This window comes from Sphingomonas sp. CD22, assembly GCF_034556155.1.
GTDB lineage: Bacteria > Pseudomonadota > Alphaproteobacteria > Sphingomonadales > Sphingomonadaceae > Sphingomonas.
Genome location: NZ_JAYDYX010000007.1, coordinates 113,372 through 167,414 on the forward strand (window position 1 = coordinate 113,372; position 54,043 = coordinate 167,414).

63 protein-coding genes, 1 tRNA gene and 1 riboswitch (2 of these 65 cut by a window edge) are annotated in these 54,043 nt (G+C 67.4%); of the genes, 12 read left to right on the forward strand and 52 right to left on the reverse strand.

The window, feature by feature from the left end:
• Positions 1-219: the 3' portion of a TonB-dependent receptor gene (locus SFC76_RS14475; protein WP_322850140.1), read on the forward strand. Its footprint begins 2,250 nt before the window's first position; only the last 219 of its 2,469 coding nucleotides appear in the window; the start codon falls outside the window, past its left edge; it ends in the stop codon at positions 217-219.
• Positions 220-265: 46 nt separating this feature from the next.
• Here the strand turns inward: SFC76_RS14475 and guaA are convergent, their stop codons facing one another.
• From guaA to SFC76_RS14660, 37 genes are all read right to left on the reverse strand, one after another.
• Complete coding sequence (guaA, locus tag SFC76_RS14480; RefSeq protein ID WP_322850141.1) at positions 266-1,822, reverse strand: glutamine-hydrolyzing GMP synthase; 1,557 nt, start codon at positions 1,820-1,822, stop codon at positions 266-268.
• Between the two features lie 561 nt (positions 1,823-2,383).
• Entirely contained in the window at positions 2,384-2,806 is a 423-nt protein-coding gene (rplQ, locus tag SFC76_RS14485; RefSeq protein WP_322850142.1) for a 50S ribosomal protein L17, read from the reverse strand.
• Positions 2,807-3,048: 242 nt separating this feature from the next.
• Positions 3,049-4,116, reverse strand: a complete 1,068-nt coding sequence (locus SFC76_RS14490; protein ID WP_322850143.1) for a DNA-directed RNA polymerase subunit alpha — start codon at positions 4,114-4,116, stop codon at positions 3,049-3,051.
• Positions 4,117-4,199: 83 nt separating this feature from the next.
• Positions 4,200-4,589, reverse strand: coding sequence for a 30S ribosomal protein S11 (rpsK, locus tag SFC76_RS14495; protein ID WP_037534130.1), 390 nt, complete (start codon positions 4,587-4,589; stop codon positions 4,200-4,202).
• Between the two features lie 87 nt (positions 4,590-4,676).
• Entirely contained in the window at positions 4,677-5,045 is a 369-nt protein-coding gene (gene rpsM, locus SFC76_RS14500; RefSeq protein WP_038663341.1) for a 30S ribosomal protein S13, read from the reverse strand.
• Between the two features lie 451 nt (positions 5,046-5,496).
• Positions 5,497-5,697, reverse strand: a complete 201-nt coding sequence (locus SFC76_RS14505) for a hypothetical protein (RefSeq protein WP_322850144.1) — start codon at positions 5,695-5,697, stop codon at positions 5,497-5,499.
• Positions 5,698-5,926: 229 nt separating this feature from the next.
• The gene (locus SFC76_RS14510; protein WP_322850145.1) at positions 5,927-7,267 is read right to left on the reverse strand and encodes a sensor histidine kinase; all 1,341 of its coding nucleotides are present in this window, start codon (positions 7,265-7,267) and stop codon (positions 5,927-5,929) included.
• A 40-nt stretch (positions 7,268-7,307) separates the two neighbouring features.
• Positions 7,308-8,003 carry a response regulator transcription factor gene (locus tag SFC76_RS14515; RefSeq protein ID WP_322850146.1) on the reverse strand — a complete coding sequence of 232 codons (696 nt, stop codon included), beginning with the start codon at positions 8,001-8,003 and terminating at the stop codon, positions 7,308-7,310.
• Between the two features lie 362 nt (positions 8,004-8,365).
• Positions 8,366-9,010, reverse strand: a complete 645-nt coding sequence (locus SFC76_RS14520; protein ID WP_322850147.1) for an adenylate kinase — start codon at positions 9,008-9,010, stop codon at positions 8,366-8,368.
• A 39-nt stretch (positions 9,011-9,049) separates the two neighbouring features.
• On the reverse strand, positions 9,050-10,414 hold the full coding sequence (secY, locus tag SFC76_RS14525) for a preprotein translocase subunit SecY (RefSeq protein WP_322850148.1): 1,365 nt from the start codon (positions 10,412-10,414) through the stop codon (positions 9,050-9,052).
• A gap of 128 nt (positions 10,415-10,542) precedes the next feature.
• Positions 10,543-11,085, reverse strand: a complete 543-nt coding sequence (rplO, locus tag SFC76_RS14530; RefSeq protein WP_322850149.1) for a 50S ribosomal protein L15 — start codon at positions 11,083-11,085, stop codon at positions 10,543-10,545.
• Between the two features lie 191 nt (positions 11,086-11,276).
• Entirely contained in the window at positions 11,277-11,453 is a 177-nt protein-coding gene (rpmD, locus tag SFC76_RS14535; protein WP_038663366.1) for a 50S ribosomal protein L30, read from the reverse strand.
• A 5-nt stretch (positions 11,454-11,458) separates the two neighbouring features.
• Complete coding sequence (gene rpsE / locus SFC76_RS14540) at positions 11,459-12,238, reverse strand: 30S ribosomal protein S5 (RefSeq protein ID WP_038663369.1); 780 nt, start codon at positions 12,236-12,238, stop codon at positions 11,459-11,461.
• A gap of 1 nt (position 12,239) precedes the next feature.
• The gene (gene rplR / locus SFC76_RS14545; protein WP_038663371.1) at positions 12,240-12,596 is read right to left on the reverse strand and encodes a 50S ribosomal protein L18; all 357 of its coding nucleotides are present in this window, start codon (positions 12,594-12,596) and stop codon (positions 12,240-12,242) included.
• The gene (gene rplF, locus SFC76_RS14550; protein ID WP_038663374.1) at positions 12,596-13,129 is read right to left on the reverse strand and encodes a 50S ribosomal protein L6; all 534 of its coding nucleotides are present in this window, start codon (positions 13,127-13,129) and stop codon (positions 12,596-12,598) included. The genes rplR and rplF overlap by 1 nt, the downstream gene beginning before the upstream one ends.
• The gene (gene rpsH, locus SFC76_RS14555; RefSeq protein WP_037534152.1) at positions 13,129-13,524 is read right to left on the reverse strand and encodes a 30S ribosomal protein S8; all 396 of its coding nucleotides are present in this window, start codon (positions 13,522-13,524) and stop codon (positions 13,129-13,131) included. Before rpsH ends, rplF begins: the two co-directional genes overlap by 1 nt.
• A gap of 9 nt (positions 13,525-13,533) precedes the next feature.
• On the reverse strand, positions 13,534-13,839 hold the full coding sequence (gene rpsN, locus SFC76_RS14560) for a 30S ribosomal protein S14 (protein WP_038663377.1): 306 nt from the start codon (positions 13,837-13,839) through the stop codon (positions 13,534-13,536).
• A 41-nt stretch (positions 13,840-13,880) separates the two neighbouring features.
• Positions 13,881-14,468: a 50S ribosomal protein L5 gene (gene rplE, locus SFC76_RS14565; RefSeq protein ID WP_038663381.1), complete on the reverse strand. Its 588-nt coding sequence runs from the start codon at positions 14,466-14,468 to the stop codon at positions 13,881-13,883.
• Positions 14,461-14,778, reverse strand: coding sequence for a 50S ribosomal protein L24 (gene rplX / locus SFC76_RS14570; protein ID WP_038663384.1), 318 nt, complete (start codon positions 14,776-14,778; stop codon positions 14,461-14,463). Before rplX ends, rplE begins: the two co-directional genes overlap by 8 nt.
• A complete protein-coding gene (gene rplN / locus SFC76_RS14575; RefSeq protein WP_037534160.1) occupies positions 14,778-15,146 on the reverse strand; it encodes a 50S ribosomal protein L14 in 369 nt (122 codons plus the stop codon). The genes rplX and rplN overlap by 1 nt, the downstream gene beginning before the upstream one ends.
• A gap of 164 nt (positions 15,147-15,310) precedes the next feature.
• The gene (rpsQ, locus tag SFC76_RS14580) at positions 15,311-15,583 is read right to left on the reverse strand and encodes a 30S ribosomal protein S17 (protein WP_037534161.1); all 273 of its coding nucleotides are present in this window, start codon (positions 15,581-15,583) and stop codon (positions 15,311-15,313) included.
• A gap of 10 nt (positions 15,584-15,593) precedes the next feature.
• Positions 15,594-15,797 carry a 50S ribosomal protein L29 gene (gene rpmC, locus SFC76_RS14585; RefSeq protein WP_038663387.1) on the reverse strand — a complete coding sequence of 68 codons (204 nt, stop codon included), beginning with the start codon at positions 15,795-15,797 and terminating at the stop codon, positions 15,594-15,596.
• 2 nt (positions 15,798-15,799) lie between these two features.
• Entirely contained in the window at positions 15,800-16,234 is a 435-nt protein-coding gene (rplP, locus tag SFC76_RS14590; protein ID WP_037534163.1) for a 50S ribosomal protein L16, read from the reverse strand.
• A 13-nt stretch (positions 16,235-16,247) separates the two neighbouring features.
• Positions 16,248-16,955 (reverse strand): 30S ribosomal protein S3, encoded by a 708-nt coding sequence (gene rpsC, locus SFC76_RS14595; RefSeq protein ID WP_037534164.1) that lies wholly within the window; start codon positions 16,953-16,955, stop codon positions 16,248-16,250.
• Positions 16,955-17,332: a 50S ribosomal protein L22 gene (gene rplV, locus SFC76_RS14600; protein ID WP_038663392.1), complete on the reverse strand. Its 378-nt coding sequence runs from the start codon at positions 17,330-17,332 to the stop codon at positions 16,955-16,957. Before rplV ends, rpsC begins: the two co-directional genes overlap by 1 nt.
• Positions 17,332-17,607 (reverse strand): 30S ribosomal protein S19, encoded by a 276-nt coding sequence (gene rpsS / locus SFC76_RS14605; protein ID WP_017979490.1) that lies wholly within the window; start codon positions 17,605-17,607, stop codon positions 17,332-17,334. The genes rplV and rpsS overlap by 1 nt, the downstream gene beginning before the upstream one ends.
• 2 nt (positions 17,608-17,609) lie before the next feature.
• Entirely contained in the window at positions 17,610-18,449 is an 840-nt protein-coding gene (gene rplB / locus SFC76_RS14610) for a 50S ribosomal protein L2 (RefSeq protein WP_037534170.1), read from the reverse strand.
• Between the two features lie 5 nt (positions 18,450-18,454).
• The gene (locus SFC76_RS14615) at positions 18,455-18,766 is read right to left on the reverse strand and encodes a 50S ribosomal protein L23 (protein WP_038663397.1); all 312 of its coding nucleotides are present in this window, start codon (positions 18,764-18,766) and stop codon (positions 18,455-18,457) included.
• A complete protein-coding gene (rplD, locus tag SFC76_RS14620) occupies positions 18,759-19,385 on the reverse strand; it encodes a 50S ribosomal protein L4 (protein ID WP_322850150.1) in 627 nt (208 codons plus the stop codon). The genes SFC76_RS14615 and rplD overlap by 8 nt, the downstream gene beginning before the upstream one ends.
• A 2-nt stretch (positions 19,386-19,387) precedes the next feature.
• The gene (gene rplC, locus SFC76_RS14625) at positions 19,388-20,137 is read right to left on the reverse strand and encodes a 50S ribosomal protein L3 (RefSeq protein WP_322850151.1); all 750 of its coding nucleotides are present in this window, start codon (positions 20,135-20,137) and stop codon (positions 19,388-19,390) included.
• A 358-nt stretch (positions 20,138-20,495) separates the two neighbouring features.
• A complete protein-coding gene (rpsJ, locus tag SFC76_RS14630; protein ID WP_007406109.1) occupies positions 20,496-20,804 on the reverse strand; it encodes a 30S ribosomal protein S10 in 309 nt (102 codons plus the stop codon).
• 271 nt (positions 20,805-21,075) lie between these two features.
• Positions 21,076-22,269, reverse strand: coding sequence for an elongation factor Tu (tuf, locus tag SFC76_RS14635; protein ID WP_262828828.1), 1,194 nt, complete (start codon positions 22,267-22,269; stop codon positions 21,076-21,078).
• Positions 22,270-22,448: 179 nt separating this feature from the next.
• Positions 22,449-24,545, reverse strand: coding sequence for an elongation factor G (fusA, locus tag SFC76_RS14640; RefSeq protein WP_322850152.1), 2,097 nt, complete (start codon positions 24,543-24,545; stop codon positions 22,449-22,451).
• 45 nt (positions 24,546-24,590) lie between these two features.
• Entirely contained in the window at positions 24,591-24,848 is a 258-nt protein-coding gene (locus SFC76_RS14645; RefSeq protein ID WP_322850153.1) for a hypothetical protein, read from the reverse strand.
• 30 nt (positions 24,849-24,878) lie between these two features.
• Positions 24,879-25,349, reverse strand: a complete 471-nt coding sequence (rpsG, locus tag SFC76_RS14650) for a 30S ribosomal protein S7 (protein ID WP_322850154.1) — start codon at positions 25,347-25,349, stop codon at positions 24,879-24,881.
• A 60-nt stretch (positions 25,350-25,409) separates the two neighbouring features.
• On the reverse strand, positions 25,410-25,781 hold the full coding sequence (gene rpsL, locus SFC76_RS14655) for a 30S ribosomal protein S12 (RefSeq protein WP_010185487.1): 372 nt from the start codon (positions 25,779-25,781) through the stop codon (positions 25,410-25,412).
• 218 nt (positions 25,782-25,999) lie between these two features.
• The gene (locus tag SFC76_RS14660) at positions 26,000-27,016 is read right to left on the reverse strand and encodes an alpha/beta hydrolase (protein WP_322850155.1); all 1,017 of its coding nucleotides are present in this window, start codon (positions 27,014-27,016) and stop codon (positions 26,000-26,002) included.
• A 129-nt stretch (positions 27,017-27,145) separates the two neighbouring features.
• Between SFC76_RS14660 and SFC76_RS14665 the strand changes: the two genes are divergently transcribed.
• From SFC76_RS14665 to nusG, 4 genes are all read left to right on the forward strand, one after another.
• Positions 27,146-27,221: transfer RNA gene (locus SFC76_RS14665), tRNA-Trp, on the forward strand.
• A 98-nt stretch (positions 27,222-27,319) separates the two neighbouring features.
• A complete protein-coding gene (locus tag SFC76_RS14670) occupies positions 27,320-27,463 on the forward strand; it encodes an LPXTG cell wall anchor domain-containing protein (protein ID WP_322850156.1) in 144 nt (47 codons plus the stop codon).
• Between the two features lie 191 nt (positions 27,464-27,654).
• Positions 27,655-27,852 carry a preprotein translocase subunit SecE gene (gene secE / locus SFC76_RS14675; protein ID WP_322850157.1) on the forward strand — a complete coding sequence of 66 codons (198 nt, stop codon included), beginning with the start codon at positions 27,655-27,657 and terminating at the stop codon, positions 27,850-27,852.
• A gap of 10 nt (positions 27,853-27,862) precedes the next feature.
• Positions 27,863-28,399 (forward strand): transcription termination/antitermination protein NusG, encoded by a 537-nt coding sequence (gene nusG / locus SFC76_RS14680; protein ID WP_322850158.1) that lies wholly within the window; start codon positions 27,863-27,865, stop codon positions 28,397-28,399.
• 64 nt (positions 28,400-28,463) lie between these two features.
• Here the strand turns inward: nusG and SFC76_RS14685 are convergent, their stop codons facing one another.
• Positions 28,464-29,531 (reverse strand): low specificity L-threonine aldolase, encoded by a 1,068-nt coding sequence (locus SFC76_RS14685; RefSeq protein WP_322850159.1) that lies wholly within the window; start codon positions 29,529-29,531, stop codon positions 28,464-28,466.
• Between the two features lie 50 nt (positions 29,532-29,581).
• A riboswitch (SAM-I-IV-variant riboswitch) is annotated at positions 29,582-29,691 on the reverse strand.
• Between the two features lie 139 nt (positions 29,692-29,830).
• On the opposite strand from SFC76_RS14685, the gene SFC76_RS14690 reads away from it, so the two are divergent.
• On the forward strand, positions 29,831-31,795 hold the full coding sequence (locus tag SFC76_RS14690) for a beta-N-acetylhexosaminidase family protein (protein WP_322850160.1): 1,965 nt from the start codon (positions 29,831-29,833) through the stop codon (positions 31,793-31,795).
• Between the two features lie 60 nt (positions 31,796-31,855).
• On the forward strand, positions 31,856-32,173 hold the full coding sequence (locus SFC76_RS14695; RefSeq protein WP_322850161.1) for a hypothetical protein: 318 nt from the start codon (positions 31,856-31,858) through the stop codon (positions 32,171-32,173).
• Here SFC76_RS14695 and SFC76_RS14700 read toward each other — a convergent pair.
• The 10 genes from SFC76_RS14700 to glmU form a co-directional block, all read right to left on the reverse strand.
• Positions 32,170-33,372 carry a histidine-type phosphatase gene (locus SFC76_RS14700; RefSeq protein WP_322850162.1) on the reverse strand — a complete coding sequence of 401 codons (1,203 nt, stop codon included), beginning with the start codon at positions 33,370-33,372 and terminating at the stop codon, positions 32,170-32,172. The genes SFC76_RS14695 and SFC76_RS14700 overlap by 4 nt on opposite strands.
• Before the next feature lie 73 nt (positions 33,373-33,445).
• Positions 33,446-36,061 (reverse strand): TonB-dependent receptor, encoded by a 2,616-nt coding sequence (locus tag SFC76_RS14705; RefSeq protein ID WP_322850163.1) that lies wholly within the window; start codon positions 36,059-36,061, stop codon positions 33,446-33,448.
• A gap of 165 nt (positions 36,062-36,226) precedes the next feature.
• A complete protein-coding gene (locus tag SFC76_RS14710) occupies positions 36,227-38,050 on the reverse strand; it encodes an ATP-binding protein (protein ID WP_322850164.1) in 1,824 nt (607 codons plus the stop codon).
• A 53-nt stretch (positions 38,051-38,103) separates the two neighbouring features.
• Positions 38,104-40,014, reverse strand: a complete 1,911-nt coding sequence (locus SFC76_RS14715) for a putative bifunctional diguanylate cyclase/phosphodiesterase (protein ID WP_322850278.1) — start codon at positions 40,012-40,014, stop codon at positions 38,104-38,106.
• Between the two features lie 48 nt (positions 40,015-40,062).
• A complete protein-coding gene (locus SFC76_RS14720) occupies positions 40,063-40,977 on the reverse strand; it encodes an ROK family protein (protein WP_322850165.1) in 915 nt (304 codons plus the stop codon).
• Positions 40,978-41,021: 44 nt separating this feature from the next.
• Positions 41,022-41,201 carry a hypothetical protein gene (locus SFC76_RS14725; protein ID WP_322850166.1) on the reverse strand — a complete coding sequence of 60 codons (180 nt, stop codon included), beginning with the start codon at positions 41,199-41,201 and terminating at the stop codon, positions 41,022-41,024.
• 65 nt (positions 41,202-41,266) lie between these two features.
• A complete protein-coding gene (gene glmS / locus SFC76_RS14730; protein WP_322850167.1) occupies positions 41,267-43,090 on the reverse strand; it encodes a glutamine--fructose-6-phosphate transaminase (isomerizing) in 1,824 nt (607 codons plus the stop codon).
• 15 nt (positions 43,091-43,105) lie between these two features.
• On the reverse strand, positions 43,106-43,474 hold the full coding sequence (locus SFC76_RS14735; protein WP_322850168.1) for a PIN domain-containing protein: 369 nt from the start codon (positions 43,472-43,474) through the stop codon (positions 43,106-43,108).
• Entirely contained in the window at positions 43,471-43,821 is a 351-nt protein-coding gene (locus SFC76_RS14740) for a ribbon-helix-helix protein, CopG family (RefSeq protein ID WP_322850169.1), read from the reverse strand. Before SFC76_RS14740 ends, SFC76_RS14735 begins: the two co-directional genes overlap by 4 nt.
• Positions 43,822-43,846: 25 nt before the next feature.
• On the reverse strand, positions 43,847-45,199 hold the full coding sequence (gene glmU / locus SFC76_RS14745) for a bifunctional UDP-N-acetylglucosamine diphosphorylase/glucosamine-1-phosphate N-acetyltransferase GlmU (RefSeq protein ID WP_322850170.1): 1,353 nt from the start codon (positions 45,197-45,199) through the stop codon (positions 43,847-43,849).
• 61 nt (positions 45,200-45,260) lie between these two features.
• Here glmU and SFC76_RS14750 point away from each other — a divergent pair, with 61 nt between their 5' ends.
• Positions 45,261-45,974 carry an HAD-IA family hydrolase gene (locus tag SFC76_RS14750; protein WP_322850171.1) on the forward strand — a complete coding sequence of 238 codons (714 nt, stop codon included), beginning with the start codon at positions 45,261-45,263 and terminating at the stop codon, positions 45,972-45,974.
• Here the strand turns inward: SFC76_RS14750 and SFC76_RS14755 are convergent.
• Genes SFC76_RS14755 through SFC76_RS14770 form a run of 4 tightly spaced genes read right to left on the reverse strand, consistent with a single transcriptional unit; the run spans position 45,971 to position 48,504 of the window.
• Positions 45,971-46,960 carry a nucleotidyltransferase family protein gene (locus tag SFC76_RS14755; protein ID WP_322850172.1) on the reverse strand — a complete coding sequence of 330 codons (990 nt, stop codon included), beginning with the start codon at positions 46,958-46,960 and terminating at the stop codon, positions 45,971-45,973. The two genes, SFC76_RS14750 and SFC76_RS14755, sit on opposite strands and share 4 nt — an antisense overlap.
• Entirely contained in the window at positions 46,945-47,799 is an 855-nt protein-coding gene (locus SFC76_RS14760; protein ID WP_322850173.1) for an HprK-related kinase A, read from the reverse strand. Before SFC76_RS14760 ends, SFC76_RS14755 begins: the two co-directional genes overlap by 16 nt.
• Positions 47,796-48,062, reverse strand: coding sequence for an HPr-rel-A system PqqD family peptide chaperone (locus SFC76_RS14765; RefSeq protein ID WP_322850174.1), 267 nt, complete (start codon positions 48,060-48,062; stop codon positions 47,796-47,798). Before SFC76_RS14765 ends, SFC76_RS14760 begins: the two co-directional genes overlap by 4 nt.
• A 4-nt stretch (positions 48,063-48,066) precedes the next feature.
• Positions 48,067-48,504, reverse strand: a complete 438-nt coding sequence (locus tag SFC76_RS14770; RefSeq protein ID WP_322850175.1) for a hypothetical protein — start codon at positions 48,502-48,504, stop codon at positions 48,067-48,069.
• A gap of 352 nt (positions 48,505-48,856) precedes the next feature.
• Here SFC76_RS14770 and SFC76_RS14775 point away from each other — a divergent pair, with 352 nt between their 5' ends.
• The 4 genes from SFC76_RS14775 to pstA form a co-directional block, all read left to right on the forward strand.
• Positions 48,857-50,083, forward strand: coding sequence for a sensor histidine kinase (locus SFC76_RS14775; protein WP_322850176.1), 1,227 nt, complete (start codon positions 48,857-48,859; stop codon positions 50,081-50,083).
• A 54-nt stretch (positions 50,084-50,137) separates the two neighbouring features.
• Positions 50,138-51,205: a substrate-binding domain-containing protein gene (locus SFC76_RS14780; RefSeq protein WP_322850177.1), complete on the forward strand. Its 1,068-nt coding sequence runs from the start codon at positions 50,138-50,140 to the stop codon at positions 51,203-51,205.
• A gap of 229 nt (positions 51,206-51,434) precedes the next feature.
• Complete coding sequence (gene pstC / locus SFC76_RS14785) at positions 51,435-52,811, forward strand: phosphate ABC transporter permease subunit PstC (protein ID WP_322850178.1); 1,377 nt, start codon at positions 51,435-51,437, stop codon at positions 52,809-52,811.
• A protein-coding gene (gene pstA / locus SFC76_RS14790; protein WP_322850179.1) for a phosphate ABC transporter permease PstA crosses the window boundary here: on the forward strand, positions 52,804-54,043 show its 5' portion. 17 nt of this gene lie beyond the right edge of the window; 1,240 of the gene's 1,257 nt are visible here — the first part of the coding sequence; it begins with the start codon at positions 52,804-52,806; its stop codon lies beyond the right edge, outside the window. The genes pstC and pstA overlap by 8 nt, the downstream gene beginning before the upstream one ends.

A 54,043-nucleotide genomic window follows, 5' to 3' on the forward strand; every position in this document is an offset into this window, starting at 1 on the left:
GACGTCGGCGACCTGCGACTGCCCGGCTTCACCCAGGTCAACGGCTTCGCGCAATGGCATTGCACCGACCGGCTGCTGCTCTCGCTGAACGCCAACAATCTGTTCGACGTACGCGGCTTCACCGAGGCCGAAGACGGCACGATCCCCGCCAACGGCATCGTCCGCGCCCGCTCGATCAACGGCCGCACCACCTCGCTGTCGCTGCGCGTCGGCCTCTGAACGCGAACGGCGCGGGCATCGCTGCCCGCGCCGTTTCAGCGCCCGGTCATTCCCACTCGATCGTGCCGGGCGGCTTCGACGTATAGTCGTAGACCACGCGGTTGACGCCCTTGACCTCGTTGACGATCCGGGTGGCGACGCGCGGCAGGAAGTCGCTGGGGAAATCGAACACTTCGGCCGTCATGCCGTCGGTCGAGGTCACCGCACGCAGCGCCAGCACATGGTCATAGGTACGGCCGTCGCCCATCACGCCGACGGTCCGCACCGGCAGCAGCACCGCGAACGCCTGCCAGATCGCATCGTACAGGCCGGCGTTGCGAATCTCCTCGAGATAGACCGCATCCGCCTTGCGCAGGATGTCGCAGCGCTCGCGCGTCACCTCGCCGGGGATGCGGATCGCAAGGCCGGGTCCGGGGAAGGGATGGCGACCGACGAAGACGTCGGGCAGGCCGAGTTCGCGGCCCAAAGCGCGCACCTCGTCCTTGAACAGCTCGCGCAACGGCTCGACCAGCTTCATGTTCATCCGCTCGGGCAGCCCGCCGACATTGTGGTGGCTCTTGATCGTCACCGACGGGCCGCCGGTGAAGCTGACGCTTTCGATCACGTCTGGATAGAGCGTGCCCTGCGCGAGGAACGCCGCCCCGCCGATCTTCTTTGCCTCCGCCTCGAACACGTCGATGAAGGTCTTGCCGATGAACTTGCGCTTCGCCTCGGGGTCGGTGACGCCGGCGAGGCCGTCCATGAACAGATCCTGCGCCTCCACGTGGACGAGCGGGATATTGTAATGGCCGCGGAACAGGCTGACGACCTGTTCGGCTTCCCCTGCCCGCAGGATGCCGCCGTCGACGAAGACGCAGGTGAGCTGGTCGCCGATCGCCTCGTGGATCAGCAAGGCGGCGACCGATGAATCGACGCCGCCCGACAGGCCGCAGATCACCTTGCCGCTGCCCACCTGCGCGCGGATCTCGGCGATCTTCGCCTCGCGGAACTCCGCCATCGTCCAGTCGCCGGCGAGGCCGCAGACGTGGCGGGCGAAATTGGCGATCAGCTTGCCACCATCCGGCGTGTGGACGACCTCGGGGTGGAACTGCACGCCGTAGAAGCGGCGCGCCTCGTCGGCGACGATCGCATAAGGTGCGCCTTCCGACGTCGCGACCGGGGTGAAGCCGGGCGGGATCGCGTCGACCTTGTCGCCGTGGCTCATCCAGACCTGATGGCGCTCGCCCTCGGCCCACAGCCCGTCGAACAACGCGCAAGGGGCCTTCACTTCGACATAGGCCTTGCCGAACTCGCCACCGTCGCCCGAGACGACGACGTTGCCGCCGAGCTGCGCGCTCATCAGCTGCTGGCCGTAGCAGATGCCGAGGATCGGGATGCCCGCCTCGAAGAAGCGCTGCGGCGCCCGGGGGCTGGTGGCGAGCGTCACCGAGGCTGGGCCGCCCGAGAGGATGATGCCGGCGGGCTTGAGCCGGTCGAACGCCGCCTCGGCGGACTGGAAGGGGGCGACCTCGCTATAGACGCCGGCTTCGCGGACGCGGCGGGCGATGAGCTGGGTCACCTGGCTGCCGAAGTCGACGATCAGGATGGTGTCGGTATGCTGCATGGCCGCCCGCATAGCAAAGCCGGCGCGCCATGCCAGTCGATTTCCTTGCGGCCGCCGTGCCGATCAGTGCGCGGGCAGCCTGACCTCGAGCGGGACCGGCGGTGCCGGCCTATATGTCGTTGGCCGGGACATAGGCGCGTTCGGAGTGAGCGAAGCCTCGCTGCCATTGCCGCGATTCACGTCATAATCCCACCGGCGAAGCATGGGTGGGGTCGCATAGGACTGCGGTTTTCGCCGCCGCGCCAATGCCATCATCGCGCCAGACGCGCCGATGAGCGCACTACCGACCGGGCTCACGCTATGCTGTTGGCGCTCGCGTTCGAGCATTTCCGACGATGGCGTCCAGATCGCGGTGTATTGCGAATGCCGTTCTCGCGCGACCGCTGGTGTGGCCACTGCCAGCATGGTTACGATCCAGACGCCACGCATGACCGCCGCCCTTTCGAGTCCGCCCTTCCGACGCCTCGTTATATATATCCGATCCTGATATTTGTGTGAATGGCACGAAAAAGGGGCGCGCCGTCGCCAGCACGCCCCTCGATCCGTTGTCGACGATGCCGATCAGGCGGCTTCGTCGAAATCCTCGTCCGACTGGACCGGACCTGAATCCTGGCCCTTGGCCGAGACGTCGCGGTCGACGAACTCGATGATCGCCATCGGCGAGGCGTCCGAGGCGCGGATGCCGGCCTTGATGATGCGGGTGTAGCCACCGTTGCGGTCGGCGTAGCGCGCGGCGAGGACGTCGAACAGCTTCACGAGCTGCGCATCGTCGAGCAGACGCGCATGGGCGAGGCGACGGTTCGACAGGCCGCCCTTCTTGGCCAGCGTGATCAGCTTTTCGACGTAGGGGCGCAGTTCCTTCGCCTTGGCGACGGTGGTGGTGATCTGCTCATGCTTGATGAGCGCGGCCGACATGTTGCGGAACAGCGCAATACGATGGGCCGAGGTACGTTGCAGCTTACGGCCGCCGACGCGATGACGCATGGTAACTTCCTTCGTTCGTTAAGGGGCCGTTTTACGGAGATCCCCAGACCAGGCGGTGTTGAGAACGGGGCCACCGCCATTTCGGCCCCTTGGTGGAAAGTCGTAGAAAGCTGGCCGGGTGGCGGTGCGGCAAAGCCGCACCGGTCACGTCGAACGGGACGGTATCGCGACTGCGTCGCTTCCCCGCCCGTCGGCCGAGTTGATCGCCGAGGCGCGGATTAGCTTGCGCTAATCCGCTGCGATCAACCCATGATTTCCTGCTCGAGCTTCTTCGCCATCTCTTCGATGTTCTCGGGCGGCCAGCCCGGGATTTCCATGCCGAGACGCAGGCCCATGGACGAGAGGACTTCCTTGATCTCGTTCAACGACTTGCGGCCGAAGTTCGGGGTCCGGAGCATCTCGGCCTCGGTCTTGCCGACGAGATCACCGATATAGATGATGTTGTCGTTCTTGAGGCAATTCGCCGAACGCACCGACAGTTCGAGCTCGTCGACCTTCTTCAGAAGGTAACGATTGATCTGCTGCGTATCGCCGGCCGCATCGCCGCCAGCCGCCGGAGCGGCCGCCTGGCCGATCGGAGCGGACGAACGGGCGATCGCCGAATCGTCGAAGTGGACGAACAGCGCCAGCTGGTCCTGCAGGATACGACCAGCATAGGCCACCGCATCCTCGGGCGTAACGGTGCCGTCGGTCTCGATCGTCAGCGTCAGCTTGTCGTAATCGAGGTCTTGACCGACGCGCGTCGGGTCGACCTTGTACGACACCTGGCGCACCGGCGAGTAGAGCGCGTCGACCGGGATCAAGCCGATCGGCGCATCGGCCGGACGGTTGGCGGTCGCAGGGACGTAGCCCTTCCCGATGTCGGCGGTCAGCTCCATGTTGAGCGTCGCGCCTTCGTCGAGATGGCACAGCACCAGCTCGGGGTTCATCACCTCGATGTCGCCGGACACGGCGATGTCGCCGGCCTTGACTTCGCCGGGGCCCGTCGCCGAGAGCTGGAGGCGCTTCGGCCCCTCGCCCTGCATGCGGATCGCGATCTGCTTGACGTTCAGAACGATGTCGGTGACGTCCTCGCGGACGCCCGCCAGGCTGGAGAATTCGTGCAGCACGTTCTCGATCTTGATCGAGGTCACGGCCGCGCCCTGCAGCGAGGAGAGCAGCACGCGACGCAGCGCGTTGCCGAGCGTCAGGCCGAAGCCACGCTCCAGCGGCTCGGCCACGAAGGTCGCCTTCCGCTTGCCGTCGCCGCCCTTTTTCTCAAGGCCGTTGGGCTTCTTCAGTTCCTGCCAGTTCTTTGCATTGACAGACACAGGTGTCCCCTAATTTGGGCCGGAACGGGGGCAGCTCCAGCCGGGAGAAAAACGCGCCGACTCGTCAGCCGGCGCGTGGAAGATCAGACGCGGCGACGCTTCGACGGACGCACACCGTTGTGCGGGATCGAGGTGACGTCGCGGATCGAAGTGATCTGGAACCCGACCGCCTGCAGCGCGCGAAGCGCCGACTCGCGGCCCGAACCCGGACCCTTGACTTCGACTTCGAGGGTACGGACGCCGTGCTCGGCGGCCTTCTTGCCGGCGTCTTCCGCGGCCACCTGAGCGGCATACGGGGTCGACTTGCGGCTGCCCTTGAAGCCCATCGCACCGGCCGACGACCACGAAATGGCATTGCCTTGCGCGTCGGTGATGGTGATCATGGTGTTGTTGAAGCTGGCGTTCACATGAGCGACGCCGGCGGTGATGTTCTTGCGTTCGCGACGGCGAATACGCTGCGGTTCACGTGCCATTGGTTGAAATCCTGACCCTAATACGGAAATCGCCGGGCAATCGGCCTCGAGCCTGCCTCCGGCGGAGTAATTCGCCCCCCGGACGAATTACTTCTTCTTGCCTGCGATCGGCTTCGCCTTGCCCTTGCGGGTGCGGGCATTGGTGTGCGTGCGCTGGCCGCGGACCGGCAGGCCCTTGCGGTGACGCAGCCCACGATAGCAGGCGAGATCCATCAGGCGCTTGATGTTCATCGCCGTCTCACGACGCAGATCGCCCTCGACCGTATGGTCGGCGTCGATCGTCTCGCGGATTTGCAGCACTTCCTGATCGGTCAGGTCCTGCACGCGACGTTCCGGCGCGATGTTCAACTTGGCGATGATTTCCTTGGACTTGGTCAGGCCAATGCCGTGGATGTAGGTCAGCGCGATCACCACGCGCTTGTTGGTCGGGATATTAACACCCGCGATACGTGCCATGAAATGTTTCTCCTAGCTCCACGGGGAACGGCATGGCCGCACGCCCCCATCTCGTCGCATCCTCCGACCCAACACCGCCTTCCACGACCTTGCATCTACGCAAAGCGCGACGAGCGCAAACGAGCGTCGCCGGAAGCCGGTATTTCGGAGAGGAGTGCAGGTAGGCGGGCGCAAACGCCGTGTCAAGCGACTGGTTCCCGGCGGGTTAGCGGGAGCCGGTTCCGGGTGATGTTCCTACTTCAGGGCAGGACTAGCACATGTGGGCATTCGTGGGAATCGGACGTGTCGCCAAACCCGCTTCGTCACCCCGGCCTTGCGCCGGGGTCCCGCTTCTTCGATCGGCGGGAAGAAGCAGGATGCCGGATCACGTCCGGCACAAGGCGATGGAAGAGCCGTCGCCACGACCCAATCGACCATATCCGATCCCCCTCCCCTTCCAGCAGGAGGCGCGTCACATCAGCGGGAAGGGCGCCCTGGCCGTGACCGCCATGATCAGCAGAAGGATCGACAGGCCGGCGGACAGGCCGCACAGGACGTAGCCGATATATTGCAGCATCGGCGGATTGGGCCGCGCGAGCCGCGCGTTGCGGGTTGCGCCCTGCAGCACGAAGCTCGTGAGCATGCCATACGTGAAGACGATCGACCCCAGCATAATGCTCCTTCTTGCCGTTTCCGGCGCAAAGCCCCCGCGGCGCGACGCCGCCTGTTCGACGCGGCCCCCCGGCCGCTTCTTGCGCCGTCACCCTATCGGCCCGGGGCTGACAAGAGGTTAACCGTCGGCCGGGCGGGAAATGCGACGAGCGTCGGTTGCAGGCGCCAGCACGTCCTGTGCGCGGCGCGTGACGTCGGGCGCTCTTCAGAGGTCCCGCCTCTTTAGGCGGTCAATGTACCGGCAGCACGATGCGCGCGACGAGGCCCGGGACGTTGTCGGCGAGTTCGAACCGGCCATTGTGGAGCCGGGCGACCGCCTCGATCAGCGCCATGCCGAGGCCGGCGCCGGGCGTCGTCCGCGCCGCGTCGAGTCGGCCGAAGCGTTTGAGCGCCTGTGCGCGGTCGGCTTCGGCGATGCCGGTGCCGCGATCCTCGACCTGGATCGCGATCTCCTGCGCGTGGCAGACGAGGCGCAACGTCAGCACGCCCCCGCTGGCGGCATGTTTGAGTGCATTGTCGATCAGGTTGGTGATCGCCTGGCTGAGCAATTCGCGATGAAGCGGCATCGCCGGGGCGGAGGCATCGATCGCGACGGTGAAGTCGAGGCCAGCCTCCTCCGCCACCGGTTCGTAGAGTTCGGCGATCTCCTCGACCAGCTCGGCGGGCTCGACGAGGATGAAACGGTCGCGCGACACCGATTCGGAGCGGCTGATCTCGATCACCATCGTCAGCATGCGCATGACGAGGTCGGTCTCGACCAGCAGGCCGCCGAGCGCCGCCTCGCGCGCGGCGGGGTCGGCGATCAGCACCGCCTGTTCGGTCTTGGTGCGCAACCGGGTGAGCGGCGACCGCAGGTCGTGCGCCATACTGTCGGTGACGACGCGCAATTCGACCATCAGCCGTTCGAGCTTGCCGAGCATCAGGTTGAGCTGATGGCCGAGCCGGTCGAACGCGTCGCGACGCGCGGGGGCGACGGGCACGCGCCGCGACAGGTCGCCCTCCCCCGCCGCCTCGATCACCGCGGCGATGCGGTTGAGGCGCAAGCCGACGTAGCGCGCGAGCACCAGCCCGGCGCCGACGCCGAGGATCAGCGACAGCAGCACCGCGACGGCGAGCGCGCCCTCGATCGCGTTGCGCTCCGCCTCGACCAGATCGAGGCGGCGGCCGGTCAGCAGCCAGTGATCGCCGATCGGGCGCAGCGTATAGCCGATGTCGTTGGTCGCCTCGCTGGTGTCGAAATCGGCGATGCGGAACTGGCTGGAGACGAGCGGGATGCCGACGTGGGCGGGAGCATAACCGGCAATGCGATCGCCCTTGCCGTCGAGCACCGCGAGCAGCAGCGCCGTGTCGCCGGCGACGCGGGCGTGCTCGATCGCCTCGATGACCGCGGCGAGGCCGTCGGCGCGATAGATCGCACGCATCGCGTCGGATTGCTCGATCGTCTCGCGCCGGACGGTGCCGACCACCGCGGCATCGGTCTGTTTCCAGACGAACCCGACGAGCACCAGATTGGAGATCAGCGCGAGCGCGATCGACAACAGGGCGATGCGGGCGGTGACGGACAGACGCATGGCCCGTCCTAGCCGACCAACCACCAAATGCGAATCCGGATCAGACCGGATCGGCGGCAAGCCGATAGCCGGCGCCCCGAACCGTGTGGAGGATCGGCGAGGCGAAGCCGTCTTCGAGCTTGCGACGCAGGCGACCGATATGGACGTCGACGACGTTCGAGCCCGGATCGAAATGGTAGTTCCAGATCTTTTCGAGCATCATCGTCCGCGTCACCACCTGTCCGGCGTGGCGGGCGAGGAATTCGAGCAGGTTGAATTCGCGCGCGCCGAGCGGGATGTTGCGGCCGGCGCGAGTGACGTGGCGGGCAAGCAGGTCGATCTCGAGATCGCCGACCGCGAGCTTGGTCTTGGTCGGTTCGGTCGCGACGCGGTCGCTGCGGCGGACCAAAGCCTCGATCCGCGCGGACAGTTCGGCGAAGGAGAAGGGCTTACAGAGATAATCGTCGGCGCCGGCCTTGAGCCCGTCGACGCGATCGTCGACCGCGGCGAGCGCGGAGAGGACGAGCACCGGCGTCGCGATGCCCGCGGCGCGGATCGCGCTGATCATCGAGAGGCCGTCAAGCCCCGGCAGCATGCGGTCGGCGATGATGAGATCGAAGATGCCCTCGCTGGCGAGGAAGAGGCCGTCGCGGCCGTCGCGTGCCGATTCGACGGAATAGCCGCCCTCGGACAGGCCCTTGGCGAGATAGGCGGCGGTCGAGCTGTCATCCTCGACGATCAGGATCTTGCGGCTCACGGTGTCTTGCTCACGCTTCCTCACTACAGGAAAGGCCGGCGGAAAGCATCCCTTCCGCCGGCCCCTACGGCACCCCCGGGAGTGACGGGTACCGATCTCGACAAACCTGCCGATCGCCGCTGCGACCGTGGATTACGGTGTAGCGGAGCGGTGGTAGCGATGCGGTGACCGTAAGATGACAAAAGCGTCATGCTTGTAACGGGTTATGTCAATGTGCGGCTGCACCACCGTTCGTCATCCCGGCGTAGGCCGGAACCCATGGACACGCGTGGCCGATGACAGCGCGCCACCGCACGCGCATCGCGACCATGGGTCCCGGCCTGCGCCGGGATGACGATGAATGGGTGGGCGCACGCCCCCCCTTACCCGTCGAGGATCGCCGCGATCGCCTGCGAGACGTGGTCGATGTCGGCCATGCCGTTGACGCGCTCGACCAATCCACGCGCCTGATAGATCGGCAGGATCGGGGCGGTCTTGGCGCGATATTCGGCCATGCGCGTCTGCACCGTCTCGGCATTGTCATCGGGGCGGCGCTTGAACGCGGTCGAGCCGCAGACGTCGCAGACGCCCTCGACCTTCGGGCGCTTGAAGCGGTCATGATAGCCCTCGCCGCAATTGGCGCAGGTGTAGCGGCCCTCGACGCGCTCGATCAGCGCGGCCTCGTCGACCTCCAGCTCGATGACATGGTCGAGCGTCAGGCCGCGCGCTTCGAGCAGTTCGTCGAGTGCGGCGGCCTGGGCGGCGGTGCGCGGATAGCCGTCGAAGATCGCGCCGCCCCCGACGCCCTGGTCGAGCCGCTCGCCGATCAAGGCGGAGACGATCGCGTCCGATACGAGCTCGCCCGCCTCCATCACCGCCTTGGCCTGCTGGCCGACCGGCGTCCCCGCCTTGACCGCGGCGCGCAGCATGTCGCCGGTCGACAATTGCTGCATCCCGCGCGCCGCCATCAGCCGCTGCGCCTGGGTGCCCTTGCCCGCCCCTGGCGGTCCGAGAAGGATGATGTTCACGCGAGCTCTCCCTGTTTGGCTCGTGGACCTGGTCCGAAGTTAGCGGAGACGCCCGCCCTTCAGCTTCGCCTTCTTGATGAGATCGCCATATTGATGCGCGAGCAGATGGCTCTGGATCTGCGTCACCGTGTCCATCGTCACGTTGACGACGATCAGCAGGCTGGTGCCGCCGAGATAGAAGGGAATCGACAGCGCCGACACCAGATATTCGGGCAACAGGCAGATGATCGTCAGATAGGCCGCGCCGATCACGGTGATGCGGGTCAGCACATAGTCGAAGTAATTCTCGGTATTCTTGCCCGGGCGGATGCCGGGGATGAACCCGCCATAGCGCTTGAGGTTGTCCGCGGTCTCTTCGGGATTGAAGACGACGGCGGTGTAGAAGAACGAGAAGAAGATGATGCCGGCGGCGTAGAGCGCCATGTACACCGGCTGGCCATGCGCCAGATATTGGTTGAGGGTGATGATGAAGTCACCCCATTTCGACTGGCCGGCAACGCGCTGGCCGGCGAACTGGCTGATGGTCAGCGGCATCAGCAGCAGCGACGAGGCGAAGATCGGCGGGATCACGCCCGCAGTGTTGATCTTGAGTGGCAGATGGCTGCGGTCGGCCTGCATGCCGCGCTGCGTCTGGCGCTTGGGATATTGGATCAGGATGCGGCGCTGCGCGCGCTCCATGAAACAGATGAACAGGATCAGCGCGACGACCGCGATGATGATGCCGATCAGCCGCACCGCGTCGATCGAACCCGACCGGCCGCCTTCGAGCAGGTTGACGAGCGTCGTCGGCAGATGCGCGACGATGCCGGCCATGATGATGAGGCTGACGCCGTTGCCGATGCCGCGGCTGGTGATCTGCTCGCCCAGCCACATCAGGAACATCGTGCCGCCGATCAGCGAGACGACCGCGGCGATGCGGAAGGTCATGCCCGGCTCGATCACCGCGGCGAGGCCGTTGCTGGCGCTGAGCGCTTCCAGCCCGACGGCGATGAAATAGCCCTGGATCGCGGTCAGCGCGACCGTGCCGTAGCGGGTGTATTGGTTGAGCTTCTTGCGGCCCGATTCGCCTTCCTTCTTGATCGCGGCGAGCTGCGGCGACAGCGAGGTCGACAGCTGCACGACGATCGAGGCGGTGATATAGGGCATCACGCCGAGCGCGATCAGCGACATGCGGCTGAGCGAACCGCCCGAGAAGGTGTTGAAGAAGTCGAGCACGCCGCCCGTGGTGCGCTGGCTAAGCAGGCCGAGGGCGGTCGGGTCGATGCCCGGCAGCGGCACGTAGCTCAGCAGCCGGAAGACGATCAGCGCGCCGATCGTGAACCACAAGCGCTTCTTGAGGTCGGTCGCCTGCGCGAATTTCGCGAGGCTGATGCTTTGCGCCATCTGATCGGCTGCGGATGCCATGCGTGTGTCCTGGAAACAAAAACGGCGGGATGCGTTTGAACCGCCCCGCCGCTCATATAGGCGCTAGGCGCGCCTTGTCTAATCGGTCCGGCGCTTTGTACCCCCGCGCGCGGCGGGGGCACCCAAAGTTACGCCTTGAACGACGCCTTCTTCTCCTGGCGCGCCTTGTACTGCACGCCCTTCTTGGCGGCGGCCTTCTCGGCGGCCGGGACGACCGTCGGGATGTCGAGCGAGCCGCCGGTCTTCTCGACCTGCGCGCGCGCACCCGCCGAAGCGCCGGCGACATGGAAGGCGAGCTTGGTGGTCAGTTCACCCTTGGCGAGCAGACGGACGCCGTCCTTGCCGCCACGAACGAGACCGGCCGCCTTCAGCGCCGCCTGGTCGATCGTGCCGTCGGTCGACAGCTTGCCCGCGTCGATCGCCTTCTGAATCGCGCCGGTGTTCACCTCGGCATAATCCTTGGCGAAGATGTTGTTGAAGCCGCGCTTGGGCAGACGCATGTGGAGCGGCATCTGGCCGCCTTCGAAGCCGGCGATGCTGACGCCCTCGCGGCTCTTCTGACCCTTCTGGCCGCGGCCGGCGGTCTTGCCCTTGCCCGAGCCGATGCCGCGTCCGACGCGGATCTTGGACTTGCGGGCACCCTGGTTGTCGCGGAGTTCGTTGAGCTTCATGATATGCACTCGCTTTCGCTTTTGTCGCGCTGATGGAAAAAGGAAGGGGGCCGCTTAGCCCCCTTCCCCGTATTTGTCACTAGGTCGGGATCGCCACCGTTCCGTCACCCCGGCCGAAGAGCCGGGGTCCCGCTTCTTCCAAAACGAAAGGAGCTGGACCCCGGATCAAGTCCGGGGTGACGGACGACGTATCAGCCCTGCACCTCGATCATATGTGCAACCTTGCGGATCATCCCGCGGACCTCGGGGCTGTCTTCCAGCTCCGAGACCTTGTGCATCTTGTTGAGGCCGAGGCCGATCAGCGTCGCGCGCTGATCCTTGGTGCGGCGGATCGGCGAACCGGTCTGCTTGATCTTGATCGTCGCCATGTCAGTTACTCCACGACGGCCGCTGCGTCCGCCTCGGCGGTCTGCGAACCACCGCGGCCGAGCAGGTCGGCGATCTTCTTGCCACGACGCTGCGCGACCGACTTCGGCGAAGTCTGCTCACCCAGTGCCTCGAACGTGGCGCGGATCATGTTGTAGGGATTGGACGTGCCGACCGACTTGGTCACCACGTCGGCAACGCCGAGGCTCTCGAAGATGGCGCGCATCGGGCCACCCGCGATGATGCCGGTGCCCTGCGGCGCCGAACGGAGCGTCACGCGACCGGCACCGAAGTGACCGTTGCCGTCGTGATGCAGCGTACGACCGTCCTTCAGGGGAACGCGAACCATCGCCTTCTTCGCGGCCGCAGTGGCCTTGGAGATGGCTTCCGGCACTTCGCGCGCCTTGCCGTGACCGAAGCCGACGCGGCCCTTGCCGTCGCCGACGACGACGAGTGCTGCGAAGCCGAAGCGCTTGCCGCCCTTCACCGTCTTCGAGACGCGGTTGATGTGAACCAGCTTCTCGATCAGCTCTTCGCCGCCGTCGTCCTGACCGGGACGACCGCCACGGTTGTCGCGACCGCGACCGCCGTCACGACCACCGCGATTGCCACCGGGGCCGCCGGGGCCACGGCCACCGCCGCCGCCACCACGACCGCCGCGCGGCGGGCCGCCGCGACCGCCGCCCGGACCGCCGAAGCCGCCCTGCTGGCCGCCCTGCGGCGCCGAATTGGCCTCCTGGGGAGCGCCTTCAGCCGCTGCGGGCTGCACGTTGTTCTCGTCAGCCATATTAGAACTCCAATCCGGCGGCACGCGCCGCTTCAGCCAGCGCCTTGACGCGGCCGTGGAACAGGAAGCCGCCACGATCGAACACGACCTGCGTCACGCCGGCGGCCTTCGCCGCTTCCGCCACGCGGGTGCCGACTGCGGTCGCCGCCGCGATGTTGGCGCCGGACGTGTCGCGCACGTCCTTTTCCAGCGTCGAAGCCGAAGCGACGGTCTTGCCGGCGACGTCGTCGATCACCTGGGCATACATGTGCTTGCCCGAGCGATGGATCGACAGCCGCGGACGGGTGCCCGAACGTGCCTTCAGCGCGGTACGATTGCGCCGACGGCGCTTCGCGAAAAGAGAGAGACCCTTGGTCATTACTTCTTCTTCCCTTCCTTGCGGAAGATGAACTCGCCGTCGTACTTGATGCCCTTGCCCTTGTACGGCTCGGGCTTGCGCCACTGACGGATCTCGGCGGCCAGCTGGCCGACCTTCTGCTTGTCGGAACCGCTGATCTCGACGGTCGTCGCGTCCGGCGTCTTGACCTCGATGCCTTCCGGCACGTCGATGTTGACGTCGTGGCTGTAGCCGAGCTGCAGCTTGAGGTTACGACCCTGCGCGGCGGCGCGATAGCCGACGCCGGTGATCAGCAGCTTCTTGGTGAAGCCGTCGGTCACGCCGGTGACCAGGTTCTGCACCATGGTCCGCTGCATGCCCCAGAACGCGCGCGCGCGCTTGGTGTCGTTGGCCGGCTGCACCTGGATGCCGCCGTCCTCGAGCGTGTAGCTGATCTCGTCGCGGAGCGGCATGGTGAGGGTGCCCTTGGGGCCCTTCACGCTGATGATGCCGTCGTTGATCGTCGGGGTCACGCCGGCCGGCAAAGCGATCGGCTTCTTACCAATGCGGCTCATCAGAAGACCTCCGCGAGCACTTCGCCGCCGACATTCTGCTCGCGCGCTTCCGCGTCGGACAGAACGCCACGCGGCGTCGAGACGATGGTGATGCCGAGGCCGTTGCGGACGCGGGGAAGTTCCTGCGAGCCGGAATAGACGCGGCGGCCGGGCTTCGAGACGCGGGCGACGTGCTTGATCGCCGGCTGGCCCTCGAAATACTTCAGCTCGATGCGGACGCCCGCTGCGGGGCCCATCTGCTCGTCGCTATAGCCACGGATATAGCCCTCGCGCTGCAGCACGTCGAGCACGCGGATGCGCAGCTTCGACGCCGGCGAAAGGACGGAGTCCTTCTTCGCGCGCTGGCCGTTGCGGATGCGGGTGAGCAAATCACCCAGGGGATCGGTCACTGCCATGATGAATCCTTACCAGCTCGACTTGGTGAGACCGGGGATCATGCCCTTATTGGCCAGATCACGGAGCATCACGCGGGCGAGACGGAACTTGCGGTAGTACGCGCGCGGGCGGCCCGTGATCTCGCACCGGTTACGGATGCGGGTGGGGTTCGCGTTGCGCGGCAATTCCGCCATCTTGAGGCGAGCGATCAGACGCTCGCTCTCGTCGAGGCTCTGGTCATTCGCCATCGCCTTCAGCTTCGCGAGCTTGGGAGCATATTGCTTCACAAGCTTCTTGCGACGCTCATTCTTGTTGATCGAACTCAGTTTCGCCATGGACTTAAGCTCTCTTCCTTACTTCAGGAAAGCGAGGCTGCTCACGCAGCCTGCTTCTGCTGCTCAGCCTCGGGCTGAGGGAACGGGAAACCGAAGAGACGGAGCAGCTCGCGCGCCTCGTCGTCGGTCTTCGCCGTGGTGGTAACGATCACGTCCATGCCGCGCACCTTGTCGATGCGGTCATAGTTGATCTCGGGGAACACGATCTGCTCCTTGATGCCGCAGGCATAATTGCCACGGCCGTCGAAGCTCTTCGGGTTGAGGCCGCGGAAATCGCGGACGCGGGGAAGAGCGATCGTGATGAAACGGTCGAGGAATTCGTACATGCGCTCGCGGCGAAGGGTGACCTTCACGCCGATCGGCATGCCTTCACGCAGCTTGAACTGCGCGATCGACTTCTTCGCCTTGGTGATCACGGGCTTCTGGCCGGCGATCAGCTCCATTTCGGAAGCGGCCTGATCGACGCGCTTCTTGTCCTGGGTGGCCTCGCCGACGCCCATGTTGAGGACGATCTTCTCGATCCGGGGGATCTCGTTGACGTTCTTATAGCCGAACTTCTCGACCATCGCCTTGACGATCGTGTCTTCGTAGATGCCCTTCATGCGGGGCTTGTAGGCTGCATCAGCCATCGATCTTGTCCCCCGTCTTCACGGCCACGCGGACCTTCTTGCCGTCCTGCGTTTCGAAACGAACGCGGGTGGGCTTGCCGTCGGCGGTCACGTGCGCGACCTTCGAGATGTGCAGCGGCGCCTCGATCTTCTCGAGACCGCCCTGCGGGTTCGCCTGGGTCGGCTTGCGGTGACGCGTCGCGACGTTGACGCCGCCGACGACGACCTTGCCGTCCTTCGGCATCGCCAGGGTCACGGTGCCGGTCTTGCCCTTGTCCTTGCCGGACAGGACGATGACCTGGTCACCCTTCTTGATCTTCGCGGCGGCCATTACAGCACCTCGGGAGCGAGAGAGATGATCTTCATGTGCTTCTTGCCACGCAGCTCGCGCACGACCGGGCCGAAGATACGGGTGCCGATCGGCTCCTCGTTCTTGTTGACCAGGACGGCGGCGTTGCCGTCGAAGCGGATGGTCGAGCCATCGGCACGGTGGATGTCCTTGGCGGTGCGGACGATGACGGCGCGATGCACGTCACCCTTCTTCACCTTGCCGCGGGGCTGTGCTTCCTTGATGCTGACGACGATGATGTCGCCGACCGTGGCGGTACGACGCTTCGAACCGCCCAGCACCTTGATGCACTGAACCCGCTTCGCGCCGCTGTTGTCAGCGACGTCGAGATTGGATTGCATCTGGATCATCGATCCATCTTCCTTCTCTGCTCATGGGGTGGATACCGACCCAGCCCCGCCTAAAATAACGACCCCGGCGCAGCGGACTGCACCGGGGGAGCGGCCCTGTAACCACTCCGCTGGCAGGACGCAAGCCCCGCCATCTTCATCCGCCGGCCGAAGCCGGCGGCGAATTATGCGTCGACGTCGACCCGCTCGGGCGTCGCATGGGTGTTCACCCGATCGACGACCTTCCAGGTCTTCAGCTTGGAGATCGGTGCGGTCTCTTCGATCCGCACGGTTTCGCCCTGCTTGTACTCGTTCGCCTCGTCATGGGCGTGGTACTTCTTCGAGCGACGGATGATCTTGCCGTAGAGCGGGTGCTTGACCTTGCGCTCCACGTTCACGACCACCGTCTTGTCGCCCTTGTCGGACACGATCAGTCCGGTCAGCACGCGCTTCGGCATCTGATGTTCCTTACTTGGCAGCCGCGGCGCTGGTGCGCTGCGCCTGGAGGGTCTTGATCCGCGCGATGTCGCGACGGACTTCCTTGACGCGGCTCGGCTTCTCGAGCTGGTTCGTCGCCGCCTGGAAGCGGAGGTTGAACTGCTCGCGCTTCAGCTGGCCGAGGCTTTCGGACAGCTGATCGTCGCTCTGGCTAAGAAAATCGGACTTGGCCATTATCACTCGCCTCCGAGGTGGCTGGTGTCACCCAGGCGGGCGACGACCTTGACTTTGATCGGGAGCTTCATCGCGGCGCGCTCGAATGCCTCAGCGGCAATCTTGCCTTCGACGCCGTCGAGCTCGAACAGGATCCGGCCCGGCTTGACGCGGGCGGCCCAGAACTCGGGCGAACCCTTGCCCGAGCCCATGCGGACTTCGGCCGGCTTCGACGAGACGGGGACGTCCGGGAAGATACGGATCCACAAACGCCCCTGGCGCTTGATGTGACGCGTGATCGCGCGGCGGGCCGCCTCGATCTGGCGTGCGGTGATCCGATCCGGCTCCATCGCCTTCAGGCCGTACGACCCGAAGTTGAGGCTGGTGCCACCCTTGGCGTCGCCATGGATGCGGCCCTTGAAGGCCTTGCGGAATTTGGTGCGCTTTGGCTGCAACATGTCGTGTCAGTCCTTAACGACGGTCGTCGCGGGCCGGGCGGACGCCGGAGGTCTGAGCCTCCATCATCAGCCGGTCCTGCGCCATCGGGTCATGGCCGAGGATCTCGCCCTTGAAGACCCAGACCTTCACGCCGCACACGCCATAGGACGTGTGGGCCTGGGCCTCGGCATAATCGATGTTCGCGCGCAGCGTGTGCAGCGGAACCCGACCTTCGCGATAGCTCTCCGAACGCGCGATCTCGGCGCCGCCGAGACGGCCGCCGCAGGCGACGCGGATGCCGTCGGCACCCAGGCGCATCGCCGACTGCACCGCACGCTTCATGGCGCGGCGGAAGGCGATACGACGCTCGAGCTGGTCGGCGATGCCCTGCGCGACGAGCTTGGCGTCGATCTCCGGCTTGCGGATCTCGACGATGTTCAGCGACACGTCGGACTTGGTCATCGCGCCGATCGTCTTGCGCAGCTTCTCGATATCCGAGCCCTTCTTGCCGATGATGACACCGGGACGGGCAGCGAAGATGGAGATACGGCACAGCTTGGCCGGACGCTCGATGACGACCTTGGAGATGGCGGCCTGCGGCAGCGTCTTCATGATGAAGGCGCGGATCTTCAGATCCTCCAGCAGCAGCTGGCCATAATCATGGCCTTCCGCGAACCAGCGGCTGTCCCAGGTCCGGTTGATCTGGAGCCGCATGCCGATGGGGTTGCTCTTGTGACCCATTATGCTTCTTCCTGCTCGCGCACGACGATGCGCAGACGGCTGAACGGCTTCAAGATGCGGGTGGACTTGCCACGGCCGCGGGTCGCGAAGCGCTTCATGGTGATCGACTTGCCGACCGAGGCCTCGGCGACGACGAGCGCGTCGACGTCGAGGTTGTGGTTGTTCTCGGCGTTGGCGATGGCCGAGGCCAGCACCTTGCGCGCGTCGATCGCCATCGCCTTGGTCGAGAACTGAAGGATGCTCATCGCATCGCCGACCGGCTTGTTGCGGATCAGCGCCGCGACCAGGTTCAGCTTCTGCGCCGAACCACGGATCTGCGTCGCGACGGCAAGCGCTTCCTTCTCGCCGACCTTGCGGGGGGATACAGGCTTGCTCATCAGCGCTTGCCCTTCTTGTCAGCGGCGTGGCCGGGGAAATAGCGCGTCGGCGCGAACTCACCCAGCTTCATGCCGACCATGTCTTCATTGACCGACACCGGCACGAACTTGCGGCCGTTGTAGACGTTGAACGTGAGGCCGACGAACGACGGCAGGATGGTGGAACGACGCGACCAGGTCTTGATCGGCGCGCGGCCACCGGCATCCTGCGCGGTTTCCGCCTTCTTCAGAAGGCTCAGTTCGACGAACGGGCCCTTCCAGACTGAACGAGCCATGGTTAGCCCTTCCTCTTAGTCGAATGACGCGACCGGATGATCATCTTGTCGGTCGACTTATTGTGACGGGTGCGAGCACCCTTGGTCGGCTTGCCCCAAGGCGTAACCGGATGACGGCCGCCCGAGGTCCGGCCTTCACCACCGCCGTGCGGATGGTCGACCGGGTTCTTGGCGACGCCGCGGGTCAGCGGACGCTTGCCCATCCAGCGCGAACGCCCGGCCTTGCCGAGGTTCTGGTTCTGGTTGTCCGGGTTCGACACCGCACCGACCGTCGCCATGCACTCGCCACGGATGTAGCGCTGCTCGCCCGAGTTGAGGCGGACGATGACCATGCCGCGGTCACGACCGACGACCTGCACATAGGTGCCGGCCGAACGCGCGATCTGACCACCCTTGCCCGGCTTCATCTCCACATTGTGGACGATGGTACCGACGGGCACCTGGCCCAGCTCCATGGCGTTGCCCGGCTTGGTGTCGGTCTTCTTGGCCGCGAGGACCTTGTCGCCCGGCGCCAGACGCTGCGGCGCGATGATGTAGGCCAGCTCTTCGTCGGCATACTTCACCAGCGCGATGAACGCGGTGCGGTTGGGGTCATATTCCAGACGCTCGACAGTGCCTTCGACGTCCCACTTGCGACGCTTGAAGTCGACGTAGCGATACTTCTGCTTGTGACCGCCGGCGATGCCGCGGCTGGTCACATGACCCTTGTTGTTGCGACCACCGGTCTTGCGCTTGCCTTCGGTAAGCGCCTTGACCGGCTTGCCCTTGTAGAGCGCGGATTTGTCGACGAGGATCAGGCCGCGGCGGGCCGGGCTCGTCGGGTTGTAATGCTTGAGTGCCATGACCCTTAGATCCCCGTCGTCACGTCGATGGACTGGCCGTCCTTCAGGGTGACAATGGCCTTCTTCATGTCGGAGCGCTGGTAAGGAGCGCCCTTCCACTTCTTGGTCTTGCCCTTCTGGACGATCGTGTTCACGCCGGTCACGGTGACGTCGAAGAGAGCCTCGACGGCAGCCTTGATCTCGGGCTTGGTCGCGTCGTTCGCGACCTTGAACACGACGGCGTTATGCTCGGAGAGCAAGGTCGCCTTTTCGGTGATGTGCGGCGCGACGATCACGTCATAGTGACGGTTGTCGACGGCCTTCTGCTGCTTAGCCATTGAAGCGAGCCTCCAGCTTCTCGACCGCCGCGCGGGTCAGGACCAGCGTGTCAGCCTTCAGGATGTCATAGACGTTGGCACCTGCCGCCGGCAGGACGTTGATCTCGTGCAGGTTGCCGGCAGCGAGGGCGAAGCTCGTCTCGACGGTGTCACCGTCGATGACCAGCGCCGACTTGCCGAAGCCGACCTTGGCGAGATCGCCGACCAGCGTCTTGGTCTTGTTGTTCTCGACCACGATGCTGTCCATGATGATCAGCGAGCCGGCCTTGGCATGGCTCGACAGAGCCATCTTGAGACCGAGGGCGCGAATCTTCTTGTTCAGACCCGGGTTGAAGTCGCGGACGCGGGCGCCGTGAGCCTTACCACCGCCGATGAAGACGGGAGCGCGGCGATCGCCGTGACGTGCCGTACCGCCACCCTTCTGGCGACCGAACTTCTTGCCGGTGCGCGCGACGTCCGCACGCTCGCGGGTGCCACGAGCCGTCTCGCGACGCTTCTCGAGCTGCCAGGTGACCACGCGGTGCAGGATATCGGCGCGCGGATCGAGGCCGAAGACCTCGTCGTTGAGCTCGACGTCCGCCGCAGCGGTGCCGGCGAAGGATTGAACCTTGACCTTCACGTTCAGCCCTCCTGGCCGTCGGTAGCTTCCGGCGCGCTCGTCTCGGCGGGCGTGTCGGCTACGGTGTTGCTGTTGGCAGCCTGCTTCAGGCTGGCGGGATAGGGTGCCTCGGCATGCGCCTTGACCTTGACCGCGTCCTTGACGAACAGCCAGCCGCCCTTCGACCCAGGGACCGAACCCTTGACGAAGATGAGGCCGCGCTCGGCGTCGGTGCCGACGATCTCGAGGTTCTGCTGCGTGCGGTTGCGGTCGCCCATGTGGCCGGCCATCTTCTTGTTCTTGAAGACCTTGCCCGGATCCTGGCGCTGACCGGTCGAACCGAGCGAACGGTGCGAGACCGAAACGCCGTGCGTCGCGCGCAGACCCTTGAAGTTCCAGCGCTTCATGCCGCCGGCGAAGCCCTTACCCTGAGTACGACCCTGGATATCGACCAGCTGACCGGCGACGAAATGCTCGGCCGAGATTTCCGCACCGACGTCGAGGAGGTTGTCCTCGCTGACGCGGAATTCGGCGACGACCGCCTTGGGCTCGACTTCGGCCTTGCCGAAGTGGCCGCGCTGCGGCTTGGCGACATTCTTGGCTTTTGCGACGCCAGCACCGAGCTGAACGGCAGTGTAGCCATCACGATCTTGTTCGCGACGGGCAATGACCTGGAGGCCTTCGAGCTGCAGGACGGTGACCGGCACGTGGCGGCCATCATCCTGGAACAGGCGGGTCATACCCATTTTCTTCGCGATCACGCCAGTGCGCATGATCCATTACTCCATTACAGAGGCACGCCCGGGACCATTCCCGTACGTGCGTGCGGCGCCTCGCTAAAGGCGCCATCCAACCCGATTGTAGCTACGTCGCCCCGTCCCGGGCTGGTCGCCCCCGTTGCCGGGAACATGACGGGAGACGCTGGCCCGGCAACCGAAGCGGCCGGCGGTATCTCGTGTCTGTCAGGTACTCCGCCGTGGCGAAGGGCCCGAACCGCTGCTCCGCCTGGGCGGAAAACAGCAAACCCGCGGGACTCACGTCAACCGCGGGATGCGGGCCATTACGCCAACCTGTTGACTGCGTCAACAGGCACCCCCGCCTTCGCGGGGGCTAAAGGCGCGCTGGCCTGAATCAGGCCAGCTTGATCTCGACGTCAACGCCTGCGGCGAGGTCGAGCTTCATCAGCGCGTCGACGGTCTGCGGGGTCGGCTGCACGATGTCGAGCATGCGCTTGTAGGTGCGGACCTCGAACTGCTCGCGCGACTTCTTGTCGATGTGCGGACCGCGGTTGACGGTGAACTTCTCGATGCGGGTCGGAAGCGGAATCGGACCGCGGATGAGCGCGCCGGTGCGGCGCGCGGTGTCGGCGATGTCGCCGGTCGCCTGGTCGAGCACACGATGATCGAACGCCTTGAGGCGAATGCGGATATTGCTGTCCATGATCCCTACCGATGCGAAGGAGCACGACCCCGGCCGTCTCCACCGCCGGTAGGCGGAGGACTCGTGCCGCTGGTGCTGGACCGGCGGGATGAGATCGGCTGCCCGTTATGACGGATGCAGCACGACGACGAGAAAGAGCCGTAACTCAGTAAAACTTGGAGGAGCGCCCTTAAAGGAGCCCTCATTAAATAGCAACGGCCCGACTCTCCTTTTTTGGAGAGCCGGGCCGCTGTTTTTCGATCGGACCGGCGCCGGGGCGCCGGACCTGATCTTACTTGGCGATTTCGCTCACGACGCCCGCGCCGACGGTACGACCGCCCTCACGGATGGTGAAGCGCTGGCCGACGTCCATGGCGATCGGCGCGATCAGCTTGATGCCGAGCGAGATGTTGTCGCCGGGCATGACCATCTCGGTGCCCTCGGGCAGCTCGACGGTGCCGGTCACGTCCGTCGTGCGGAAGTAGAACTGCGGACGATAGTTGGCGAAGAACGGCGTGTGACGGCCACCCTCTTCCTTCGACAGCACGTACACTTCCGACTGGAAGTCGGTGTGCGGCTTGATCGAGCCGGGCTTGCAGAGCACCTGGCCGCGCTCGACTTCGTCGCGCGCAACGCCACGGATCAGCGCACCGACGTTGTCGCCGGCCTGGCCCTGGTCGAGCAGCTTGCGGAACATCTCGACGCCGGTGACGGTGGTCTTGCGGACGGTCGGGTGGATACCGACGATCTCGACTTCCTCACCGACCTTGACGATGCCCGTCTCGACGCGGCCCGTGACGACCGTGCCGCGACCCGAGATCGAGAACACGTCCTCGATCGGCATCATGAACGGCTTGTCGAGCGGACGCTCCGGCTGCGGGATATATTCGTCGACCTGCTTCATCAGCTCGAGCACGGCGTCCTTGCCGAACGTGTCGTTCGAACCCGACAGCGCGCAGGTCGCCGAACCCTTGATGATGGGGATATCGTCGCCCGGGAATTCGTACGAGCTGAGCAGCTCGCGGATTTCCAGCTCGACCAGCTCGAGGATTTCCTCGTCGTCGACCAGATCGACCTTGTTCATGAACACGACCATCGCCGGCACGCCGACCTGACGAGCGAGCAGGATGTGCTCGCGGGTCTGCGGCATCGGGCCGTCGGTGGCCGACACGACCAGGATCGCGCCGTCCATCTGCGCGGCGCCGGTGATCATGTTCTTCACATAATCGGCGTGGCCCGGGCAATCGACGTGCGCATAGTGGCGGTTGGTCGTCTCATACTCGACGTGCGCGGTCGAGATGGTGATGCCGCGCTCGCGCTCTTCGGGAGCCTTGTCGATGTTCGCGAAGTCGACCGCAGTGCCGCCGGTCGTCTCTGCCAGCACCTTGGTGATCGCGGCGGTCAGCGACGTCTTGCCATGGTCGACGTGGCCGATGGTACCGATGTTGAGATGCGGCTTGTTCCGCTCGAATTTTGCCTTAGCCATTTTCCTACCTTCTGATTCGAATTCGGTGCCGCCGGGGCCACGCGAACGCGGCCCTTTAGCGGTAGATGATTGGTAACGCCAGCCCCTGCCCGCAGCCTAAGCCCGGCTCTCGCCGGCGTTAAGCGCGGGTGGGAGACCCTTCGGCATCTCGGGGTCAAGTCGCCTTGACCCCGTGTGCCTTAGGCCATCTTCGCCTTGATCTCGTCGGCGACGTTGGTCGGAACCTCGTCGTAGTGCGAGAACTGCATGCTGTACTGCGCGCGGCCCTGGGTGAACGAGCGGAGCTGGTTCACGTAGCCGAACATGTTCGCCAGCGGCACCATCGCCTCGACCGTCTGCGCGTTGCCGCGGCTGTCGGTGCCCTGGATCTGGCCACGACGGCTGTTCATGTCGCCGATGACGTCGCCGAGATAATCCTCGGGGGTGACGACCTCGACCTTCATGATCGGCTCGAGCAGCTTGATGCCGGCCTTCTGGGCCGCTTCGCGCATCGCGCCACGCGCGCAGATTTCGAACGCCAGCGCCGACGAATCGACGTCATGGTAGGCGCCGTCGTACAGATGCACTTCGAAGTCGATGATCGGGAAGCCGATCAGCGAACCCGTCTCGGCAGTCTCGCGCATGCCCTTCTCGACGGAGGGGATATACTCCTTCGGGATGTTGCCGCCCTTGACCTCGTCGAAGAACTGGAAGCCCGAGCCACGCTCGCCGGGGACGACCGTCAGCTTGACGCGACCGAACTGACCCGAACCACCCGACTGCTTCTTGTGGGTGTAGTCGATGTCGACCTTCTTCGCGAGATATTCGCGATAGGCCACCTGCGGCGCGCCGACGTTGGCCTCGACCTTGAACTCGCGCTTCATGCGGTCGACGAGGATCTCGAGGTGGAGCTCGCCCATCCCCTTGATGATCGTCTGGCCCGATTCGGCGTCCGACGAGACGCGGAACGACGGGTCCTCGCGGGCGAGACGATTGAGCGCGACGCCCATCTTCTCCTGGTCGGCCTTGGTCTTCGGCTCCACCGACAGCTCGATCACGGGCTCGGGGAATTCCATCCGCTCGAGAATGATCGGAGCGTTGATCGCGCAGAGCGTGTCGCCGGTCGTGGTATCCTTGAGACCCGCCAGCGCGACGATGTCGCCGGCATAGGCCACCTGGATGTCCTCGCGGTCGTTCGCATGCATCAGCAGCATACGGCCGACCTTTTCCTTCTTGTCCTTGACCGAGTTGGTCACCTGCGACGCCGCCTCGAGCTTGCCCGAATAGATGCGCGCGAAGGTGAGCGTGCCGACGAAGGGATCGTTCATGATCTTGAACGCCAGCGCCGAGAACGGCGCGGTGTCGTCCGAAGGACGCTCGTCCGGCGTCTCGCCGTCGAGCTTGACGCCCTTGATCGCCGGCACGTCGAGCGGCGACGGCAGATAGTCGACGACCGCGTCGAGCAGGGGCTGAACGCCCTTGTTCTTGAACGCCGAGCCGCAGACGACCGGCACGAACGCCATGCCGAGCGTACCCTTGCGGATCAGCTTCTTGAGGTCGGCGACCGACGGCTCGTTGCCTTCGAGATACGCCTCCATGAGGTCGTCGTCCTGCTCGACGGCCATTTCGATCAGCTCGCTGCGATACTTGGCGGCCTTGTCGGCCATGTCCGCAGGGATGTCCTGATATTCGAACTTGGCGCCCAGGCTCTCCTCGAGCCACACGATCGCGCGGTTCTCGACCAGGTCGACGAGGCCCTTGAAGCCACCCTCGATGCCGATCGGCAGATAGAGCACGGCCGGACGCGCGCCCAGGCGCTCGATGATCGAATCGACGCAGAAGTAGAAATCAGCACCGGTGCGGTCGAGCTTGTTGACGAAGCACATGCGCGGCACGCCGTATTTGTCGGCCTGGCGCCACACGGTCTCGGACTGCGGCTCGACGCCGGCGACGCCGTCGAAGCAGGCGACAGCACCGTCGAGCACGCGCAGCGAACGCTCGACTTCGATGGTGAAGTCGACGTGGCCGGGGGTGTCGATGATGTTGATGCGGTGCTCGGGGCCCTTGCCCTCTTCAGCCGACCAGAAGCACGTCGTTGCGGCAGACGTGATCGTGATCCCGCGCTCCTGCTCCTGCTCCATCCAGTCCATCGTCGCGGTGCCTTCGTGCACTTCGCCGATCTTGTAGGACTTGCCGGTGTAATAGAGGATGCGCTCGGTCGTGGTCGTCTTGCCGGCGTCAATGTGCGCCATGATGCCGATGTTGCGGTAGCGGTCGAGCGGATGGCTGCGGGCCATGATCGTGGTCCTTCGGACTTGAGTGGTAGTAGGCAGGCCGGCTGTCTAGCCGATCAGCATTTTGGCAAGCGCGGCGCCGGCCCCCACGAGCGCGGCGCCTGCCACCAGACCCTGGGCGAGAAGCAGCCAGGGCGAAATCATTCTATCCCGCTCCAGCTTCAAGCGCTCCGCCAGAAGTTTGTATTCTTCGGCGGTGCGCTTGCCGGCTTCCGCCATCAGCTTTCGCGTTTCGGCTTCGAGCTTCGCAGAATCGCGATTAAGGCGGCGGATGTCGTCGTCCGATGTATCGGGTATCGTCGCCATCCGCCGCCTCCTCGCCGCCTATATAATCACCTACCAGCGATAATGCGAGAAGGCGCGGTTGGCTTCGGCCATGCGGTGCGTGTCTTCGCGCTTCTTCACCGCGTTGCCGCGGTTGTTGGCGGCATCCATCAGCTCGCCCGACAGGCGGGCCGACATGGTGTTCTCGCTGCGCGCACGGGCGGCAGTGATCAGCCAGCGGATCGCCAGCGCCTGGGCGCGCTCCGGACGGACCTCGACGGGGACCTGGTAGGTCGCACCACCGACGCGGCGCGAGCGCACTTCGATGCCCGGCTTGATGTTGTTGAGCGCATCGTGGAACACGCCGATCGGCTCGCGCTTGGCGCGGCTTTCGACGGTTTCGAGCGCACCGTAGACGATCAGTTCGGCGACGGACTTCTTGCCGTCGAGCATGACCGAATTCATGAACTTGGAGAGAACCTCATCCCCGAACTTGGGATCAGGCAGGATGACCCGCTTTTCGGGACGACGACGACGTGCCATTTCAAAAACCTTTCTAACTTCAGCCTGATGGTCGAGCCCCGAGCGACGGGGCCAACCGGCTTACTTCGGACGCTTGGCGCCGTACTTGGAGCGGGACTGACGGCGATCCTTGACGCCCTGCGTATCGAGCACGCCGCGCAGGACGTGGTAGCGGACGCCGGGAAGATCGCGCACACGACCGCCGCGGATCAGGACCACCGAGTGCTCCTGAAGGTTGTGGCCTTCGCCCGGAATGTAGCTGATGACTTCGCGGCTGTTCGTCAGGCGGACCTTGGCCACCTTGCGCAGCGCCGAGTTCGGCTTCTTCGGGGTCGTCGTGTAGACGCGGGTGCAGACGCCGCGCTTCTGCGGGTTCTGCTCCATCGCAGGGACCTTCGACTTGGCCTTCTGCGGGTCGCGGCCCTTGCGGACCAGCTGGTTGATCGTCGGCATGAAGCCTTCACCTCGTATGTGGGTTACTTTGCTGGAGCCTTCACAGCACTTCGGAATACAAAAAGGGACGGATGGCGGCGCATGCACCACCCCGGCCCCACAACTTTGCATCCAGCAATGTTCAAGCATGTCCGCCGGATCGCTCCGACAGACGGGGCGGGCCTATACGCAGAGTCGGGGCGCGGGTCAACGGGGCGCCCCTTCCGCACCCGCGCCGGCTAGCGCCGGGCGAGCGTGGCGAGCAGCACCTTTTCAAATCGCGCGGGATCCTCGACCTGCGGCGAATGGCCGAGCCCGTCGAGCGGGACCAGCGTCGCGTTGGGCATCTGCGTCACCGCCTTGCGGGCGACGACCGGGATCGCCTCGAGGAACTGGCGCAAATTGGACGGCGTCTGCGCCCGTCCGAAAGCGGTGCGATCGAGCGTGCCGATGAGCAGCGTCGTCGGCGGCTTCAGGCGATACAATTCGTGCGCGACCGGCTGCGTCTTGATCATCTCGCTGGTCTTGGCCTGGGCGAGCGCCACCGCGTCGCGCCCTGCCCCCTGGTACATGCCCGCGAGCATCCATACCCAGCGGTCGTAGGCGGGCTTCCAGGTGCCGTGATAGTAATTCTGCTGCTGATAGGCCTTGATCGAGGCATAGCTCGCCTTGCGCTCGCCCGCCCACAAAGTGTCGACGTCGACGTACGGCAGCCCCTCCTCCGACCGATCCTTGAGGCCGAGCGGATTGACCAGCACCAGCCGCTCGACCGCGTCGGGATAGAGGATCGCGAAGCGCATCGCGAGCATGCCGCCGAAGGAATGGCCGACGATGGCAGCGCGGGGGATGCCCCGCGCCTCCATCAGCCGGCGGGTGAACGAGGCCAGCATCTCGAAGCTATATTGCGCGGCGCGCGGCTTGGCGGATTTGCAGAAGCCGATCTGGTCGGGGACGAGGACGCGATAGCCGGCGTTGGCGAGCGCCCGCGCGCTGCTTTCCCACGTCGCGCCGCAGAAGTTCTTGCCGTGGAGCAGCACCACGCTGCGGCCGTTCGGGCGTGCCGGCGCGATGTCCATGAAGGCCATCGTCGCGGGCTGGCCGACGACGTCGAAGGTCATCGTCTGCACCGGCCAGGGATAGGTGAAGCGTTCGAGATTGGCCCCCAGCTCGGGCGCCGCGACCGGATCGGCGGCGATGCCGACCGCGGGCAGACATGCCAGCGCCAGTGCCGCACCCGCCGCCATGATCTTCGCCAACCGTCGTCTCCCGTGACCGTTCGTTACCGTCCCATAATGAGATGACGGCCGGCCGTCACCCGTGCGATGACGATCGCGCAGGATCGTCTTGCCCTTTTTTTCGCAAGGCGGTAGAGGGCGCGGCGCTGCAGGAGTGTAGCTCAGTTGGTAGAGCATCGGTCTCCAAAACCGAGGGCCCACGGTTCGAGTCCGTGCACTCCTGCCAGTCCCGCCCGCCACGCGTCGGCCGGACCTTGCTCCATCGCAATGAATTTTTTGTCATATTGGCGGTGACGCCGACAATCGTCCTGCTATAAAGCGACCATGGACGAGGCCACACGATTTACGCTTGTTTATGCCATTATCGGCGTGTTGCTGCTGATCGGCGTACCGGCGCTGATCGTATATTTGCGCAAGCGCAAGCGTGAGAAGCTGCGGCGGCGCGGCATCAAGACCTACGGTCATTGACCGGCGCTGCGGGCGCGTCGGCGTCGCGCATCCCGGCGGACTTGCCTTTACCGGCCCGCGCGGCTATCTGCGCAGGCCATCCGACAGCTGAGGACGGGCCACGCCGGTTCCCCACATGAGGGAAGCGGCAGCGGCCTTATGCCTTCAGCGACACGGATTTTCGTGATTCCAGCGGGTTTTGAGAAAAAACAGTGGCGAAGACGACCCCCATCGAATTCATCCGTCAGGTGCAGGCCGAGACCAAGAAGGTCGTCTGGCCGACCCGGCGCGAGACGGTCATGACGGGCATCATGGTGGTCATCATGACCACGATCCTCGCGCTGTTCTTCCTGGGCGTCGACACGTTCTTCAACGCGGTCGTCCAGGCGCTGCTCAAGCTCGCGAAGTAAGGGTTTTCCAATGGCGCGCTGGTACATCATTCACGCCTATTCGGGCTTCGAGGGCAAGGTCCGCGACGCGATCATGGCCGAGGCGACCCGGCTCGGCCTCGATCAGCTCGTCGAGCAGATCGAGGTGCCGACCGAGACGGTGACCGAGGCCCGCCGCGGCAAGAAGATCGCGGTCGAACGCAAGTTCATGCCGGGCTATGTCCTCGCCAAGCTCAACATGAACGACGACGTCTACCATCTCGTCAAGAACACGCCCAAGGTGACCGGCTTCCTCGGCAGCATGGGCAAGCCGCAGGCGATCAGCGAGGCCGAGGCCGCGCGCATGCTCAACAGCAAGGAAGAGGCCGCCGCGGCGCCGAAGACCAAGGTCAAGGTCGATTACGAGATCGGCGACGCGGTCAAGGTGCTCGAAGGTCCGTTCGCGAGCTTCAACGGCATCGTCGAGGAACTCGATTTCGACAAGTCGAAGGTCAAGGTGTCGGTGTCGATCTTCGGTCGCGCCACCCCGGTCGAGCTCGACTTCGAACAGGTCGAACGCTCGAAGTAATCGCGACCAGCGTCGCGGTACTAAGGGCCGGAGCGGCGACGCTCCGGCCCTTGTCGTATCCGGCTCAGGCAGCCGCGCAGGCGAAGGCGTCCGCGCTCGCATCCCCCGCGACGGCGCGCAGGTCGGCGATCAGGGCGTCGACGCGCGCCGGAACGGCATCCCAGGCGAACATGAACCGCGCGCCGCCGCCGATGAAGGTGTAGAAGCGCCACCCGCGCTCGCGCAGGCCGTCGAGCACCGTGTCGGGCGCGGTGAGGAAAACGGCATTCGCCTCGACCGGGAACATCAGGTCAACGCCGGACAAATCGGCAACCGCCGCCGCGAGCCGTTCGGCGCAGGCGTTGCCATGTGCGGCGTTGCTCAGCCACGCGCCGCTTTCCAGCAGCCCGACCCAGGGCGCGGACAGGAAGCGCATCTTCGAGGCGAGTTGCCCCGCCTGTTTGCAGCGATAGTCGAAATCCTGCGCCAGCGCGGGATCGAAGAACAGCACCGCCTCGCCGACCGCCATGCCGTTCTTGGTGCCGCCGAAACACAATACGTCGACGCCGGCGCGCCACGTGATGTCCGCCGGGCTGCACCCCAAGGTCGCGCAGGCATGCGCGAACCGCGCGCCGTCCATGTGCAGACGCAGCCCGAGTTCGCGACAGACCGCGGACAGTGCCGCCACCTCGGCGATCGTATAGACCTGCCCCGTCTCGGTCGGCTGGGTGATCGTCACGACGCGCGGCTTGGGGAAGTGGATGTCGGCGCGCCCCGTCGCCAGCTTGCGGATCGCCTGCGGATCGAGCTTGCCGCTGTCGGTCGGCGCGACGAGCAGCTTGGAGCCGTTCGAGAAGAATTCGGGCGCGCCGCATTCGTCGGTCTCGACATGCGCCTGCGCCGAGCAGATCACGCTGTGATAGGATTGGCAGAGCGAGGCGAGCGCGAGCGAATTGGCGGCGGTGCCGTTGAACGCGAAGAACACCTCGCACTCGGTCTCGAACAGGTCGCGGAAGGCGTCCGAGGCGCGCTGCGTCCAGTCGTCGTCGCCATATGCGCTGGCGGAGCCGCGATTCGCCAGGTCCATGGCCTGCCACGCTTCGGGGCATATCCCGGCATAATTGTCGCTGGCGAATTGCTGGGCGTCGGTCACGTCGCTGTCCTTCTTCCGGTTCGATGCACCAGAGACGAAGCGACGTGTGGCGTGATCCCGTTGGTTGCCGGTCCGGCCACATCCCTCCATCTGCATGGAGGCACCACCTTGCTCGGGAGCAGGTTGGTGTCGGGCGTCGTCCCGACTCTTGATGCTGTCGCGCCCTTAGCGACAGCAGCGTATACGATCAAGAGGGTGACGAAGCGTTTCCCGACGCGGGCCGGCACGGCGTGCGGCTTGCCGCGGTCGCGACATCTGCCTAAGCCTGCGTAATACCAATTGGATACCGGAGGCACAGGATGACGCGACGCAGGGGTGGGATCGGCCGATATGCCGCCTTGGCCGCCACGCTGGCGGGGCTCGCCACCGCGGCGGGCGCGGCCGAGCCGGCGACGCTGCCGGCGATCTTCCCCGCGCCCGCGTCGATCGCGCTCGGCAGCGGCACGGTGACGTTGGGCGATTCGGTGGTGCTGGTGGTCGCGCCGGGGACGCAGGGCGAGACGGTCGCGCTGATCCGCGGCATCCTCACCGCCGCCGGCGTCACCACGATCGCCACCGCCCGCGCCGTGCCGGCGACGCTCGACCGGACCTATGTCGTCCTCGGCACCGGCGACGCCGGCGTGATCCGCGACGCGCTCGCGCGCAGCGGCACGACGCTCGACGGCCATGCCGAGGGCTATACGATCGCCAGCCTCGCGATCGGCAGGGGCAGCCTGATCACGCTTGCCGGTCATGACGCCGATGGCCTGTTCCACGCCGCGCAGACCTTCCGCCAGCTCGCCCGGCGGCCGAGCGTGCCGGCCTTGGTGATCCAGGATCATCCGGCGATGCCGATCCGCGGCACGATCGAGGGCTTCTACGGCGCGCCATGGACGATGGCGGATCGTACCAAGCACCTCGCCTTCCTCGCCAGCGTCAAGGCGAACACCTATGTCTACAGCCCCAAGGACGATCCGTTCGCGCGCGCGCGCTGGCGCGAGCCCTACCCCGCCGCGACGCTGAGCGCGCTCGGCGCGCTGGCGGCGACGGCGCGGCGCAATCACGTCGACTTCGTCTATGCGATCTCGCCGGGGCCGAGCGTCTGCTTCTCCGACCCCGCCGACGCCGCGGCGCTGGAGCGCAAGTTCGACGCGTTGCGCGCGATCGGCATCGACAGTTTCTACGTCGCGCTCGACGACATCGAATATACCAAATGGAATTGTACGCGCGACACCGCCGCCTTCGGCCCGTCCGGCGCGCAGGCGGCAGGCGTCGCGCAGGCGCAATTGCTCAACATCGTGCAGAAGGACCTGACCGCCAAGGACGCCAAGGCGCGGCCGCTGATCATGGTGCCGACCGAATATTACGACGCCAAGGAAACGCCGTACAAGGCGGCGCTGCGCCAGCACCTCGACCCGCGCATCGTCATGCAATGGACCGGCACCGACGTGGTGCCGCCCGCGATCTCGATCCCCGACGCCAAGGCGGCGACCAAGGCGTTCGGCCGCAAGACGCTGCTGTGGGACAATTACCCGGTCAACGATTACGCCCAGACCACCGGGCGGCTGCTGCTCGCGCCCTATGACCGGCGCGAGGCGGGGCTATCGGGCGAGCTGACCGGCATCCTGTCCAACCCGATGAACCAGGAAGCGCCAAGCCGCGTCGCGGTGACCGGCGTCGCCGCCTTCGCGTGGAACGACCGGGATTACGACCCGACGCTGACCTGGCACGCCGCGGCGCGCGACCTCGCCGGCGGCGACGAGCAGGCGACCGCGGCGCTGCTGCTGTTCTTCGACACGCAGCATATGGCGCCGACGTTCGGCAGCCAGCCGTGGCAGCCGCAGGCGCCGCAGCTCAAGGCGCTGCTCGACGGCGTGCGCGAGACGCTGGCCGAGGGCGACGCGGCGGCACGGCAGGCGGCGATCGCCGACCTGGAGCAGCGCGCCGATGCGCTGGCGGGTGCGTCGGACATCATCCGTTCGGGCACGGTCGATCCCGCCTTCGCCGCGCAGGCGCGGCCGTGGCTCGATGCGCTGCAAAGCTGGGGCCGCGCGCTGCAGCTGACCGCGGCGGGGCTCGACGCGGCGAAGCGCGGCAGCGGCGCCGCAACGCGCTATTTCGCCGATGCCAAGCGGCTGGCGGCCGAAGCGGCGGCGATCCCGTCGATCCCCGGCGCGACGCGGTTCGATGGGCCGATCAAGATCGCTGACGGCGTGCTCGACCGGTTCGTCGCCGAAGCGCCCGGGCTGATCGCGACGCCGCCGACGCACGCCGCCGCCGACTGACCTGTTCACCGCCCCGGATCGTGTTATCGTTGCGGTCCGGGAGCGAACATGGAGGCGGATTTGGCTTTTCTATGGTCCCTGCTGCTCGCGGCGCCGGCCGTCCCGGCGCTGCCGGCGCGATTCGTCGCCTTGCCCGCGGGCGAGCGGTTGCAACGGCTCGACGACTTCCGCGATTCGCTGCCCGCGGCGGAGCGGCGGCGGCTCGACCGGGCATTGCCGCGCTCGGCTGGGGGCGGGATTGCGCGCTGCGACAATATCGAACGCAGTCGCGCCTCTTGCGAGTCGGCGGCCTATCTGCCGGCATTGCGCGTGACCGGACTGCTGCCGCGCTTCCTCGCGACGCTGCGCACGCCGGGCGATCGGGCGACCGGGCGCTAGCGCAGCAGCGTCTTGCGGAAGTCCGCCAGGGTGCACAGGCCGGCGACGCCGCGCGCCGTGCAGCCGGGGATCGGCAGTATCGCGACATAAGGTGCGGTGAGCGGCGCGGCGCTGCGGATCTGGGCGAGCGTCTGCGACCGGTAGAGCGCGCGGACGTAGCGGCCGCCGCTGGCGTCGCGCAGCCGTTCGAGGACGATCGCGCCGCCCGGCGACGGATCGTCGGCGGCAAGGCCGGGGACGCGCCAGTGCAGGTCGAGCAACCCGCCGAGGCTGGCGATATTGGTGTCGTGGCCCGAGATCATCGTCACCGCCGCGCCATCGTCGCCGGCGAGCGAATCGGCGATCAGCGGCGCGAGCAGCGCGAGATTGGCGCGGGCGACGTAGCGCGGGCGGGCGAGCAGGCGGAATTCGCTGCTGTGCAGCGCCGACAGGCGGCCGATGTCGGCGGGCGTCGCGCGACCCCAACCGACTTCGGGCATCGGTTTGCCGTCGGCATATTCGAGCAGCAGCACCTGCGCCGCGGTCGAGGCGCGGTCGAGCGCGCCGGTGAGCTTGGGGCGCTTGCCGGGCCGGGCGGGGGCGAGGCCGGTCGGCGTGGCGGCGATGCCGCAACCGGGCGTGGGCTTGCCGCAGAGGATGACGTCGAGCCGCGTCAGCAACGGGGCGAGGCGGCGTTCCTCGGCAGCGATGCCGTCGGGACCGGCGGCGGCGAGCACCGCGGCGCGCGCCTGCTCCGCGTCGAACGGCGTCGCGCCTGCGTCGATCGGCGAGAACAAGGGGTCAACGACATCCTGCGGCTTGTGCTCGGGGGCGACCGGACAGCCGGGGGCGAGACCGGCGGCGTAGGTGCGCGCGGTTTCGATCGTCCGCTGGTCGCTGTCGGCGACGATGCGGATGCGCGCGCAGCCCCGGCGCGGGAGCAGACCGGCGGCGGTCCAGCGCGCGCGGTCGTAGGTCGCAACGCGGGCCAGCGCGGCGCGGCCGTGCGGGGTGAGATAGCCGGGAGCGACGGGCCATTGCGGCCATGCGCCGCGCGCGCTGCCCTCGGGCAGTGGCGGCGACTTGGTCGGCGGGCGGACGCCGTGGCGCATCAGCAGCACGACGCGGTCGAGCGTGAGGCCCGCCGGAGGGGCGGGTTCGCGCGCCGCGACCGGCGCGGCGGTACCGGCGATCAGCGCGGCGATGAGCAGGCGTTTCATGTCTTGTCCCCTCCTGAGGCAGCGAACGCTACCCGTCGGGTGCCGCACCTGTCGCAGCACCGTCCACCGCCGCCTAGAAATGGAGCTGGGCGCCCCAACGGAAGCTGTAGCCGTAGCGTTCGCGCTCGATCAATTGCGGCTTCGATCCGATATAGCGGCGCCAGGCCGCGTCGGTGAGGTTGAGCGCCTGACCGAAGAAGGTGAGCTGCGGCGTTACCTCATAGCTGAGGTTGACGTCGAGCTGGCCGTTGCTGTCGGTATATTGGTCGGTCGCGGCGCTGGTGCCGATCGTGTCGAGATAGGGCGAACGATAGGAATAAGCGGCGCGGATCGCGACGCCGTATTTCTCGTAGAAGATTTGCGCGGTGCCGACGTCGCGCGACTGGAGGAACAGCGGCAGGTCGCCGGTGCGCGGCGGCTGGCCGGGAACGGTGCCGCTGCCATGACCGGTGATATGCGCGTAATTGACCGCGAAGCCGAAGCCGTCGAGCGCGCCGGGCAGGAAGGTGAAGCGGACCTGCGCGTTCGCCTCGATCCCCTGCACCTCCGCCTTGTCGAGGTTGAGCGGCTGGACGACGCTGACGCCGGTCAGCGCCTGGCCGGCATAGGTCCCCGTCTGGCCGATCCGCGTGCCCGTGTAGATCGGGTCGTCGATATGTTTGTAGAAATAGCCGACCGACAAAAGCCCCTGCCCCGGCAGATAATATTCGACCGCGCCGTCGAGATTGACCGCCTTGTACGGCTTGAGATCGGGGTTGCCGAGCGTGACCGTCGTCGGCGAGGTGGTCGTGTCGACCGCGACATAGGGCGACAGGTCGGGGTAGTTCGGGCGGCCGATCGCGGTGGTCGCGGCACCGCGGACGATCAGGCCGTCGGTCACCTCCCATTTCGCGTTGAGGCCCGGGAAGACGTCGGTGTAGCTCTTGCGGCCGAAGGCGTTGTAATCGGCGTCGAGCGCCGAGGCGGCGGTGATCAGCTTGCCCTTGGTCCGGTCGCGGGTGTTCTCGACGCGGACGCCGGGCACCAACGTCAGCGTGCCGAGGTGGAGCGTCGCCATCGCATAGCCCGCCGCGATGCTCTCGCGCACGTCATAGTCGTTGGCGAGGCTGTTGGTGCGGCTCGATGCGACGTTGACCGCGATCGTGCCGGGATTGGCGGCGAGGAACGCCTGCGCCCGATCGTAGCCGATGCGCACCGGAAAGGGATAGGCGCCATCGTAGAAGCTGGTGTCGCCGAGATAGGAAACGTTGGCGAGCGTGAAGCTGCGGCCGGTCGTGAGACCGTAATTGAGCACGTCGCGCGCATTGGTCTTGTGGCGATCGAGATATTTGGCGCCGACCTTGATGCTGCTGTCGCTGCCGAGGCCTAGTGGCACGGTGACGTCGGCCCGCCCCTGCCACAAGGTCTCCACCGCATTGCGCGTCTCGTAATTGACGCTGTTGAAGCCATAGGCGCTCTGGTTGGCGTTGGGCTGCACCGTTGGCGTGAAGACATAGGGCGTGTCGGAGACGTCGTAATTGACGGTCAGCGCAGTACCACCGGTGCGGAAATTATATTCCGAGCGCAGCGGATCGCGCTTCTGCGCGCGGGTCCAGCCGCCGGCGAGATCGAGCGTCGCATCGCCGCCGAGCGCGAAGCTGCCGCCGCCCTGCACCGACTTGGTGTTGTCCGTCTCCTGCCGGCGGCGGACGCGAACGCTGCCGCGGCCGCGGAAGGTGCCGGTGGTCGCGGTCTGATTGGCGAAGGCGGACTGGTTGTCGATGATGAACTGGTCGCGCGTCTCATTGTCGTCGAAGCGCGACAACGTGCCGCGCAGGAACAGCTTGACCGCGTCGCTCGGCCGCCAGTCGAGATTGAGGACGACGCCCTTGCGGGTCCGCGTCAGATTGTAATCGCGCAGGCCGAGCTGGTCGGGCAGAACGTAGCTCTGGTTCGCGCCGGTAGACGATGCCGGCACTCGCCAGCTCGTCGAACCCTGGAAATTCTCCGATTCGATCGGCCGCTTCGAATAATTGACCGAGAGCACCGCGCCGAACTGGCCATCGGGGCCGAACAGGCCGCCGACCTGCGCGTCGCCCTCCCACGGATGGCCGCCGTTGATGTGATAGGCGCCATATTGGATGCGCGCGTCGGCGAAGAGCGGCTTGTTGCGGTCGAACGCGGTCAGCGTGCGGATGTTGACCTCGCCGCCGATCGCATTGGCGTCCTGATCCGCGGTCAGCGACTTGGTGACGACGATCGAGTTGATCAGCGCCGAGGGGATGTCGTCGAGCTTGACCTGACGGCCATCGGGCTCGGGCGCCGGCAACGTCAGGCCGTTGAGCACCACGTTGACGAGATTGGGGTTGATGCCGCGGATGATGACATAGCGGCCCTCGCCCTGGTCGTTGGCGACCGACAGGCCGGGCAGGCGGCGCACCGCCTCCGCGACATTCTGGTCGGGCAGTTTGCCGACATCGTTGGCGTAGAGCGCCTCGACGAAATTGTCGGCGCGGCGCTTGGTCTCGATCGCCTTCTTCTCGCCCTGCGCGGTGCCGACGACGACGATATCGGCGTCGGTCTGCACGTCGGCCTGCGCCGCCTCCTGCGCGGTCGCGGTGTCGTGCGCCGCATCGCTGCTCTGCGCCGCCGCGGGCACCGCGAACAGGCCGAGCGCGGAAGCGCCCGCCATCAGTGCAACATTCTTCATCACCACGTCCCCCTCGCGCTCCCGGGGAGCGTCCAAGCGGGCGGGCTAGGCAGGCCGAATGACAGAATGGCGGCATTGGCGTAACCGTTCTGTTACGTTGCCCGTCTGCAACAGGACGTGGAGCAGCGACAATCCGCGTCGAAGATCAAACAGATACGCTCGGATTCATGCCGCGCGATCCGGCGTGGCGGCGCGCAGCGTCAGGATGGCGACCGCGCCCCTGCCCCGGCCCTCGCTCTCCAGGCGCAGCGTGCCGCCCATCGCGGTCATCGAATTGGCGCACCAGTGCAGGCCGAGGCCACCGGATTTGTGCGCGCGGGTCGAAAAGCCGCGCTGGAACACGGTCGTGCCGGTGGCCGCGTCGAAGCCTTCGCCGTCGTCGCGGATATGGACGGTGACGACGTCGCCCGACTGGTGGATCGACACGCCGATGCTGCCGCTGTCGCTGCCGGTGGCGGCGACCGCCTCGGCGGCGTTGCCGAGCAGGTTGCCGATCACCTGGCTGAGGATGACGCGATTGGCGCGGACGTAATGCGGCCCGGCGGGAAAGCTGAACGCGATCGAGGCGGCATCGGCATAACGCGCGATCGCGGCGTTGCGCGCGACGATGTCGCTGAGGTCGCAGCTTTCGAGATGCGGGCGGTCGTGCGCCTGCTGCTGCTGCTGGCCGATGATCTCCAGCACGTGCGCCATCGCCTCGCGACCGACGCGCAGCTCGCCGCGCATCGTCTCGCGCCCGGCGACCTCGGCGGCGAAGGCGGCGGTGACGAAGGCGGCGAGCCGCGCGCGGCGATCGGGCGGGAGCGTATCGAGCGCGAGTTCGGCGAGCGCGCGCTCGACGGTGGCGCGATCGATCGGCGGCGACTGGGCGATGCCCTGGGTCAGGATGGTGCTGATCGGGGTGAGCGCGTTGCGGACGTTGTGCATCACCGCGACCGCGCTTTCGCTGCGGCCGAGCGCGAAGCTCTGCACCTCGATCTGCTCGCGCAGGTCCTTGAGCTGCGACAGCATCGCGTTGAGGCTGCGGCCGAGCGAGCCGAATTCGTCGCGGCGGCCGTCGCCCTCGAACAAAGCGATCGATCCGGAGGCGCGGACGCGCTGCATGTGACGCTCGACGCGCTGCAGCGGCGCCAGCACCAGCCGCGCGATCACCCGGCGCAGCACGACGAGCACGATCAGCAGCAGCAAGGTCGATCCGGCGGCGGCGAACAACAGCATGCGCCGGCCGAGCGAGGTGGCGTCGCGGGTGACGTCGAAGCGCGCGGTGGCGATCGCGCGACCGTCGGGCGTGCGGATCGGCACCGCGATCGTCATCCGGCCGTGCGCCGAGGCGACGCGCCCGCCGGCGTCCGCGGCCGGACCGATCCGCGCGTCGAGCCGCAGCAGGTCGGAGAGCTGGCGCGACGTCAGTTCGCGCGCCATCAGCACATAGCCGTGCGGATCGCCGCTGCCGTCGGAACGGCGCACCCGCGCGACGCCGATCGCCGCGATGGCGGGGCCGACGCGCGCGTAGAAATGCGCCGACATACTGTTGCCGAGGATGCGGGCGAGATCGGTGCGGGTGGCGACCTGCGCCAGCGCCGCCTGCATCGCGCGGCGGGTGGGCGCCGGGGACGCATCGCGCCAGCGCGCGACCCGGACGCCGCCGTCGGCAGCGACATAGGCGATGCCCTGGACGCCGAGATCGCGCAGCGCGAGCCGCGAGACGCCGTTGCGCTCGAACGCCGCCGCGGCGGGCGACGCCGGGGGCGGCGTCGCCATATAGTCGTAGCCCTGCGTCCAATTGCCGTAATCGCGCACGGCGGTCTCGACCTTGGCGGCATAGTCGGAAAGCGCGGCGCGGGTGCGGTCGACATGTCCCTGCACCGCCTTCGCCTCCAGCGCATCGAAGCTGGGCGTGATGATGCCGGCGAGCAGCACGGTGATGCCGAGTGCACCGGCGACGCCGACCAATGTGAGGATCAGCACCAATTTGGCGCCGAGCGACATCGCCCGGCCGGATCGCGCGCGCAGGGATCGCGTGGCGAGCCCGGGCGCGCGCATCAGCTGCCGGTTCCGGTATCCGCCCGGTCGCCCAGCGCGCCGCCGATCACCCGCCGCTCGGCGAGCGCGATCGCGAGATCGGCGGGCACCGGCGGCGAGAAGAAGAAGCCCTGCAGATGGCTGGTCCCGGCGAGGCGCAGCGCCTGTACCTGCGCGGGGGTTTCGACACCCTCGGCGATCACCTCCAGCCCGAGCGCGCGGCCGAGGTGGATGATCGAATGGACGATCGCCGCACTCTCGCGCTCGCGGCCCATGCCGTCGATGAAGCTGCGATCGATCTTGAGGCTGTCGAGCGCGAATTTGCGGATGTTGTAGAGCGAGGAATAGCCGGTGCCGAAATCGTCGAGCGCGATGCGGAAGCCCATCTGGCGCAGTCGATAGAGCGTCTCGGCGGCGCGCTCGGCATCGTCGAAGATCGCGGTTTCGGTGATCTCGATCTGCACGCGGCCCGGCAGCACGCCGGCGCGCTGCACGCTCTCCATGACGTGGCCGACGAAATTGTGGCGGCGGAACTGGCGCGGCGAGAAATTGACCGAGACATATTGGCCGGGGAAGCGCTGCACCGTCTTCAGCGCCTCGTCGAGGATCCAGTCGCCGAGGTCGTGGATGACGTTCGATTCCTCGGCGATCGGGATGAAGATCGCCGGGCTGATCGGGCCATATTCCTCGGTATTCCAGCGCACCAGCGCCTCGAAGCCGATCACCTCCAGGTCGCTGCGGCCGACGATCGGCTGATAGACGAGGCTGAGCTCGCCGCGCTCGATCGCGGCGGCGAGGCCCTGTTCGACGCGGCGGCGGAAGCGGATGCCCTCGTCCATGCTCTCGTCGAACAGGCGGGTGACGCTGCGGCCGGCGCGCTTGGCGTCGTTGAGCGCGAGGTCAGCGCGGCGCAGCGCGTCGATCGGGTCGCAGCCGCTGCCCTCGACGACGACGACCCCGGCGGAGGCGCCGCTCTGCACCGAATTGCCGAACACCTGATGCGTGCCCGCGCAGGCGGCGACGATGCGGTCGCACGCCATCACCGCGGCCTCCTCGCCGGCGGCATCGAACAGCACGCCGAATTCGTCGCCGCCGAGCCGCGCGACCACCGCCCCCTCGGGCGCATGCGCCTGAAGGATGGCGTAGACGTCGCGGATCAGCGCGTCGCCGGCGAGATGGCCGAGCGTGTCGTTGACGATCTTGAACCGGTCGAGATCGAACATCGCGGTCGCGAACAGGCCCGGGCGACGGGCGCGATCGCCGAGCGCGCGCAGGAAGGCGAGCCGGTTGGGGGCATCGGTGAGCGAATCGTGCGTCGCCATGTGGAGCGCGCGGCTCTCGTTGGCGGCGAGTTCGGCCGCCTGTTCCTCGAGCTGGACGATCTGCTGCGCGAGCTGCGTCCGCGCGGCGGCGAGTTCGCGGTCCACCTCCCACCGGCGGGCCAGCGCGGTCGCGGTCTGGATGATCTCGGCGACCTCGAAGGGTTTGGCGATGTAGAAGATCTTGTCGGCGGGGCCGGCGACCTTGCTGATCTCGATCGGCGAGAAATCGGAGAAGCCGGTGACGATGCACAGGTTGATCTCGGGATCGAGCGCGCGGATGCGCCGCGCGGTCTCGCGCCCGTCGATGCCGGGGGGCATGCGGATGTCGATGAAGGCGACGGTGTACGGCGCGCCGGCCGCCTGCGCCGCCTCGACCGCGGCGACCGCCTCATGCCCCTGGTGGCAGAGGGTGAGTTCGAACGGCTCGGGCTCGTCCGGATCGCGCGCGGCATCGGCGCCGAACAGATCCGCCGCCATCACGCCGAGCGCATCCTCGTCCGCGCCGCGCCGGCGGGCGAAGCTGCGCACGTAGCTGTCGTGCATCGCCGGTTCGTCGTCGACGACGAGCAGGCGCTTGCGCGGCAGGCGTTCGGGTGCGGCGGCAGTCATCGACACGAACTTCCCTCTCCTCGTTGGCGAAGAGGTAAGCAAATACGGTTAAAGGGCCGTGAACGACTTTAATTGATCTTCGAGCGCCTGGCCGCCGAGCACGATCGCGCCGAGCGGCCCCGCATTGCCGCCGAGCGCCGGCGGGACGACGAACGCGGGCTCTGATATCTCGGGCAAGGCGATATATCCGGCGAGGCTCTTGACCATCGCGGCACGGATACGCGGGAAGAGATGGTCGTTGCCGACCATCACGCCGCCGCCCATCACGATCCGCCGCGGCACGCCGGTGAGCACCAGCGTGTGGCAGAGCTGTGCGAGGACATGGCCGACCGGTTCCCAGACCGGATCGTCGGCGGCGATGTCCTCGCCCTTCTTGCCGGCGCGCGCACCGATCGCGGGGCCGGCGGCGAGCCCTTCGAGGCAGCCGCCGTGGAACGGGCAGATGCCGATCCAGTCGTCCCCGGCCAGCCGGTCGGGACGGATATGGCCCAATTCGCTATGGGTGAGGCCGTCGACCGGCACGCCGCCGGCGATCAGGCCGACGCCGATGCCGGTGCCGACCGTCACGTAAGCGACATCGCGCAGCCCCTCGGCGGCGCCCCAGCGCGCCTCCGCCAGCGCCGCGCCGACGACATCGGTATGGAAACCGGTCGGCACCTCGTAGCGCGCCGCGAGCCGCTTGGCGACGTCGGTCCCCGCCCAATGCGGCTTGGGGGTCGAGGTGACATGGCCGTAATCGGCGGCATGCCGGTCGATCGAGATCGGGCCGAAGCTGGCGATGCCGAGCGCATCGAACCTGCCCCAGCCGTCGAGGACATGCTCGATCGCCGCCAGCGTCTCTTCGGGCCGCGTGGTCGGCAATTGCACGCGATCCTCGATCGCATCCGGCCCGCGCGCCAGCAGGCAGACGATCTTGGTCCCACCCAATTCGATACCGGCTACCAGAGGGGGGACGCTGACCACGATCGTTTCTCCTTAGGGCGCGGGCGTTAGCCGACAACAGCAGGTTAGGCGAGGGCCAGCGCAAGCGACGCAAGCAACCGCCCGATCAGACCGCCGGCCATCGCCGCCTGTACGCGGTTCGCCGGCCAGCGCCCGGACGATGGCCCGACCAGCCGGTCGCGCACGAACGGCAGGACGCGGCTGTCGGATTGGTAGACCGGAGTAACGCGGTGGCCATCGCGCACCGGTAGCAGTACCGCGGCGAACCCCGCCGGCCCGCAATCGGCGACCGCGATAGCCAGCGGCGTGGTTATTCGACCGTCACCGATTTGGCGAGGTTGCGGGGCTGGTCGACGTCCGTCCCCTTCGCCACCGCGACGTGATAGGCGAGCAGCTGCACCGGCACTGCGTAGACTAGTGGCGCGATCAGCGGATGGACTTTCGGCATCGTGATCGTCGCGACGCAATTCTCGCCCGCCGCCTGGATACCGTCGTAATCGCTGATGAGGACGACCTTGCCGCCGCGCGCCTGCACCTCCTGCATGTTGCTCACCGTCTTGTCGAACAGCGGGCCGGAGGGGGCGATGACGATCACCGGCACGTTCTCGTCGATCAACGCGATCGGGCCGTGCTTCATCTCGCCGGCGGCATAGCCTTCGGCGTGGATGTAGCTGATCTCCTTGAGCTTGAGCGCCCCTTCCAGCGCCAGCGGATAATCGGTGCCGCGGCCGAGATAGAGGACGTCGCGCGCGCTCGCGATCACGCCGGCCATCGCCTGGATCGCCTCGTCATAGGCGAGCGCGCCGTTCAGGGCAGCGGGCGCCTCGGCGAGGTGGCGGACGATGTCGCGCTCCTCGCCCGGCTTGAGCTTGCCCTTGGCGCGGGCGAGATTGGCGGCGAGCGCGGCAAGCACCGCAAGCTGGCAGGTGAACGCCTTGGTGCTGGCGACGCCGATCTCCGGTCCGGCATGCGTCGGCAGCAAAAGGTCGGCCTCGCGCGCCATGCTGCTGGTCGGCACGTTGACGACGACCGCGATCGTCTGCGCTTCGGAGCGCGCGTGGCGCAGCGCGGCGAGCGTGTCGGCGGTTTCGCCCGACTGGCTGATGAACAGCGCGAGCCCGCCCGGCTCCATCACCGGCGCGCGGTAGCGGAATTCGGACGCGACATCGAGGTCGACGGGGACGCGGGCGAATTGCTCGAACCAATATTTGGCGACCATGCCGGCGTAGAAACTGGTGCCGCAGGCGACGATGGTGACGCGCTTGATGCTCGACAGATCGAATTCGGGGATCGGCAGCGTGACGCGCTCCTCCATCCGCTGGAGGTACGAGCGCAACGTCTGGGCGACGACGATCGGCTGCTCGTAAATCTCCTTCAGCATGTAATGGCGGTGGTTGCCCTTGCTGATCAGCTCGCCGGTGACGCCGGAGATGGTGATCGCGCGCTCGACCGGGTGGTTGTCGCGATCGTAGACCTGCGCGCCGTCCGCGGTGCAGACGACCCAATCGCCCTCGTCGAGATAGGCAATGCGCTGGGTCAGCGGCGCGAGCGCCAGCGCGTCGGAGCCGAGATAGGTCTCGCCGTCGCCATGGCCGACGACGAGCGGCGAGCCGAGCCGCGCGCCGATCAGCAATTCGGGATGCTTGCGAAACAGAATGGCGAGCGCGAAGGCGCCGTGCAGGCGCGGCAGCACCTCGCGCACCGCGCCGACGGGATCGATCCCCGCCTCGACCTTCTCGCTGATGAGGTGCGCGACGACCTCGGTATCCGTCTCGCTGGTGAAGACGCGGCCGCGGGCGATCAGTTCGTCGCGGAGCGGCTTGAAATTCTCGATGATGCCGTTGTGAACGACCGCGACCTCCTCGGTCGCATGCGGGTGCGCGTTGTTGGTGGTCGGACCGCCATGCGTCGCCCAGCGGGTGTGCGCGATGCCGGTGGTGCCGGGCAGCGGATGCGCGGCCAGCTCGCGCGCGAGGTTGACGAGCTTGCCCGAGGCACGCCGGCGCTCGATCGCGCCGTCATGATCGGTGGCGATGCCGGCCGAATCGTAGCCGCGATATTCGAGGCGCTTGAGCCCGTCGAGCAGACGATCCGCGACTTCTTCAGCGCCGACGATTCCAACGATTCCACACATGATCGGGGTCTGCCTTCAGAGGAGGTAGGGAACACGGATGCCCGGCATGGTCGCCGGGAAATCCTTGATGTTACGGGTGACGAGGATGCGGCCGTGTTCCTGCGCCGAGGCGAGGATGACCGCGTCGGCGAGCTTCAGTCGCCGCCGTTCCCGGCGGAGCGCGGCCGCGCGTTGTGCGATAACGAGGTCGAGTTCGTCGATCTCAAAGCGGTTGAGGAAGCGATGCACCACCGGCAACTGATCTTCCTCGACCTTCGACAGCACCTCGATCCACGTCACGCGGCTGATGTGCAGATAGGTCGCGGAAGCGATCTCGGCATGCGCCGGCTCGTGCCCGTTCAATGCATCGATCAGGATATTGCTGTCGAACGAGCGCGCGATCACAAACGACCGTTTTTCATATCCAGATAAATCTGGCGCTGACGATCGTCCTCCGCATCGAACAGGTCCGGAAATTCGGCTTTCACGTCCTCGTAATCGTCATCCCACGGGCGGGTCCAGGACGCCCGCTCGCGGCGCTGCCATTCGACCGCATCGCCGATGTCGGTCCGGTCCTTCCACAGGCCGAAGGCATCGTCGAGCCAGCTCGTATCTTTCGACGGCGGCGTTTCGGCACGATAGCTGGCGACCGCCTCGCGCAACAGCGAGGCGCGCGACTTGCCCTGCTCGGCGGCACGCGCGTCGAGCCATTTGACGTCGTCGTCGGGCAGATCGGCGAGGATGCGAGTCATGCCACGATGATATCACGCGCCGATATCACTGGCCAGCCTTGCGCGCCGCCATCCGCTCGCGGAAGCGCGTCGCCCAGCCTTGCTTCGCCACCTGCGGCGGGCGGACCAGCGCCAGCGCGCCGGCCTCGACGTCCTGCGTCAGCACCGATCCCGCCGCGACGATCGCGCCGTCGCCGACCGACACCGGCGCGACCAGCGCCGAGTTGGAGCCGATGAACGCGCCGGCGCCGATCTGTGTCTTGTATTTGAAGAAGCCGTCGTAATTGCAGGTGATCGTGCCCGCGCCGATGTTCGCCGCCGCGCCGATCTCGGCATCGCCGATATAGGAGAGATGGTTGACCTTGGCGCCCTCGCCGAGCACCGCCTTCTTGATCTCGACGAAATTGCCGACCTTCGATTTGACGCCCAGCGTCGCGCCGGGACGCAGCCGGGCATAGGGTCCCACCTCCGCCTTCGCGCCGATCGTCGCGCCCTCGATATGGCTGAAGGCGTGGATGACGACGCCGTCGGCGATCGTGACGCCGGGGCCGAAGACGACATTGGGCTCGATCACCACGTCGCGACCGACGACGGTGTCGTGGCTGAACCACACCGTCTCGGGCGCGATCAGCGTCGCGCCGTCGGCCATCGCCTGCGCCCGCCGCGCCGCCTGCCAACCCGCCTCGACCGCCGCCAGCTCGCCGCGGCTGTTGATGCCGGCGACCTCGTCCTCGCCAGTCTCGATACACACCGCGCGGCCGCCGTCGGCGATCGCCAGCGTCACCACGTCGGGCAGGTAATATTCGCCCGCCGCATTGTCGTTGCCGACGGCTTCGAGCAGCCGCCACAGGTCGCGCGTGCGCACCGCGGTGACGCCCGAATTGCACAATTCGACGGCGCGCTCGGCGGGGCTCGCGTCCTTATATTCCACCATCTTGCGGATCGTGCCGTCGCTCGCCGCGATGATCCGGCCATAAGCGCGCGCATCGGCGGGGCGGAAGCCGAGCACCGCGACGGTCGGTGCGTCGGGCGCCTCGAGCCGCGCCGCGAGCCGCGCGACGGTGTCGCTGCCGAGCAGCGGCGTGTCGCCGAAGCAGACGATCGCGATGCCGTCGAAATCGGCCAGCGCCGCCTTCGCCTGCAAGGCGGCATGCGCGGTGCCGAGCTGCTCGCGCTGCCACGCGATCTCCACCCCGGTCGACGCCACCGCCGATTCGACCTGCTCGCCCGAGGCGCCGACCACGACGACGCGGCGCGTCGCGCCGGCGCGATTGAGGCTGTCGATCAGGTGGAGCAGCATCGGCCGCCCGGCGATGGGATGCAGCACCTTGTGCAAATCGGACTTCATCCGCGTGCCCTTGCCCGCGGCGAGGATGATGACGGCGAGAGATGTGGTCATGCCGTCCTGCTGCCACGGAAGACTTGCCAATTCCATACCGACCCGCCACCGGCGCACGGATATGACGTCGAATTCACCGCCCCGTCCGTCTCCCGACGCTCCGTTCGACATCGTCGGATTCGATCTCGACGGGACGCTGCTCGATACCAGCGGCGACCTCGCCGCGGCGGTCAACCATGCGCTCGCCTCGGTCGGGCGCGCACCGCTCGGCGTCGCGCAGGTCAAGCCGATGATCGGCGGCGGCGCGCGCCGCATGCTCGCGCAGGGCATGGCGGCGACCGGCGGCTGCGACGAGGCGACGCTCGACGTGCTGCACCGGCGGCTGCTCGACCATTACGAGGCGCATATCGCCGATCTGACCCAGCCCTATCCGGGCGTGCTCGAGGCGCTGGATGCGCTCGCCGCACGCGGCGCGCGGCTGGCGGTGGTGACCAACAAGCTGGAGGGGCTGGCCCGCAAGCTGCTCGGCGCGCTCGATCTCACCGGCCGCTTCGCCTGCATCATCGGCGGCGACACGATGGGGCCGGGCAACGCCAAGCCCAGCCCCAAGCCGATCTACGAGATGCTGGCGCGCTGCGGCGGCGGCACCGCGGCGTTCGTCGGCGATTCGATCTTCGATATCGAGGCGGGCAAGGCGGCGGGCCTGCCGACGGTCGCCTGTTCGTTCGGCTTCCTGATGCAGCCGGTGGCGGACCTCGGCGCGGATGCGATCATCGACGGCTATGACGAACTGATCCCGACGCTGGAGCGGCTGGGACACCGACCCGGCGGCTAGCCCCGCCGCCACTTCGCCCAGAGATGCCGCGCGAGCATCGCCGGCGGCATGCGCAGCCAGTGCGAGCGGACGTAGAAGGCCAGCCGCGTCGCCGGGCGGATCGGCCGGCCCCAATCGTCGCGCGCGAGCAGCCGGCGCAGGTAGAGCGCGTCGCCCCGCGCCAGCGTGCGATAGGCCGGATCGACCGGCGTCGCGAACAACCGGTGCGTGAGCCGCAACGCGCGTGCGACCTCGCGCGACAGGCCGTGCTCCGCCGCCCGCGCCCGCGCGCCCTCGCAGCCGTGATCGTCGATCAGGCAGTGGATGTCCCACAGGTTGCGCAGGCCACCCGCCAGGTCGCCGTCGGCGAACAGATGCGCGGCGGCGTGGACCAGCATGTCGTCGGGCGACAGCACGGCAAGGCCGTTGCCGAGCGGCCGCGCCTGCGCCAGCAGCGCCGCCGCACCGGGTGTGATCCGCGCGGTGAGCGGCAGGATGGTGTGGTGGACGTCGATCATCCGGTCGCGCGTGCGATGGATCAGCGGCGGCAGCTCGTGCATCCACCGCCGGTAATAGCTGTCGTCATAGGGATCGGGCTTGACCCATTCCCACCCCGCCGCGAGCAGCGCCGCCTCGACCGCGTCGAGCGACGCGCGCGGCACGAGGATGTCGAGATCGCCGATCGAGCGGCCGCGCCCGGCGAGCAGGCCGGCGGCGACGAACGCCGTCCCCTTGAGCAGCACCACCGGACATTCCAGTCCGGCGAGCGCGCGCCGCGCCATCTCCGCCTCCCACAAAGCGGCGCGGCGGCCGTTTTCGGCGGCGGCACGGGCATCGGCGAGCAGCAGCGCGACATCCTCGGGCAGCGGCAGGCCATCGAGGCGATAGGCGAGCGTGCCGAGCAATTGCTCCGCGCGCGCCGTCGTGACGAGGCCGATCCAGTCGGTGTCGAGCGCCAGCGACTGCGGGTCGGCGAGCGCGCCCGCGAGGATCAGAGCGTCCGCCACAACGCCTCCACCTGCGCGATCGCCGCCGCGCCGTCGGGATAGTCGATCGCGTGTGCCGGCGTCGCGCGCACCAGCCGGGTCAGCGCGCCGAACCCCGCCTCGCCGAGCGCGACGTAATTGGTCGACGCCTGGGTCAGCCGGACGAACGATTCCGACGGCAGCACGCCGCGCGTCTCCGCCGCGAAGCCGTGGCGGGGATAGAGCAGCATCGCCGGCGCCGCGGGCTCGTCCATCGCGCCGACCGCGAGCGCGTCGGGCACCATATGGCGGATGTCGCCTTTGGGCGTGCCGGTGAGCAGCGGCCCCAATTTGGCATCGGGCCGCGCGGCGATCGCGGCGGCGATCGCTTCGTTCTTGAGGCTGATGAGGCGCGGGAACGGGTGGACGAGCCCGGTCTCGGGATCGATCAGCGCGAATTCGTCGCTCATGAACCGCCAGCCGCGCGCCGCCAGCAGCGTCGCCAGCGTCGACTTGCCCGCACCCGATTCGCCGGTGAGCAGCAGCGCGCGCCCGTCGCGCTCGACGCAGGCGGCATGGAGCAGCAGATAGCGGCGGCCACCCAGCGCCAGTTGCAGGTTCATCGCCATTTCGGCGGCGAGCAGCCCCTGCGCGAGCGGCAGCGGCGCCGCCTCCGGCAGCATATAGTCGCCGGCGATGCGGATCGACGGGCGCAGCCAGCGCCGCCACCAATGCGTCGCCTCCAGCCGTACGGTGAAATCGGGCAGATTGGGCGAGGGATAATAACGATAGAGTTCGAGCAAGGCGTCGATCGGCGCACGCCAGTCGCTGCCGACGCGAAAGCCGATCGGGCCGATCCGTACGGTGAAGACGTGCCTCATAGAGCCTCGACCAGCCCCGCCGCGACCAGTTCGTCGAGCCGCGCCGCCAGCGCGTCGCGGCTGGCGTCGGCGAGATCGTAGCGCTCGCCCAATCGGACCAGCAGCGTATCGAGGTCGAGCGGCGTGTCGGCGAGCAACGCGACGATCTCGGGCGCGGGGCTGACCAGCAGATGCGTGATCCCGGACGGACGATGGAAGACGGCGGTGAAGGCGTCGAGTTCGGCGGTCAGCAGCGCCGCGTCGGCCGGGGCGCGGTAGCGCAAGGCGTCAGCCGCGCGGCATCTGCAACGAGGCAAAGCAGGTGAAGCCGCCCTGCCCGCGCTGCAACCTGCGGATATAGCTCACATAGGCGCGGTTGCTCTCATATGTCGTGCCGGGCAGTTGCGCGCCGGCGAGCGCACGCTTGACCTCTTCGCCCTTGAACGGGCGCGAGGCGGGCGGGAACGCGCCCTTGGTGCCGGGCGCGACGACGTTGCCCGCCGGATCGATGAAGCGGCCGGCGCGCCCCAGATCGGGCACCGGGATCTCGCAGGTCATCACCGAACCTGCGGTCTGCGCGAGCGCCGGACGGATCGAGACCACCGCACCGGCGGTCACCGCGCCGAGCATCAGGACGCGGCGCCGGGTGGCGACGGCGGCATCGTCCGGCTCCGCCGGTCCCGCCTGCGCTGGATTGTAGCCGTCGACCGGCGTTTCGTCACTCATGGCACCCCTGCTACCGCCACTGCCTTTCACATTCGCTAACCACTGGCAAGCGCAGGAAATGTGCGGTGCCGGGACGAAGGGGAAATTCCGGTGCGACGGTCGGGGGCGATGAAGTCGCGGGGCTCCCGCCCTGCCCTCCCCCCTCCGTCACGGCTTCACCGCGCCACCTCCCCCTGGCGGGGGAGGAATTACGCCCGCCTCATACCTCCCCCGCCAAGGGGACGGGGACCGCTCGGCGTCAGCCGAGTGGTGGAGGGGGAGGATGGGGCGGGAGCCCGGCGGCTCGATCATCCCGAGGCCTGGGACCACATCCCCCCTCCCCGCCGCGGCCAAGCTCGGCTAGCCACGCGTCATGGCTTCCCGATTCGTCCAACGGCTCAGCGGCGCGCTGGGAATCGCCTTCGGCACCGGTGCGGGCGTGTTCCTCGTCGACGGGCGGCCCGACGGCGCCGCGATCGCCTGCGTCGGCGCGGTGGCGGCGGCGCTGGCGGCGATGGGGCGCGGCGACCAGGGGATCGCCGCCGCGCGCCATGCCGGGCCGGATGCCAATGTGCTGCTCGGCGAGGTGCTCGACGTCATCGCCGAGCCGGTGCTGCTGGTCCGCGGCGGCGTCGTCACCTGCGCCAACACCGCGGCGCGCGCGCTGCTCGGCCGCCATATCGTCGGCGAGGACGTGCGTGTCGCGATCCGCCATCCCGCCGCCGCCGACCGGCTGACCTCGGGCGCGGCATTGCCCGGCCGGCCGGTCGAACTGGTCGGCCTCGGCACCCCCGACCAGCGCTGGGAAATGCGCACCGGCGAAACCGCCGACGGTGCGCGCATCGTCCATCTCGTCGACCAATCGGGCAATTACGCCGCCGAGAAGATGCGCGTTGATTTCGTCGCCAACGCCAGCCACGAATTGCGCACCCCGCTCGCCTCGATCCTCGGCTTCATCGAGACGCTCAACGAAGAGGCGGGCGAGGACCCGGGTCTGCGGCGTCGCTTTCTCGACGTGATGTTCGCCGAGGCGCGGCGGATGCAGCGGCTGGTCGAGGATCTGATCTCGCTCTCCCGGATCGAGGCGGAGAAATACCGGCTGCCCGGCGAACGGCTGTCGCTGAGCGAATTGCTCGAGGATGTCGCCGCCGAGATCGCCGCCGCGCACAGCCCGCGCGCGCAGGACGTCGGCGTGACCATCGAGCCGGATTTGCCCGAGGTCGTCGGCGACGAGGCGCAACTGTCGCAGTTGCTGCACAATCTGATCGGCAATGCGATGAAATACGGCCGGGCGGGGTCGCCGGTGACGGTGGTGCTGGGGCTCGATCCGTCGAACCTGCTGCGCCTCACCGTCAGCGACGAGGGCGAGGGCATCGCGCCGCAGCACATCCCGCGGCTGACCGAGCGTTTCTATCGCGTCGATCCCGGCCGCAGCCGCAGCGTCGGCGGCACCGGGCTCGGCCTCGCGATCGTCAAGCATATCGTCGAACGGCATCGCGGCCGGCTCGACATCGTCAGCCGGGTCGGCATCGGCACCAGCGTCACCGTCGCCTTGCCGCCGGCCGATGCGCTCGCCGAAGCCGGTGTCATCAAAGGGTAACGTAACCGTCACACAGGCGGATCGTGGCGACGTCGAGTCGCTCGCGGGGACATGATGCGCGTTCGAATTCTTGGCCCGCTGCTGATGTGGGCGCTCTGCCTCGCCGGTTGCCAGGATCAGGCGAACGGCGGCGGCGGTGGTGCGCGCGACCAGATCACCGCGGTGGGATCGTCGACCGTCTATCCGTTCACCACGCTCGTCGCCGAGACCTTCGTCGCCAACCAACCCGATGCCAAGGCGCCGGTGATCGAATCGACCGGCACCGGCGCGGGGATGCGGCTGTTCTGCGCCGGGCTCGGCGCGGCGCATCCCGATATCGAGGATGCCTCGCGACGGATGAAGCGCAGCGAATATCGCATCTGCGCGCACAATGGCGTCGGCCCGATCATGGAGGTGCAGATCGGCATCGACGGCATCGCCTTCGCCGAGGCACGGCGACCCGCGGGGAGCGGACCGGGGATGATGCTGACCCCCGCCGATCTCTATCGCGCGCTTGCCGCGGCGCCGGGCGGCGTTGCCAACCGCGCGCGCGTCTGGCGCGACGTCAATCCGGCACTGCCGGCGACGCCGATCCAGGTCTATGGCCCGCCCGCGACCAGCGGCACGCGCGACGCGCTCGCCGAACTGATCCTGACGCGCGGTTGCGAGGCGATCGATCCGCGTGCCAAGGCGCTCGCCCGCAGCGATCCGGAGGCGCACAAGATCCTGTGCACGCGGGTGCGCGAGGACGGCGCCTATGTCGACGCCGGCGAGAACGACAATCTGATCGTCCAGAAACTGGCCGCCAATCCCGATGCGATCGGCGTGTTCGGCTACAGCTACCTCGAACAGAATGCCGGCACGGTGGATGGCGTCGCGATCGACGGGGTCAAGCCGAGCTATGCGACGATCGCCGCCGGCGCCTATCCGGGGTCGCGGCCCCTGTACCTCTACGTCAAGATCGCGCATCTCAAGGCGATTCCCGGCCTCAAGGATTTCCTGCAAAGCTATACCCGCGCATGGGGACCGGAAGGACCGCTCGTCCGCCGCGGCCTGATCGCCGCGCCGCCGGCGATCCGCGCGAAGGCCGCCGCGGTGGTCGCGCACGAAACGCCGCTCGATCCGGCGGAGCTGCCGTCGTGATGCGCATTACGCTTCCCCCACCCACGCCGTCGGCCCGGACCCGTTCCGGGGTCCGCGCCGCGGCAAGGAGCGCCGTGCGGGCAGCGCGATGCTCCTGCGAAAGCAGGAGCAAACCAACGTCTGGCGCTCGGGACTCCTGGGCTCCTGCTTTCGCAGGAGCACTTGGGGAGTTTTGGACAGGTCTCGATCACGTCCGGGGCGACGGGATGGATGTGGCGGGCCGGGTGTCATGAGCGCGCTTGCCGTCGCCATCGTCGTGTTCGGGCTCGCGCTGATCGGCTGGCTTGCCGCGCGGATGCGCGCCGCGACGTTCCGCACGCCGGGACGCGCGCGCTTCACCGCCCTGCCCGTCCATTACGGCTATTTCGTCGCCGTCTGCGCGCTCGTCCCGCCGCTCGTCTTCCTCGCGATATGGAGCCTGACCGCACCGGCGCTGGTCACCGACGCGGTGCTCGCCACCCCCGCCGCCGCGGCACTGCCGCCGCCGGGCTTCGAGCGCGCCTCGATCCTGTCGGAAGCGCGCGAGCTCGGCGCGGGGCGCGGCTATGGCGCGTTCCACGACCTCTCCGCCACGCTCGCCCCCGCTTATGCGACCGCGCAGACCCGCTACGACTGGATTGCCACCGTCATCGCCTTGCTGCTCGCCTTCGCCGGCGGCGGCCTCGCCTTCACGCGGGTGCGCCCCGATTTCGCCGCGCGGACGCAGGTCGAGCGCGTCGTCATGCTGCTGCTGCTCGCCGCGTCGCTGATCGCGATCCTCACCACGGTGGGTATCGTCGCGTCGTTGCTCTACGAATCGGCGCGTTTCTTCCGCATCGTGCCGATCGGCGACTTCCTGTTCGGCATGCACTGGAGCCCGCAGGTGATCGACGCGCGCGATCCCGGCGCCAGCCTCGGCGCGGTGCCCTTGTTCTGGGGCACCTTCTTCATCGGCGCGGTGATCGCGATGGCGGTGGCGATCCCGTTCGGGCTGATGAGCGCGATCTATCTCACCCAATATGCGCATGTCCGCACCCGCGCCTGGATGAAACCGGTGCTGGAGATGCTCGCCGGCGTGCCGACCGTCGTCTACGGCTATTTCGCGGCGCTCACCGTCGCCCCGGCGGTGCGCCAGCTCGGCGTCGCGCTCGGCGTGGCCAATGCCTCGTCGGAGAGCGCGCTGGCGGCGGGCGCGGTGATGGGGATCATGATCATCCCCTTCGTCTCGTCGATGGCGGACGATTCGATCGCCGCCGTCCCCGCCGCGATGCGCGACGGCAGCCTGGCGATGGGCGCGACCCAGTCGGAGACGATCCGCCGCGTCATCCTGCCCGCCGCGCTGCCCGGCGTGGTCGGCGGCATATTGCTCGCGGTCTCCAGAGCGATCGGCGAGACGATGATCGTCGTCATGGCGGCGAGCGGCGTCGCGACGCTCACCGCCAATCCCTTCGCCAGCACGACGACGGTCACCAAGCAGATCGTCGACCTGCTCACCGGCGAGGCGGAGTTCGACAGCGCCAAGACGCTCGCCGCCTTCGCGCTCGGCCTCACCTTGTTCGTCATCACGCTGGCGCTCAACATCGTCGCGCTGACCGTCGTCAAACGCTATCGGGAAGCCTATGAATAAGTCGCGCCTGCCCACCGACTGGACGGCGACGGCGGTGCAGCGGCGCACCCGGCGGCGCTATGCGGCCGAGCGGCGGTTCCGGCTAATGGGCCTTGCCGCGGTGTGGCTGTCGGCGGCATTCCTAGCCTTCCTGCTCGCGAGCATGGTGTGGGAGGGGCTGAGCGGATTCCGCCAGACGCGGATCGCGCTGCCGATCGACTTCGCCGCCGCGAAACTAGCGGTCACGCCCGCGCAATTGCACGGCCGCGGCGCCGATCTCGCGCTCGCCGGCGCGGGGCTGGAAAATGCGGTCGACGGCGCCGCGACGCATGCGTTCGGGCCGGGTGGCGCGGACCTGATCTCGGACGGCGCCTGGCTGGTGGTGCGCGATGCGGTGAAGCGCGATCCGGCGCTGCTGCGCGGTCGCACGACGATCGCGGTGCCGGTGGCGAGCGCGATCGACGTCGCCGCCAAGCACGACGGCACCCCCGCCGCGGAGGCCGCGGTGGCGCGGTTGCAGGCACGCGGGCTGCTGACCACCAGCTGGAGCGGCGGCTTCCTCACCGCCGCCGATTCGACCGATCCGACCCGCGTCGGCATCTGGGGCGCGCTCAAGGGTTCGCTGCTGACGATGGCCGTCACGATCGTCCTCGCCTTCCCGATCGGCGTGCTCGCCGCGCTGTATCTCGAGGAATATGCGCCGCGGAACCGCTGGACCGACCTCATCGAGGTGTCGATCAACAATCTCGCCGCGGTGCCGTCGATCATCTTCGGGCTGCTCGGCCTCGCGGTGTTCCTCGGCACCTTCCATCTCCCCCGCTCGGCGCCGCTGGTCGGCGGGCTGACGCTGGCGCTGATGACGATGCCGGTGATCGTCATCACCGGCAGGAACGCGATCAAGGCAGTGCCGCCGTCGATCCGCGACGCCGCGCTCGCGGTCGGCGCCTCGCCGGTGCAGGTGGTGTTCGACCATGTGCTGCCGCTCGCGCTGCCCGGCATCCTGACCGGCACGATCATCGGCATGGCACGCGCGCTCGGCGAGACCGCGCCGCTGCTGATGATCGGCATGCGTGCCTTCATCGCCGCACCGCCGTCGCGGCTCACCGATCCCGCCACCGTGTTGCCGGTGCAGATCTTCCTGTGGTCGGACGATATCGACCGCGGCTTCGTCGAGAAGACCTCGGCGGCGATCATCGTGCTGCTCGTCGTGCTGCTCGCGATGAACGGGCTCGCCATCTATCTCCGCAACAGAT

What these genes read in the sequence shown, in the direction of transcription:
- rpsN (WP_038663377.1), bottom strand. Translation starts at nt 13,839, where the DNA reads ATGGCGAAACTGAGTTCGATCAACAAGAATGAGCGTCGCAAGAAGCTT.
- SFC76_RS14775 (WP_322850176.1), top strand. Translation starts at nt 48,857, where the DNA reads ATGGCTTCCCGATTCGTCCAACGGCTCAGCGGCGCGCTGGGAATCGCC.
- rpsL (WP_010185487.1), bottom strand. Translation starts at nt 25,781, where the DNA reads ATGCCGACGATCAACCAGCTGGTCCGCAAGGGCCGCGACCCGCAGAAG.
- rplQ (WP_322850142.1), bottom strand. Translation starts at nt 2,806, where the DNA reads ATGCGTCATCGCGTCGGCGGCCGTAAGCTGCAACGTACCTCGGCCCAT.
- rplX (WP_038663384.1), bottom strand. Translation starts at nt 14,778, where the DNA reads ATGGCCGCCGCGAAGATCAAGAAGGGTGACCAGGTCATCGTCCTGTCC.
- rpsQ (WP_037534161.1), bottom strand. Translation starts at nt 15,583, where the DNA reads ATGCCGAAGCGCGTGCTGACCGGACTGATCGTGTCCGACAAGGGCGAC.
- SFC76_RS14770 (WP_322850175.1), bottom strand. Translation starts at nt 48,504, where the DNA reads ATGAGTGACGAAACGCCGGTCGACGGCTACAATCCAGCGCAGGCGGGA.
- SFC76_RS14740 (WP_322850169.1), bottom strand. Translation starts at nt 43,821, where the DNA reads ATGACTCGCATCCTCGCCGATCTGCCCGACGACGACGTCAAATGGCTC.
- rpmD (WP_038663366.1), bottom strand. Translation starts at nt 11,453, where the DNA reads ATGGCGACGATCAAGATCAAGCAGACCGGTTCGCCGATCCGCCGCACC.
- rpsJ (WP_007406109.1), bottom strand. Translation starts at nt 20,804, where the DNA reads ATGGACAGCAATATCCGCATTCGCCTCAAGGCGTTCGATCATCGTGTG.
- SFC76_RS14670 (WP_322850156.1), top strand. Translation starts at nt 27,320, where the DNA reads ATGGACGAGGCCACACGATTTACGCTTGTTTATGCCATTATCGGCGTG.
- tuf (WP_262828828.1), bottom strand. Translation starts at nt 22,269, where the DNA reads ATGGCTAAGGCAAAATTCGAGCGGAACAAGCCGCATCTCAACATCGGT.
- rplN (WP_037534160.1), bottom strand. Translation starts at nt 15,146, where the DNA reads ATGATCCAGATGCAATCCAATCTCGACGTCGCTGACAACAGCGGCGCG.
- rpsK (WP_037534130.1), bottom strand. Translation starts at nt 4,589, where the DNA reads ATGGCACGTGAACCGCAGCGTATTCGCCGTCGCGAACGCAAGAACATC.
- SFC76_RS14615 (WP_038663397.1), bottom strand. Translation starts at nt 18,766, where the DNA reads ATGGCTAAGCAGCAGAAGGCCGTCGACAACCGTCACTATGACGTGATC.
- SFC76_RS14760 (WP_322850173.1), bottom strand. Translation starts at nt 47,799, where the DNA reads ATGAGGCACGTCTTCACCGTACGGATCGGCCCGATCGGCTTTCGCGTC.
- glmU (WP_322850170.1), bottom strand. Translation starts at nt 45,199, where the DNA reads ATGACCACATCTCTCGCCGTCATCATCCTCGCCGCGGGCAAGGGCACG.
- SFC76_RS14645 (WP_322850153.1), bottom strand. Translation starts at nt 24,848, where the DNA reads ATGGCGACGATACCCGATACATCGGACGACGACATCCGCCGCCTTAAT.
- rpsM (WP_038663341.1), bottom strand. Translation starts at nt 5,045, where the DNA reads ATGGCACGTATCGCGGGTGTTAATATCCCGACCAACAAGCGCGTGGTG.
- rpmC (WP_038663387.1), bottom strand. Translation starts at nt 15,797, where the DNA reads ATGGCCAAGTCCGATTTTCTTAGCCAGAGCGACGATCAGCTGTCCGAA.
- rplF (WP_038663374.1), bottom strand. Translation starts at nt 13,129, where the DNA reads ATGAGCCGCATTGGTAAGAAGCCGATCGCTTTGCCGGCCGGCGTGACC.
- SFC76_RS14510 (WP_322850145.1), bottom strand. Translation starts at nt 7,267, where the DNA reads ATGCGTCTGTCCGTCACCGCCCGCATCGCCCTGTTGTCGATCGCGCTC.
- guaA (WP_322850141.1), bottom strand. Translation starts at nt 1,822, where the DNA reads ATGCAGCATACCGACACCATCCTGATCGTCGACTTCGGCAGCCAGGTG.
- rplR (WP_038663371.1), bottom strand. Translation starts at nt 12,596, where the DNA reads ATGACCAAGGGTCTCTCTCTTTTCGCGAAGCGCCGTCGGCGCAATCGT.
- rplE (WP_038663381.1), bottom strand. Translation starts at nt 14,468, where the DNA reads ATGGCTGATGCAGCCTACAAGCCCCGCATGAAGGGCATCTACGAAGAC.
- rplB (WP_037534170.1), bottom strand. Translation starts at nt 18,449, where the DNA reads ATGGCACTCAAGCATTACAACCCGACGAGCCCGGCCCGCCGCGGCCTG.
- rplC (WP_322850151.1), bottom strand. Translation starts at nt 20,137, where the DNA reads ATGCGCACTGGCGTGATCGCGAAGAAAATGGGTATGACCCGCCTGTTC.
- rpsG (WP_322850154.1), bottom strand. Translation starts at nt 25,349, where the DNA reads ATGGCACGTCGTCGTCGTCCCGAAAAGCGGGTCATCCTGCCTGATCCC.
- rpsE (WP_038663369.1), bottom strand. Translation starts at nt 12,238, where the DNA reads ATGGCTGACGAGAACAACGTGCAGCCCGCAGCGGCTGAAGGCGCTCCC.
- SFC76_RS14710 (WP_322850164.1), bottom strand. Translation starts at nt 38,050, where the DNA reads ATGTCGCTCGGCGCCAAATTGGTGCTGATCCTCACATTGGTCGGCGTC.
- rplV (WP_038663392.1), bottom strand. Translation starts at nt 17,332, where the DNA reads ATGAGCAAGCCTGTATCCCCCCGCAAGGTCGGCGAGAAGGAAGCGCTT.
- rpsH (WP_037534152.1), bottom strand. Translation starts at nt 13,524, where the DNA reads ATGGCAGTGACCGATCCCCTGGGTGATTTGCTCACCCGCATCCGCAAC.
- SFC76_RS14505 (WP_322850144.1), bottom strand. Translation starts at nt 5,697, where the DNA reads ATGCTGGGGTCGATCGTCTTCACGTATGGCATGCTCACGAGCTTCGTG.
- fusA (WP_322850152.1), bottom strand. Translation starts at nt 24,545, where the DNA reads ATGGCCCGCAGCCATCCGCTCGACCGCTACCGCAACATCGGCATCATG.
- rplP (WP_037534163.1), bottom strand. Translation starts at nt 16,234, where the DNA reads ATGTTGCAGCCAAAGCGCACCAAATTCCGCAAGGCCTTCAAGGGCCGC.
- rpsC (WP_037534164.1), bottom strand. Translation starts at nt 16,955, where the DNA reads ATGGGTCACAAGAGCAACCCCATCGGCATGCGGCTCCAGATCAACCGG.
- SFC76_RS14780 (WP_322850177.1), top strand. Translation starts at nt 50,138, where the DNA reads ATGCGCGTTCGAATTCTTGGCCCGCTGCTGATGTGGGCGCTCTGCCTC.
- rpsS (WP_017979490.1), bottom strand. Translation starts at nt 17,607, where the DNA reads ATGGCTCGTTCAGTCTGGAAGGGCCCGTTCGTCGAACTGAGCCTTCTG.
- SFC76_RS14690 (WP_322850160.1), top strand. Translation starts at nt 29,831, where the DNA reads ATGACGCGACGCAGGGGTGGGATCGGCCGATATGCCGCCTTGGCCGCC.
- secY (WP_322850148.1), bottom strand. Translation starts at nt 10,414, where the DNA reads ATGGCATCCGCAGCCGATCAGATGGCGCAAAGCATCAGCCTCGCGAAA.
- nusG (WP_322850158.1), top strand. Translation starts at nt 27,863, where the DNA reads ATGGCGCGCTGGTACATCATTCACGCCTATTCGGGCTTCGAGGGCAAG.
- rplO (WP_322850149.1), bottom strand. Translation starts at nt 11,085, where the DNA reads ATGAAGCTCAACGAACTCCGCGACAACCAGGGTGCCCGCAAGTCCAAG.
- SFC76_RS14715 (WP_322850278.1), bottom strand. Translation starts at nt 40,014, where the DNA reads ATGACTGCCGCCGCACCCGAACGCCTGCCGCGCAAGCGCCTGCTCGTC.
- glmS (WP_322850167.1), bottom strand. Translation starts at nt 43,090, where the DNA reads ATGTGTGGAATCGTTGGAATCGTCGGCGCTGAAGAAGTCGCGGATCGT.
- SFC76_RS14705 (WP_322850163.1), bottom strand. Translation starts at nt 36,061, where the DNA reads ATGAAGAATGTTGCACTGATGGCGGGCGCTTCCGCGCTCGGCCTGTTC.
- SFC76_RS14700 (WP_322850162.1), bottom strand. Translation starts at nt 33,372, where the DNA reads ATGAAACGCCTGCTCATCGCCGCGCTGATCGCCGGTACCGCCGCGCCG.
- SFC76_RS14750 (WP_322850171.1), top strand. Translation starts at nt 45,261, where the DNA reads ATGACGTCGAATTCACCGCCCCGTCCGTCTCCCGACGCTCCGTTCGAC.
- pstC (WP_322850178.1), top strand. Translation starts at nt 51,435, where the DNA reads ATGAGCGCGCTTGCCGTCGCCATCGTCGTGTTCGGGCTCGCGCTGATC.